We start from the raw sequence: 56,932 nt of genomic DNA, 5'->3' as shown, positions 1-56,932 counted from the left end.
GGCATTGCTTGCCCCGGCCTGCTCCCCTGCTATCGGAGGCCTGCTGGTGCAGACGCTAAGCTGGCGATGGATATTTTTCGCCACGCTACCGGTCGCTGTCGTGACCTTTGTTTTGGCCTGCCTGTGGCTTAAACACGAAATGCCCGCGATGAAAGCGGCCAGACTGCTAAACCTGCCGTTACTCGCGGACCCGCTTTTGCGTTTTTCCATGCTTGTCTATATCTGCGTACCCGGCATGTTTATTGGGGTGAACGTCACGGGCATGTTTTATCTTCAGCAAGTGGCGAACATGAGCCCAGCCGCAACGGGGATGCTCATGCTGCCGTGGTCCGTGGCATCGTTTATCGCCATCACGGCAACGGGACGCTATTTTAACCGTATCGGCCCCCGACCGCTGATCGTCATCGGCTGCCTGCTGCAGGCGACGGGTATCCTGCTTTTGATTAACGTCAGTTCGGCTACGCTGCTGCCTGCCGTTGCGTTTACCCTGATGGGCGCGGGGGGAAGCCTGTGCAGCAGTACGGCTCAGAGCAGCGCTTTTCTGACGACGCGCCGGGAAGAGATGCCGGATGCCAGCGCGCTGTGGAATCTTAATCGTCAGCTGAGCTTTTTTGCCGGAGCCCTGCTGCTGGCGCAGGCCCTGAGCCTGGCGCAGGCCTGGCTGACACCGCTCGCCGCCTGGCACGGGATGTTTATTTTTGCCGCAGGCATGACCCTGCTGCCTGTACCGTACATTTTTCGTCTTAACAATACGCAGGTGCTCACCCAGCTGCGACAGGAGAATTCATGACGCCTTTCGAACACGACATTATCGACCTCCACATTGCGCTTGAAGACTGGTTAGGCAAAGGTGAAGGTGATTCCGACGCCCTGCTCGCCCGCTTCAGCCCGGATTTTATGATGATCCCACCGGGCGGCGTTCAGATCGACTATATCGGTCTTGCCAGTTTTCTGGAAAATCAGCGCGGAAGCCGTCCAGGACTGAAGATCGTCATTGACGAATTATCCACGATCCAGCGCTGGGATCGTGGCGCGGTGCTCCACTACCGGGAGACGCAAACCCGGCCGGACCTGCCCGTCAACGTGCGCTGGTCAACCGCGGTGCTCAATCAGGAAGGCGATCGGATAGTGTGGCGTCTGCTGCACGAAACGGCTAAGCCGTAGCGCAAAAGAAAAAGGCCCGTCTCACGACGGGCCTTTTTTGACGAAAGGTTGCTTATTCGCGGAACAGCGCTTCGATATTCAGACCTTGCCCCTGCAGGATTTCACGCAGGCGGCGCAGACCTTCAACCTGAATCTGACGAACACGTTCACGAGTCAGGCCAATTTCGCGGCCGACGTCTTCCAGTGTCGCAGCTTCATACCCCAGTAAACCGAAACGACGTGCCAGCACTTCACGCTGTTTGGCGTTCAGTTCGAACAGCCATTTGACGATGCTCTGCTTCATGTCATCGTCCTGCGTGGTATCTTCCGGACCGTTGTCTTTTTCATCGGCCAGGATGTCCAGCAGCGCTTTTTCGGAGTCGCCACCCAGCGGGGTGTCAACGGAGGTAATGCGCTCGTTGAGACGCAGCATACGGCTAACGTCATCAACCGGTTTATCGAGTTGCTCGGCAATCTCTTCTGCGCTTGGCTCGTGGTCCAGTTTATGGGACAACTCGCGCGCGGTGCGCAGATAAACGTTCAACTCTTTGACGATGTGAATCGGCAGGCGGATCGTACGGGTCTGGTTCATAATAGCCCGTTCGATGGTCTGACGAATCCACCAGGTCGCGTAGGTTGAGAAACGGAACCCGCGTTCCGGGTCAAACTTCTCAACTGCGCGGATGAGACCTAAGTTGCCCTCTTCAATCAGATCCAGCAGAGCCAGACCACGATTGCCGTAACGGCGGGCAATTTTCACGACCAGTCGCAGGTTACTTTCAATCATGCGACGACGCGAGGCTACATCACCACGCAAAGCACGACGTGCGAAATAGACTTCTTCTTCGGCCGTTAGCAGTGGGGAGTAACCAATCTCCCCAAGGTAAAGCTGAGTCGCGTCCAGTACACGCTGTGTGGCACCCTGCGATAACAGCTCTTCTTCAGCCAAATCGTTATCACTGGGTTCCTCTTCTACTAAGGCTTTTTCGTCAAAAGCCTCTACTCCGTTCTCATCAAATTCCGCGTCTTCATTTAAATCATGAACTTTCAGCGTATTCTGACTCATAAGGTGGCTCCTACCCGTGATCCCTGAACGAGACACCCTGGCTGGCATGCCCCGTCAAATTATCGCTGCGGCAAATACTGCAGCGGGTTTACGGATTTCCCCTTGTAACGAATTTCAAAATGCAAGCGTGTAGAACTGGTTCCGGTGCTACCCATAGTAGCGATTTTTTGCCCCGCCTTAACTTCTTGTTGTTCCCGGACCAGCATTGTGTCGTTATGGGCGTAGGCACTCAGGTAATCATCGTTATGTTTGATGATAATAAGATTACCGTAACCGCGCAGAGCGTTACCGGCATACACAACGCGTCCGTCAGCGGTCGCGATGATAGCCTGTCCTTTACTCCCTGCGATATCGATCCCTTTATTTCCCCCCTCGGAGGAAGAGAAGTTCTCAATAACCTTGCCGTCAGTTGGCCAGCGCCATGTAGAGATAGGCGAACTGGAGGTCATACTGCTGGCAGTCGGTACAGTAGAGCTAACCACAGGTGCCGTCACCGGTGCTGTGACAACAGTCGCAGTCCCTTTATTATTCGGCAACATTTTGTTAGCAGTCTGATCACCTGAATCCTCAGAATACGTAATTACAGGTTGTGAAGCAACCACCGTGGTGGATTTTTGTGCAGGCTTAACGCTGTTATTTTGAGCCGTCACATCGGCCGCTGAAACGGTGTTGCCAGGCGTAAGCGGCGTGCCCGTCGCGTTGCCAACCTGGAGCGTTTGCCCCACTTCCAGACCATACGGGGCCTGGACGTTATTGCGCTGCGCGAGGTCACGGAAATCGTTCCCGGTGATCCACGCAATGTAGAACAGCGTATCGCCGCGTTTCACGGTATAGGTGCTGCCACCGGTATAGCTGCCTTTCGGAATGTTCCCATACTGGCGGTTATAGACTATGCGGCCATTTTGGGTCTGAACAGGCTGTTCCACTGGCTGAATCTGTGTCGGCTGCGTCATTGGACGCTGAACCGGCTGGATTGGCGGATTTTGTTGCGCCGTAGAGGTGCCCATTTTAGGCGGAGGAGTGATCAACATTCCGCTGGACGTGTTACCCGAGCCGCTGTTTCCGCCGACAGAACTGACGGGCGCAGGCGCGTTGTTAGAACTTGTACAGCCTGCCAGCCAGAGCGAAACCAGTGATAATGCCGCAACACGGCTGATGGTGAATTTAGGGCTTCCCGCGCTCATTTATCCCCCAGGAATGTGTTAACTACCAGTGACTTAAAATTTACCGTGATGACACGAATCTTTCGCGCCACACCATACGCTGAATTTGCCTTAATAACCCTGGATAATTCCGAGTCTCAGGCCAACTCCCCCTTTACCAGAGGCACAAAGCGCACGGCTTCCACGGTGTCGATAATAAACTCGCCGCCGCGCCGACGAACGCGCTTCAAAAGCTGCTGCTCGTCCCCGACGGGCAGAACAAGAATTCCCCCCTCATCCAGCTGCGACAACAGGGCCGCAGGAATTTCAGGCGGGGCCGCCGTCACGATGATCGCGTCAAACGGCGCGCGCGCCTTCCAACCCTGCCATCCATCACCGTGTCGTGTCGAAACATTGTGTAAATCAAGTTGTTTCAGGCGACGACGCGCCTGCCACTGCAAACCTTTAATCCGCTCAACGGAGCATACATGATGAACCAGATGCGCCAGAATCGCGGTTTGATACCCCGACCCGGTGCCAATCTCCAGCACGCGTGATTCGGGCGTCAGCTCCAGCAGCTCCGTCATGCGCGCCACCATGTAAGGCTGCGAAATCGTCTGGCCCTGTCCGATGGGCAGCGCCACGTTTTCCCACGCTTTGTGTTCAAACGCCTCGTCTACAAATTTTTCACGCGGAACCAGGGCGAGCGCTTCGAGCACGTGCTCGTCGCTGATCCCCTGCGCGCGGAGTTGTTCCAGAAGAGTTTGTACACGTTTGTTTACCATTGCGCGTTCACTCCTGCGCGATCCAGCCAGCCCGACACCACATCATGCGCGCTATACGCGGTTAAATCTACGTGCAGCGGAGTAACCGAAACATAGCCTTCATCCACGGCGGCAAAGTCGGTATCCGGACCCGCATCGCACTTGTCGCCGGGAGGGCCAATCCAGTAAAGCGTGTTGCCGCGAGGATCCTGCTGCGGGATGACCTGATCGGCAGGGTGTCGACTCCCGCAACGGGTGACGCGAATGCCTTTAATTTCGTCGAGGGGAAGATCCGGCACGTTGATGTTGAGGATGCGCCCGGTACGCAACGGCTCGCGGCCGAGCGCCCGCAGGATCGAACAGGTCACCGCGGCGGCGGTATCGTAGTGCGTATGGCCGTTCAACGAGACCGCCAGCGCCGGGAATCCCAGATGGCGCCCTTCCATTGCGGCCGCCACGGTGCCGGAGTAAATCACGTCATCGCCGAGGTTAGGACCGGCGTTAATGCCGGAAACAACGATATCCGGACGCGGCCGCATCAGCGCGTTCACGCCCAGAAAAACACAGTCGGTTGGCGTGCCCATCTGCACGGCAATATCGCCATTTTCAAAGGTAAAGGTGCGAAGCGACGACTCCAGCGTCAGAGAGTTAGACGCTCCACTGCGGTTACGATCGGGCGCCACGACCTGCACATCCGCAAATTCGCGGAGATGTTTCGCCAGGGTCTGAATGCCTGGCGCGTGGATCCCGTCATCGTTACTCAGCAATATTCGCATAATCACCCGAGGTGTTGATTAGTTCCCTGACAACACTGGTGGCAAAGCTACCTGCCGGTAGCCAGAAGCGTAACTCGACGGTTACGTCATCCCACCAGTTCCAGCTTAACTGCTGCGGATAGAGCAGCATCGCGCGGCGTGCCGCTTCAACTTTTTCCCGCACCAGCAAGGATTGCAATTCTGGCGCATCCGCTACGGCTGACTGCTCGGCGGCCAGCGCGTCGCCCTGTGTTCCCCAGTCACCCGTACCGGGCAACGCGGCGGTAATCATCAGCGCTTTTGCGTCCACGCGCGACTGCACATCAGCCATCTCTTCGGCCATTGCCACAAACCAGCTTCCGCGTCCCGCTAATTGTAGCGCATCGCCAACAACAACTTGATTCGCGTCCGGTTTTTTCAGCCTTTCGCTCACAATCTGATTAAACAACGCGCTGCGGGCCGCCGACAACCAAAAACTGCGTTTATTCCTGTCACGTACCGGCGCATCGCTTTGCGCCCAGCGCAGCGCGCCCTGCAGGTTGCTGCCGCCGATGCCAAAGCGCTGCGCGCCAAAGTAGTTCGGTACGCCGCGGTCGCTGATGGCGTTCAGGCGTTTTTCAACGTCTTCTCGGTCAGTCACTTCGCGCAGCACCAGCGTAAACGCGTTGCCTTTCAGCGCCCCCAGACGCAGTTTGCGCTTGTGGCGGGCATATTCCAGTACCTTACAGCCCTCAAGCTCAAATTTGCTTAAATCAGGCATCGCATTGCCGGGAACGCGCGCGCAGAGCCACTGTTCCGTGACGGCGTGTTTATCTTTCTGCCCGGCAAAGCTCACCTCGCGGGCATGAATTTTGAGGAATTTTGCCAGCGCGTCGGCCACAAAGCGGGTATTACAGCCATTTTTCAGAATACGCACCAGGATATGTTCGCCTTCGCCATCCGGCTCAAAGCCCAGATCCTCGACCACGAGGAAATCTTCCGGGCTGGCTTTCAGCACCCCGTTCCCCTGCGGCTTACCGTGCAGGTATGTCAGGTTGTCGAAGTCTGTCATTTGCTCGCCTTCACCAGCAGCGCCACGGCTTCACAGGCAATCCCTTCGCCACGCCCGGTGAAGCCCAGCTTCTCGGTCGTCGTCGCTTTGACGTTCACGTCGTCCATATGGCAGCCCAGATCTTCTGCAATAAATACGCGCATCTGCGGAATGTGCGGCAGCATTTTTGGGGCCTGGGCGATAATCGTCACGTCGACGTTGCCAAGGGTATAGCCTTTCGCCTGAATGCGGCGCCACGCTTCGCGCAGCAGTTCACGGCTGTCCGCCCCTTTAAACGCCGGGTCGGTGTCCGGGAACAGCTTGCCGATATCACCCAGTGCGGCCGCGCCCAACAGCGCGTCGGTCAGCGCATGCAGCGCCACGTCGCCATCAGAATGCGCCAGCAGCCCTTTTTCATAAGGAATGCGCACGCCGCCAATGATAATTGGGCCTTCGCCGCCAAAGGCGTGTACATCAAAACCGTGTCCAATTCGCATTATGCCTTCTCCTGATGGGTCGAACGGGTAAGATAAAATTCCGCGAGCTGTAAATCTTCCGGACGCGTCACTTTAATATTATCAGCACGTCCTTCAACAAGCTCAGGGTGGAAACCGCAGTACTCCAGCGCAGAGGCTTCGTCCGTGATGGTCGCACCTTCGTTAAGCGCGCGCGTTAAGCAGTCGTGGAGTAATTCGCGGGGGAAAAATTGCGGCGTCAGCGCGTGCCATAGATCGACGCGATCGACGGTGTGGGCGATAGCCCGTTTGCCCGGCTCGGCGCGCTTCATGGTGTCGCGCACGGGGGCGGCCAGAATGCCACCCACTTTGCTGGTTTCGCTCAGCGACAGCAGGCGCGCAAGGTCGTCCTGGTGCAGGCACGGACGGGCCGCGTCATGGACCAGTACCCACGGGGCGTTTCCGGCAGCCTGAATGCCTGCCAGCACGGAATCGGCGCGCTCGGCACCGCCATCGACAACGGTAATCTGTGGATGATTTGCCAGCGGTAGCTGCGCGAAGCGCGCATCGCCCGGGCTGATAGCGATGATCACCCGCGTCACCCGCGGGTGCGCCAGCAGCGCCGCCACGGCGTGCTCGAGGATCGTTTTATCGCCAATAGAGAGGTACTGCTTGGGACATTCTGTCTGCATGCGCCGGCCAAAACCTGCGGCCGGCACCACGGCGCATACGTCCGAAAAAGTTACTGCCATGTCGTAATCCTGGGCCTGATTATCGATTATTTTGTGCTGAGCCCTGATTGCGTTTAGACGCATCCGGAACCAGACGATAAAAGGTTTCGCCCGGCTTAGTCATACTGAGTTCATTGCGTGCGCGTTCCTCAATCGCCTCTTGCCCGCCATTGAGGTCATCAATTTCAGCAAAGAGTTGATCGTTTCGCGCCTTAAGTTTGGCGTTTGTTGCCTGCTGAGCCGCGACGTCATCGCTTACCCGGCTATAGTCGTGCAGTCCGTTCTTACCGAACCACAGCGAGTATTGCAGCCAGATTAGCAAAGCCAGCAACAGCAGCGTTAGTTTACCCATCCTGCCCCCTGAAAAACGGCATCATCATCCCAAGACTTCCCCAGAGCACTACGCCGGGGTAACAGAGATGCCGCAACATCGCGGGCAAATGTACCACATTTTTTCCGCAGAATCGTCCTGCACAATATCGTTACACAGTTGGTTACGGTTTGAATTATGGCTGAAGTTAGCCCATGAGCCACAAAAATAACAGACCAAACATCAGAACCACCGTCACAATCGTGACCAAGGTGCTGTAGAGGAGCTTGCCGTTGAGCAGAGAGTGCAGCGCAATGCCGACAACAACCGCCACGGGCATCAACGCCAGAAAGAAAGGCCAGGTGTAGAGAAAGAAGAACAGCGTGTTGCCGCCGTAGATAAGAAACGGAATGCCAAGCGCCAGCAGCCATGAGACGAAGCCAATGATGGCCCCAGGAAATGACCAGGTCGTTTCGTCGTCGGTCGCTAGCGGCTCCGACCCGGTGGTGGTGATGTAATGTTCACTGTTGCGCATAGCTAATCCTGTGACCGTGACTCATCGTTCGGGAAGACAGCTCCCGAACGATACCACCTCAGGATCTGATAATATCGTCCCGCCTGAGCAGGTCTAATAATTGGCTTACTAAATTTGTTACCAATTGTTGACCTTCCAGGTGAATTTCAGGCGATTCAGGCGCTTCGTATACCGCGTCAATTCCGGTGAAGTTGCGCAGCTCTCCGGCACGCGCTTTCTTGTACAGCCCTTTCGGGTCGCGCGCTTCGCAAATCTCCAGCGGCGTATCGACAAACACCTCGATAAAGCGATCCTGGCCCACGCGTTCGCGCACCATCTGGCGCTCGGCGCGGTGCGGGGAGATAAACGCGGTCAGCACCACCAGCCCGGCGTCAGCCATCAGGCTGGCGACTTCGCCCACCCGGCGGATGTTCTCTTTGCGGTCATCGTCGCTAAACCCTAAATCGCTGCACAGGCCGTGACGCACGTTATCGCCATCCAGCAGGTACGTGCTTACGCCCTGCTGATGCAACGCCTCTTCCAGCGCGCCCGCCACCGTCGATTTACCCGAGCCGGACAGCCCGGTAAACCACAGCACAACCCCACGGTGACCGTGGAGCTGTTCGCGCTGGGCGACGGTGACCGGATGAGGATGCCAGACGACGTTCTCATCATGGGCGGCCATTACTTGCCTCCCAGCAGATCGCGTGCGCCCCAGTGCGGGAAGTGTTTACGCACCAGCGCGTTCAGTTCCAGCTCGAAGGCGCTGAATTCAGACGTCGCGGCAGCCTGTTTAATCGGTTCGCGAACCATACCGGCCCCGACGGTAACGTTGGTCAGCCTGTCGATAAAGATCAGCCCTCCCGTGACCGGGTTCTGCTGATACGGATCCAGCACCAGCGGTTCGTCGAAGGTCAGATCGACCAGACCAATGCCGTTCAGCGGCAGTTCGGTGACGTCACGCTGGGTCAGGTTGTTGATATCCACCTGGAACTGAATACCGTCCACGCGGGCGCGGGTTTTCTTGCCGGCAATTTTGATGTCATAGCTCTGGCCAGCGGTCAGCGGCTGTTCGGCCATCCAGACCACGTCCACGGAAGCCCCCTGCACTGCCGCCAGCGTTTCCTGCGCGTCGACCAGCAGGTCGCCCCGGCTGATATCAATTTCGTCTTTCAGCACCAGCGTTACGGCTTCACCGGCGCCCGCTTCCTGCAGGTCACCGTCGAAGGTGACGATGCGGGCGATAGTCGATTCCACGCCGGATGGCAGCACCTTGACGCGCTGACCTACCTTCACGGAGCCTGACGCCAGGGTGCCTGAGAAACCGCGGAAATCGAGGTTTGGACGGTTCACGTACTGCACCGGGAAGCGCATCGGCTGGGTATCGACCACGCGCTGAATTTCAACGGTTTCCAGCACTTCCAGCAGCGTCGGACCGCTGTACCACGGCATGTTCGCGCTCTGGGAGGCGACGTTATCCCCTTCCAGCGCCGAGAGCGGCACAAAGCGAATATCCAGGTTGCCCGGCAGCTGTTCGGCAAAGGTCAGGTAGCTCTGGCGGATCTCCTCGAACTTCTCTTCGCTGAAGTTGACCAGATCCATCTTGTTGACCGCCACCACCAGGTGTTTGATCCCCAGCAGCGTCGAGATAAAGCTGTGACGACGGGTCTGATCCAGCACGCCTTTACGCGCGTCCATCAGCAGGATCGCCAGGTCGCAGGTGGACGCGCCGGTCGCCATGTTGCGTGTGTACTGCTCGTGCCCCGGGGTGTCAGCGATAATAAATTTGCGCTTCTCGGTAGAGAAGTAGCGGTAGGCCACGTCGATGGTGATGCCCTGCTCGCGCTCCGCCTGCAGGCCGTCCACCAGCAGGGCCAGGTCGAGTTTTTCACCCTGGGTGCCGTGACGTTTACTGTCGTTATGCAGGGAAGAGAGCTGATCTTCATAAATCTGGCGCGTGTCGTGCAGCAGGCGGCCAATCAGGGTACTTTTCCCGTCATCCACGCTGCCGCAGGTCAGAAAACGCAGCAGGCTTTTGTGTTGTTGCGCGTGCAGATACGCTTCCACGCCGCCTTCGTTGGCAATTTGTTGAGCAATAGTGGTGTTCATGGCGGCTCCTTAGAAATAACCCTGACGTTTCTTCAGCTCCATGGAGCCTGCCTGGTCGCGGTCAATCACGCGCCCCTGTCGCTCGCTGGTGGTGGACACCAGCATCTCTTCGATGATCTCCGGCAGCGTCTGCGCGCTGGATTCCACCGCGCCGGTCAGCGGCCAGCAGCCGAGGGTACGGAAACGGACCATCTGTTTTTTGATCACTTCACCCGGCTGCAGGTCGATGCGATCGTCATCGATCATCATCAGCATGCCGTCGCGCTCCAGCACCGGGCGCTCGGCGGCCAGGTACAGCGGAACGATCTCGATGTTTTCCAGATAGATGTACTGCCAGATATCCAGCTCGGTCCAGTTGGAGAGCGGGAAGACGCGAATACTTTCGCCTTTGTTGATCTGACCGTTGTAGTTGTGCCACAGCTCCGGACGCTGGTTTTTCGGATCCCAGCGGTGGAAGCGGTCGCGGAAGGAGTAGATACGCTCTTTGGCGCGGGATTTCTCCTCGTCACGGCGCGCGCCGCCGAAGGCCGCGTCAAAACCGTATTTGTTCAGCGCCTGCTTCAGCCCTTCGGTTTTCATGATATCGGTGTGCTTGGCGCTGCCGTGCACGAACGGGTTAATGCCCATCGCCACCCCTTCCGGGTTTTTGTGCACCAGCAGCTCGCAGCCGTAGGCCTTCGCGGTACGGTCGCGGAACTCGTACATTTCGCGGAACTTCCAGCCGGTATCCACGTGCAGCAGCGGGAACGGCAGCGTGCCCGGATAAAACGCTTTACGCGCCAGATGCAGCATGACGCTGGAATCTTTACCGATGGAGTACATCATCACCGGGTTAGAAAACTCGGCGGCCACTTCGCGGATGATATGGATACTCTCCGCTTCGAGCTGCCGCAGGTGTGTAAGACGTTTTTGGTCCATAACCGTTCCTTAAGCCAAATTTACGACAGAAGAACCAAAGCCTTCTGTATCGGTTGTGTGTTGGAACCAGGCGAGCGTGCTGTGCAGCTGCACCACTTCACCCACCACGATCAGGGCGGGCATCGGGGCGTCTTTCGCCAGGGTTGCAAGATGTTCCAGCGTGCCCGTCGCAACGTGCTGATCGACGCGCGTGCCGCGAGAAATGACGGCAACGGGCGTCGTCGCCTCGCGACCGTGCTGAATAAGCTGTTCGCTGATGTCCGCGGCCTTCATCGTGCCCATGTAGATCGCCAGCGTCTGGCGGCTCTGGGCGAGATGCGACCAGTCGAACGGCGTGCTGTCGGCCTTGTAGTGGCCGGTCACAAAGGTCACGCTCTGGGCGTAATCGCGGTGGGTCAGCGGGATACCGGCGTAGGCCGTCACCGCAGAGGCCGCCGTGATGCCGGGCACCACCTGGAACGGTACGCCCGCTTCGGCTGCCGCCTGCAGCTCTTCGCCGCCGCGGCCGAAGATAAACGGATCGCCCCCTTTCAGGCGCACCACGGTTTTACCCGCTTTGGCGGCGTCAACCAGCATCTGGTTAGTGTCGTGCTGCGGCACCGAGTGCTCGCCAGCCCGTTTGCCGACGCAGATTTGCTCCGCGTCGCGACGGATCAGCTCGCGCACGCCGTCGGTGACCAGATGGTCGTAGAACACCACGTCCGCGTCCTGCAGCACCTGCAGGCCGCGCAGCGTCAGGAGCCCGGCATCGCCCGGCCCTGCCCCCACCAGAATGATCTCCCCGCCCGTGCTGCCGGGGTTATCCAGTTCGTCCTCGAGGATTTTCTGCGCTGCCGTCTCATTACCGGCCTGCATCAGGCTGGCAAAGCGGCCGCGAAAGACGCGCTCCCAGAAGCGACGGCGTTCCGTTACGCTGGTCAGGCGCGTTTTAAGGTGGTTGCGCCAGAAGCTGGCTTTTTCCGCCATGCGCCCGAGGCTGGTCGGCAGCAGCGCTTCGATTTTTTCACGCAGCACGCGCGCCAGCACCGGTGCGGTACCGCCGGAGGAGATCGCCACCAGCAGCGGCGAACGGTCAACGATCGACGGGAAGATAAACGAACATAACGGCTGGTCGTCCACCACGTTCACCAGGCGGCAACGGGCCTGAGCGGCGTCGGAAATCCGCCGGTTCAGGTCGCGATCTTCGGTCGCCGCAATCACCAGCACTACGGTATCGATTTGTGATTCGTCAAAATCCGCTTCTGCCACTACCCGCACCTGCGCCCCTGCGCGCTGCAAAAACGCGATTTTGCGATCGGCAATTTCACCCGTGCCTACAACCAGCACCGGCTTCTCTTTTATCGCGGCAAATAAGGGCAGATAGTCCACTAGCAACAACTCACTAACAACGAGGAATAAAGGGACTATAGGGGGCGGCTTAGACCGAATGAAATTACGAATTGGAATGAGTAGTTACTCAATGGAATAACGCCGTGAAAAAGCTAATACCAAAAAGTGCTTAACACGCGAAATATCGGGCATTTAAGAGCAATTCAAATTGTGTATGGGCGATCACAGTTTCATACTAGGCGGGTTAATATTTTGCTCTGTTTTTAAGGACTCACTATGTTTTCCGCAACGCGCCACCGTATTGCTGCCCTGGCGCTCGGCGTTTGCTTTATTCTTCCTGCCCAGGCAAAAAACCAACCTTATGGTGAAATCGCCACTATGCAGGCGCGGCATATTGCCACCGTCTTTCCTGGCCGCATGACCGGCTCGCCTGCGGAGATGCTCTCTGCGGACTATCTTCGCCAGCAGTTTGCCGGGATGGGCTATCAGAGCGATATCAGGTCGTTTCACAGCCGCTACGTCTATACCTCACGAAATAAAACGAAAAACTGGCATAACGTGACCGGCAGTACGGTTATCGCGGCGCATGAAGGTAGCGCGGCTGAACAGATTATTATTATGGCGCACCTTGATACCTACGCCCCGATGAGCGATGCCGATACGGATAACAACCTCGGCGGGCTGACGCTGCAGGGCATGGACGACAACGCGGCGGGCCTGGGCGTGATGCTCGAACTGGCCGAGCGGATGAAAGATATTCCAACCCGGTATGGCATTCGTTTCGTGGCTACCAGCGGTGAAGAAGAGGGCAAACTCGGCGCTGAGAATCTCCTCAAACGCATGAGCGCTGAGGAGAAGAAAAATACGCTGCTGGTGATCAACCTTGATAACCTGATCGTCGGCGACAAGCTTTATTTCAACAGCGGGCAGAGTACGCCGGGACCCGTGCGGAAACTGACGCGCGACCGGGCGCTGGCGATAGCCCGCAGCCATGGCGTTTTTGCCACGACCAATCCGGGCGGGAATCCTGCTTTCCCACGCGGAACAGGCTGCTGCAACGACGGGGAAGTCTTCGATAAGGCGGGCATTCCGGTGCTGTACGTGGAAGCGACAAACTGGGCACTGGGCAAAAAAGATGGCTATCAGCAGCGGGCTAAATCGAAAGCCTTCCCGGACGGGACAAGCTGGCACAACGTGATGCTGGATAATCAGCAGCACATTGACAGCGCGCTGCCTCAGCGGATTGAGCACCGCAGTCGTGATGTGGTGAAGGTCATGCTGCCGCTGGTGAAGGAGCTGGCGAAAGCGGGGAAAGCCTGAGGTGGTTAAGCATAGCGCGGCCTGATGCCCTCACCCAAACCCTCTCCCACAGGGAGAGGGAGGATAAAGGATCACCCTTCGTGCAGCCCGCACTCGCGCTTCAGCCCAAAGAATCGTGTCTCTTCTTCCGCCATTCCCGGTTCCCATTTGCGCGTGGTGTGGGTGTCGCCCACCGACAGATAGCCCTGGTCCCACAGGGGATGGTACTTCAGCCCGTGTTTTTGCAGATACTGATACACCGTCCGGTTATCCCAGTCGATAATCGGCAGCACTTTAAACACCCCGCGCTGGACCGCCAGCACCGGTAAGGTTGCACGACTGCCGGACTGCTCGCGACGCAGGCCCGCAAACCACGTCTGCGCATTGAGCTCTTTCAGCGCCCGGTTCATCGGTTCGACTTTATTGATCTCATTGTATTTCTCAATGCCCTCAATGCCCTGCTCCCACAGCTTACCGTAGCGCGCCTCCTGCCAGGCCGCGCTTTCCTTCGCGCGGTACACTTTGAGGTTCAGCTTGAGCTTGTCCGTCAGCTCGTCAATAAACTGGTAGGTTTCCGGGAACAGGTAACCGGTATCGGTGAGGATCACCGGAATGTCCGGACGGATCTGATTCACCAGATGCAGGCTGACCGCCGCCTGAATACCAAAGCTCGACGAGAGCACATAGTCTCCCGGCAGGTTTTCCAGCGCCCACGCCACGCGCCCTTCGGCGTCCAGCTTTTCAAGATGGGCATTGGTTTCTGCCAGCGCCAGAATGCGTTCGACTTTAGGCAGATCGTTAAGGGCGTTTAGATCGAGTACGGACATAAGAACCTCGTTTGCCTGTTTTGCCGGGCGGCACTGCGTTTGCCCGGCCTACAACACCTGTAAAACCATCGGGATGTTACTCCCAGAAATCCCTTGCGGGATCGAGCACCGGGCGAATGATGCCCGCACGCACCGTAAAGTCGCCGAAGCCTTCACCCGCTTCGCGCTCTTTCGCCCAGCGCCCGACAAGCTCGTCGATGGAATCAAGGATTTCCGGCTCGGTAATGTTCTCGCGGAACATACGCGGAATGCGAGTGCCGATACGGTTACCGCCCAGGTGCAGGTTATAGCGCCCCGGCGCTTTCCCCACCAGACCCAGCTCGGCCAGCATCGCGCGACCGCAGCCGTTCGGGCAGCCGGTGACGCGCATAACAATATGCTCGTCCGGAATACCGTGTTTTTCCAGAATCGCTTCTACCTTGTCAGTGAATGACGGCAGGAAACGTTCCGCTTCGGCCATCGCCAGCGGGCAGGTCGGGAACGACACGCAGGCCATCGAGTTTTCACGCTGCGGCTTAACCGCATCCATTAACCCGTGGTCGCGCGCCAGCTTCTCGATCTTCGCCTTCTGGCTCTCCGGCACGCCGGCAATAATGAGATTCTGGTTAGCGGTAATGCGGAATTCGCCTTTATGGATCTTAGCAATTTCCAGCAGACCGGTTTTGAGCGGACGGCCCGGATAATCCAGAATACGGCCGTTTTCAATAAACAGCGTCAGGTGCCATTTATTATCGATACCCTTCACCCAGCCAATGCGATCGCCGCGACCGGTGAATTCGTAAGGGCGGATCGGCTCAAACTTGATGCCTGCGCGACGCTCCACTTCCTCTTTGAACGTCTCAACGCCCACGCGCTCCAGGGTGTATTTGGTTTTCGCGTTTTTACGGTCGGTACGGTTGCCCCAGTCGCGTTGGGTGGTTACTACCGCTTCCGCCACGGCCAGCGTGTGCTCCAGCGGCAGGAAGCCGAACTCGCTCGCGGTACGGGCGTAGGTTTTCTTATTGCCGTGCTCAATGGACAGGCCGCCGCCCACCAGCAGGTTAAAGCCAATCAGCTTGCCGTTTTCGGCAATCGCTACGAAGTTCATGTCGTTGGCGTGCAGATCGATATCGTTCTGCGGTGGGATCACGACCGTAGTTTTGAACTTACGCGGCAGATAGGTCTGGCCGAGAATCGGTTCTTCGTCCGTGGTGGCGACTTTTTCCTGATCGAGCCAAATCTCCGCATAGGCGCGGGTGCGCGGCAGCAGATGCTCAGAGATCTTCTTCGCCCACTCATAGGCTTCGGCATGCAGCTCGGACTCATACGGGTTCGAGGTGCAAAGCACGTTACGGTTCATGTCGTTGGCGGTCGCCAGCGCGTCCAGCCCGACCGAGTGCAGCATCTGATGCACCGGCTTCACGTTCTTCTTCAGAATGCCGTGGAACTGGAAGGTCTGACGGTTGGTCAGGCGGATGCTGCCATAAATCGTGTTTTCACCGGCAAACTTGTCGATGGCCTGCCACTGCTTGGTGGTGATCACCCCGCCCGGCAGACGGCAGCGCAGCAGCATCGCATGACGCGGCTCCAGCTTCTGTTCGGCACGCTCGGCGCGGATGTCGCGATCGTCCTGCTGGTACATACCGTGGAAGCGGATCAGCAGGAAGTTGTCGCCTTTGAAGCCGCCGGTGAGACCGTCATTCAGATCTTCAGCAATGGTGCCGCGCAGATAGTTGCTTTCCAGCTTCATGCGCTCGGCGTCTGTCAGTTTACCTTCGACCACCAGTGGCCCTGGATGTTTTTCGCTCATTAGTAGACATCTCGCTGATAACGGCGCTCAACGCGCAGCTCACTTAAAAATTCATCCGCCGTTTCGGCATCCATACCGCCGAATTCGGCAATCACTTCCAGCAGTGCCTGCTCAACGTCTTTCGCCATGCGATTGGCGTCGCCGCAGACATAAATGTGGGCGCCGTCATTGATCCAGCGCCACAGCTCTGCGCCCTGTTCACGCAGTTTGTCTTGTACGTATACTTTTTCTTTCTGGTCGCGGGACCAGGCCAGATCGATGCGGGTCAGTACGCCTTCTTTCACATAGCGCTGCCACTCAACCTGGTAGAGGAAATCTTCGGTAAAGTGCGGGTTGCCGAAGAACAGCCAGTTTTTACCCGGCGCTTCATCTGCCGCGCGCTGCTGCATGAAGGCGCGGAACGGCGCAATGCCGGTGCCCGGGCCAATCATGATGACCGGCGTTTCCGGGTTCGCCGGGAGGCGGAAGTTGTCGTTGTGCTCGATAAAAACGCGCACTTCGCCCTCTTCTTCCACGCGATCCGCCAGGAAGCTAGATGCCCCACCCGCGCGAGCGCGGCCTTCGATGTCGTAGCGCACCACGCCGACGGTAACATGCACTTCACTCTCCACTTCGGCCTGCGAAGAGGCGATGGAGTACAGGCGCGGTGTCAGCGGTCGCAGCAGGCCGATTAGCGCATCGGCATCCAGCTGAGCCGGAGAGAAACGGACCATATCGACAATTGGCGTCGTCGCGGCGTAATGCTGCAGCTTCGCCTTGTCGCCCACCAGCGGCAGCAGGGATTCGCTGCGCGTTAAGGTGGCATAATTTTCGACGATATTCGGGGTATTCACCGTCAGTTCGAAATGCCACTGCAGCGCCTCTGAAATCGGCTGGGTTTTGCCATCAACGGTGACGGGCTCGTCACCCTTCAGCCACAGCAGCTCAACCAGCTCTTTCACCAGAGCCGGATCGTTCTGGTACCAGATACCCAGCGCGTCGCCCGGCTGATAGCGCAGGCCAGAGTCGCCGAGATCGATTTCGATATGGCGCACGTCTTTTTCCGAATCGCGGCCGGTAATTTTCTGGTTCACCGACAGGCTCGCCGTCAGCGGCGCCTCTTTGGTGTACGGGCTGGTATGGATGTCGTTGACGGCCCCCGTCGCGGTGAAGGCGGCCTGCGCCGACGTCTCTTTCGGCACGCGCGCTTTCAGCACCTCAACGATGCGGGCACGCCATTCGGCGGCGGCGGTCTGGTATTCGACATCCGCGTCAACGCGGTCCAGCAGGCGCTCCGCGCCCAGCTCCGCCAGCCTGCTGTCGAAGTCTTTACCGGACTGGCAGAAGAATTCATACGAGGTATCGCCAAGGCCAAATACGGCAAACGCCGTGCCATCCAGCTTCGGCGCTTTTTTCGAGAACAGGAACTTATGCAGCGCCACCGCTTCTTCAGCGGGTTCACCTTCACCCTGCGTAGAAGCGACCACCACCAGCAGTTTTTCTGACGCGATTTGCTTAAATTTATAATCCCCGGCGTTGACCAGGTTCACATTCAGTTTGGCGGCCAGCAGGTCGTCACGCAGCGCTTCGGCCACGCGGCGCGCATTGCCCGTCTGCGAGGCGGAAATCAGCGTAATGGCCGGAATTTCAACGGCCGTTACTGGTGCACCCGCCACAGCGCCAGGCTGCTGATTGAGCATTCCCCAGAAATAACCGGAGACCCAGGCAAGCTGAGTGGGAGAAAAATCAGAGGTGGCAGCCTGAAGGCGCGCCAGTTGCTCCGGGTTCAGGGGAAGCAAATTTGAAGGTGGGGCCTGTGTTGTCATGCGTCGTTATGTTCCAGTAGCCAAGCGGACTTTAAGCGAATAAATCCAAACTGAAGATAAGGTTAACGGCGAGGATAATAACAATTAAAGAAGGGATGGAAATAATAAATAACCAAATGGACTAACCTGTTTTAGTTGTCATACTTAACGATAAAACCGATTAATTAACCCACTGAAAATTATCGATAAAACCCACAAAAAAAGCCCGTTAACGAGACGCATGGCTTCAGAGCCGTTTTAGTTAATGCTAAAAATTGTGCTTTCCGGTACTATGCGGCGGTTTTTTCCGCATTACTGAGAGCGATCATGTCCACCACACTGTTTAAAGATTTCACCTTCGAAGCCGCCCACCACCTTCCGCATGTCCCTGAAGGGCATAAATGCGGCCGTCTGCACGGGCATTCGTTCATGGTGCGTCTTGAGATCACCGGTGAAGTTGATCCGCATACCGGTTGGATCATGGATTTTGCCGAGCTGAAGGCGGCGTTTAAGCCGACCTACGATCGTCTGGATCATTACTACCTGAATGATATCCCGGGCCTTGAAAACCCGACCAGCGAAGTGCTGGCGAAATGGATTTGGGATCAGATGAAGCCGCTGGTGCCGCTGCTGAGCGCAGTGATGATCAAAGAGACCTGCACCGCTGGCTGTATCTATCGCGGGGAGTGATGCTTGCCGGGTGGCGCTGACGCTTACCCGGCCTACAAGAGCCTCGAACCGTAGGCCCGGTAAGCGCTAGCGCCACCGGGCTTTTTTATGCAATATTCAGGTACTTATGCGTCTGCATCGACAGGCGCCAGTTGCGCGCAATACAGGTTTCAATGCACAGGCGCGTTGCATCCTCTTTCTGGCTGATAGGCTGCAGGGCAATCACCCGCTGCTTTTCATCCGTCAGCGTGGCCAGCAGTTCATCCAGCGCTTCGATATCACGCACGCGCCCTACCGGGTGCTTAATCTCATCCGCGCGTTCCAGCGCCTGAGACAGCACGTCATACCCGCCGCGCATATTCACTTTTGGCGATACCGTCACCCAGGTCGTGTGTGAACAGCGCACTTCATGGGTGCCGCTGGTCTCAATCTGGCAGCTGTAGCCGTTCTTTTCGAGCAGCTCGGTCAGCGGCGTCAGATCGTGGATGCAGGGTTCACCGCCGGTGATCACGACGTGGCGCGCCGTCCAGCCCTGACGACCAATAATGGCCAGCAGATCTTCAGAACTGCCCGCGCCCCACTTATCGCTCTCTTTGGTTTTCGCCAGAATGCTAAACAGCGACACTTCCCGATCTGCGAGCTTATCCCACGTATGTTTGGTATCACACCAGGCACAGCCAACCGGGCATCCCTGTAAACGAATGAAAATAGCGGGAACGCCGGTAAAGTAACCCTCGCCTTGCAGGGTCTGGAACATCTCGTTAATCGGGTACTGCATAGTCATCTCAGTAAAGGGGATAAACGATAAGTATCGCAGATCCCCGCCGGATGGTCATGCTCCATCGGTGCTTTGCGCGCCAATCGCCGCCATAAAACGCTCGGTAATTTGCTGTGGACGGGTGATCGCGCCGCCGACGACGACCGTATGCGCGCCCAGCGCCAGGCATCTGGCCGCGCGTTCAGGCGTATCCACGTTGCCTTCGGCAATCACGGGAACCGTCACGGCGGCCAGCACGGCCTTCAGGAACGCGCAGTCATTTTCCGGAAGCGAATGGCCCGCCGTTTCCGCCGTATAGCCGTAAAGCGTGCTGCCGACGCAGTCAAAGCCAAGCGCCTGCGCCGTCACGGCTTCGCCCACGGTGGAAATATCGGCCATCAGCAGTACCGAGGGGTAGCGCGAGCGAATGCGCGTGACCAGCGTTTCCAGGGATTCTCCACCGGGACGCTCACGCGCCGTCGCATCAAGCGCAATGATTTCCGGAGAGGCGGCCATGAGCTCATCCACCTCTTTCATCGTGGCGGTGATAAACACCTCGCTTTCCGGGTAATCCCGTTTGATGATGCCGATAACAGGCAAAGAGACCTGCTGCTTAATGGCCTCGATATCCACCACGCTGTTGGCACGAATGGCGGCGGCTCCGCCCTGCGCCGCCGCCAGCGCCATCCGCGACATAATAAACGGGCTATGCAGCGGTTCATTTTCCAGCGCCTGACAGGAGACGACCAGTTTTCCCTTCAGGTTATCCAGTACAGTTTTCATTACGATAAGATCTCTTCCACTTCGTTTTTGATAATCGTGACGTGCGGGCCATAAATGACCTGAACACCGTTACCGCGCACGATAACGCCGCGCGCGCCGGTGGCTTTCAGCGCCGCGTCATTCACTTTGCTACCGTCCTTCACCGTAACGCGAAGACGCGTGGCGCAGCAGTCCACCTCTTCCAGATTGTCTTTTCCGCCTAATCCGGCGATCACCGCAGCGGCGCGTTCGTTTTGCGGCAGACTGACCTCGTCAGCCATCGCCTCCTTTTCCCGACCCGGCGTGGCAAAATCAAAGCGGTTAATCAGGTAGCGGAAGGTGAAGTAGTAAAGGAAGAACCACGGCACGCCCACCAGCGGAACGAACATCCAGTTGGTTTTGGCCTCTCCCTGCAAAATGCCGAACAGCACGAAGTCGATAAAACCGCCGGAGAAGGTTTGCCCGATGGTGATATGCAGCATGTGTGCGAGCATGAACGCCAGCCCGTCAAACAGCGCATGAATGACGTAAAGCACCGGCGCAATAAACAGGAAGGAAAACTCGATAGGCTCGGTAATCCCGGTCAGGAACGAGGTTAGCGCCGCAGAGAGCAGCAGCCCGGCAACGCGCTTTTTGTTCTCCGGTTTTGCCGTGTGGTACATCGCCAGACACGCGCCGAGCAGGCCAAACATCATCGTAATAAAGCGCCCGGACATGAAGCGCGACGTGCCCTCATAGAAATGCTGCGTGTTCGGGTCGGCCAGCTGGGCGAAGAAGATCCGCTGTGTGCCCTCAACGAGGTGACCGTTAACAATCTCACTGCCGCCGAGCGCGGTAGTCCAGAACGGCAGATAGAAGATGTGGTGCAAACCAAACGGGCCCAGCATGCGTAAAATAAAGCCGTACAGCAGGGTGCCCAGATAGCCGGTGGCATCCACCAGCCCGCCGAGACCAAAAATCAGTTTCTGGAAATGCGGCCAGACCACGGTCATGAGCGCGCCGACGAGTATCGCCGCCAGCGAGCTGATGATGGGAACAAAGCGCGAGCCGCCAAAAAAGCCCAGGAACTGCGGAAGCGCAATTTTATTAAACCGATGATGGAGCGTGCAGGTCACCAGCCCAATCACCACGCCGCCAAACACGCCGGTTTCGAGCGTCTGTATCCCCAGCGTCATGCCCTGCCCTACAGCGCCCGGGTTCTCATGCGCCAGTTTGCCGGTGAGGATCAGCAGCGCGTTGATGGTGGCATTCATCACCAGAAACGCGAGCAGCGCCGCCAGCCCAGCCGTACCCTTATCGCTTTTTGCCAGCCCGACGGCGACCCCAACCGCAAACAGCACCGAGAGGTTCGCAAACACGATTGAACCGGCGCTGCTCATGATGGTGAAAATGGCCTGCAGCCAGCTCACATCTAAAAACGGATAAGCCGCCAGCGTATTGGGATTCGATAGCGCGCCGCCTATTCCCAGCAGCAGGCCCGCCGCGGGCAGCACGGCGATAGGCAACATAAAGGATTTACCAAAGCGCTGCGCTTTTTCAAACCATCCCCCCGAAGAAGCGCCACTGAACATTTGCATCATGTTTTCATCTCCCCACTAAATGATGAAAATTTTTACCACATAAATATATAGAAGTGAGAATTATCATCAATAACCAGGAAGCCGATCATACTTTTTCAAAATGACTGGCATCTTTCCCCTCCTTTCCGCCACACTAGTCGCAGCGAAACACATTAAGGACGTGGCATGTCGGACCATGAAAATCTGCTGCTGAAGCTCCGCCAGGAGGCTTCCGGGTACAGCCCAACGCAACAAAAACTCGGCGAGTTTGTCCTCAGCGATCCTGGCCGGGTGCTCTACCTGACGATCACCGAGCTGGCGCGCGAGAGCCACACCAGCGAGGCAAGCGTCACGCGCCTTTGCCGGACGCTGGGCTGCAAGGGCTATAACGAATTTAAAATGGCGCTTGCGCTGGATATTCAGCAGGGCCAGCCCGCGCGTCAGGCGGGGGATGAGATTGATAACGTCGTGGATGAGTCGGTGCAGGCCTTGCAGGATACCGCCAGACTCCTCGACCGCACGCTGCTTGAAAAGGCGGCGCTGGCGCTGCACCAGGCGCAATCCGTGCAGATTTATGGCGTCGCGGCCAGCGCGATCCTCGGCGAGTATCTGCATTACAAGCTGCTGCGGCTGGGCAAACCCGCACAGCTGTTTAGCGATATGCACCGCGCGGCCATGAATGCGACAACGCTTTCGAAAGATACGCTGGTTGTGGCCATTTCCAGTTCGGGTTCAACGCGGGATTTACTCCACGTGGTGAAGCTTGCCCGCAAGCGCGGCGTTAAGGTTCTGGCGCTAAGCAATACGCCCCGCAGCCCGCTGGCGTCCCTGAGCGACATGCAGCTGGTGGCCGCCAAACCAGAAGGCCCTCTAAGTGCAGGCGCGCTCAATGCTAAGGTTGGAGTCATGCTGCTGGTCGAGCTGCTGACCACGTCCATGATTGCGCTGGATGGTCATTACGGCGACGTTAGTCAACAAACAGCCAGCGCCACGCTTCCCCTTTTGCTCTGAAAATCATTCGCAGGCTAAATAAATCGGCCTGCGACTTATGTTGTCTGATTTGAGTTAAGTGGCATTTAAAACATCTATTCGATAAATGTTTGGTGTAACAAATTATTATATTTATTACATTTTGAATTACGTTCACCATTCGGCGCAGACCTCATAAAAACATTTAAATTCAGATGTTTAAAATTTAAATTTTAATAGAGTGAATTTTTACCCTTGCGATAGTGTCCAATATCTCCACCTGATTCCCTTTCCTTAAAATAAGCTTAAGACGCCATTGATTTCGGCGTTTTATTATTTAAATGCCGTTTACTTTTGCACGCCTACAATCCGCCTCATCAATCATAATGAGACGGTATTAATGAAGATGTTATTGATTACAGGCGTGACCGGATTTCTGGGCGGTGCAGTTCTTGAAAAAATCCTGACCAGCGATCAACCTGCAAAACTCCTTTTGCTTGCGCGCGCCAGCGATCCGCAGAGCGGGCTGGAGCGCGTGCTGGAGAACATGCGCAAGTTCAACGTTCCCGAGGACAAACTGGCCTCCCTGAAGGTGGATAATATCCTGATTGGCGACCTCAGCCAGCCTGAAGCCTTTCTCAACGATCCCCGTCTGGATCGGGTCACGCACGTGGTTAACTGTGCGGCCGTGGCCTCATTTGGTAATAACCCGCTGATCTGGAAGGTAAACGTAGAAGGTACGCTCGCGCTGGCGCGCCGTATGGAGCAGGTTACAGGACTGCAGCGTTTCCTCCACGTCGGCACAGCAATGTCATGCACGCCGGATCAGGATTCACTGGTCGCCGAAAGCGCTGAATTCAGAGAGAATGCTGAACACCTGGTGGAATACACGTTTTCGAAGTCAACTATCGAACAGCTGATGCGCCAGGAGTGTCCGAACCTGCCGCTGCTCATCGCCCGTCCGTCCATCGTCGTCGGCCATACCCGTCACGGCTGCACGCCGTCGAGCAGCATTTTCTGGGTCTTTAGCATGGGCCTGATGCTGCAGAAGTTTATGTGCTCAATGGAAGACAGGATCGACGTTGTTCCGGTGGATTATTGCGCCGACGCGATGTTAATGCTGCTCAACAGCAACGCTCGTACGGGAGAAGTGGTACACATTTCTGCGGGAGAAGAGAACAGCGTTCGCTTTGCGGATATCGATCAGGCAATGGCGCAGGCGCTGGAGAAAGCCCCCGTCGGGGATAAATATGCGCAGGTCAGCTACGAAACGCTGGTCAGAATGCGCCGCGAGCTGAAACATATTTTTGGGCCGTGCAACGAACGTCTGATGCTGAAAGCCATGCGTTTATACGGTGCGTTTGCCACGCTTAACGTGCGCTTCAGCAACGATAAGCTGCTGAGCATGGGGATGCCGAAGCCACCCCGGTTTACGGATTACATCGCCCGCTGCGTGCAAACCACTCAGGGGCTGACCATTCCGGAGCAAATGGCGGTCGATTTTAAATAGCCCAAAAAAATGCCAGTCATTCGACTGGCATTTTCATTTTAAGGCTTAAGCAATTATGCCTGGCCTTTGATCTCTTTCAGACCGTTGTATGGTGCTTTTTCGCCCAGCGCTTCTTCGATACGAATCAGCTGGTTGTATTTAGCAACACGGTCAGAACGGCTCATAGAACCGGTTTTGATCTGGCCTGCAGCGGTACCCACAGCCAGGTCGGCAATGGTAGCGTCTTCAGTTTCGCCAGAACGGTGAGAGATAACCGCGGTGTAGCCAGCGTCTTTCGCCATTTTGATCGCAGCCAGAGTTTCGGTCAGAGAACCGATCTGGTTGAATTTGATCAGGATGGAGTTAACGATGCCTTTCTCGATGCCTTCTTTCAGGATCTTGGTGTTGGTTACGAACAGGTCGTCACCAACCAGCTGGATTTTGTCGCCCAGTACTTTAGTCTGGTATGCGAAGCCAGCCCAGTCAGACTCGTCCAGACCGTCTTCGATAGACACGATTGGGTACTGTTTGGTCAGGTCTTCCAGGAAGTGAGTGAACTCTTCGGAGGTGAACGCTTTATTGCCTTCGCCAGCCAGAACGTATTTACCGTCTTTGTAGAATTCAGATGCTGCACAGTCCATCGCCAGGGTGATGTCTTTGCCCAGCTCGTAGCCAGCAGCTTTTACTGCTTCTGCGATAACAGCCAGCGCTTCTGCGTTAGAACCCAGGTTTGGCGCATAGCCACCTTCGTCACCAACAGCAGTGTTCATACCTTTAGCTTTCAGAACTTTAGCCAGGTTGTGGAACACTTCAGAACCCATACGTACCGCTTCTTTCAGGGATTTCGCGCCAACTGGCTGAATCATGAATTCCTGAATATCAACGTTGTTGTCTGCGTGCTCACCACCGTTGATGATGTTCATCATTGGTACAGGCATGGAGTATTTGCCTGGGGTGCCGTTCAGTTCAGCGATGTGCTCGAACAGTGGCATACCTTTCGCAGCAGCAGCCGCTTTGGCGTTTGCCAGAGAAACTGCCAGGATTGCGTTCGCACCGAAGTTAGATTTGTTTTCAGTACCGTCCAGATCGATCATGATCTTGTCGATGCCAGCCTGGTCTTTGGCGTCTTTGCCAAGGATTGCCTGAGCAATAGGACCGTTTACAGCGCCAACCGCTTTCAGTACGCCTTTGCCCAGGAAGCGGGATTTGTCGCCATCGCGCAGTTCCAGCGCTTCGCGAGAACCAGTAGAAGCACCTGATGGAGCAGCAGCCATACCAACGAAACCACCTTCCAGGTGAACTTCGGCTTCAACGGTCGGGTTACCACGGGAGTCGATGATTTCACGACCGATGACTTTAACGATTTTGGACATTAGATTTTCCTCAGTACAAGTTAAACTAAAACTCCAGACAAACAACGCGTACCAAAGGTACGCGTTGCCGTTCTAACTTTTTTTACTTCGCCTGACGCTTCTGGTAGTCGCTGGCGGCCTTCACGAAGCCTGCAAACAGCGGATGCCCGTCACGTGGCGTTGAAGTAAATTCCGGGTGGAACTGGCAGGCGACAAACCACGGATGGTTTGGCACTTCAATGATCTCGACTAACTGATCATCCCCGGAGCGGCCCGCAACACGCAGGCCCGCGGCTTCAATAGGTTTCAACAACATGTTGTTGACTTCATAGCGGTGACGATGGCGCTCGGTGATGACCGGCTCGCCGTACAGCTTGCGAACCACGCTATCGTCAGACAGCTGGCAGGCCTGTGCGCCAAGACGCATGGTGCCACCCAGATCGCTCTTCTCGGTACGGACTTCGACGTTACCTTCTTCGTCACGCCATTCAGTGATAAGCGCCACAACAGGGTACTTACAGTCTGGCACAAATTCCGTAGAGTTCGCGTTTTCCATTCCCGCTACGTTGCGCGCAAATTCGATCAGCGCAACCTGCATACCCAGACAGATGCCGAGGTATGGAATATTGTTTTCACGCGCATAGCGCGCGGTGGCGATCTTGCCTTCAACACCACGGTAGCCGAAGCCGCCAGGGATAAGGATAGCATCCAGATCTTTCAGGATTTCAACGCCACGCGTTTCAACATCCTGCGAATCAATCAGCTTGATGTTCACGGAAACACGGTTCTTCAGACCACCGTGTTTCAGCGCTTCGATCACTGACTTATAGGCATCCGGCAGTTCAATGTACTTACCGACCATACCGATAGTCACTTCGCCTGCCGGGTTGGCTTCTTCATAAATAACCTGTTCCCATTCAGACAGGTTCGCTTCCGGACAGTTCAAGCTGAATCGTTTACAAATATAATCGTCCAGGCCCTGAGATTTCAACAGGCCCGGGATTTTATAAATGGAATCGACATCTTTCATTGAAATAACGGCTTTTTCAGGCACGTTACAGAACAATGCAATTTTCGCACGTTCGTTCGCCGGAACCGCGCGATCGGAGCGGCAAACCAGGATATCTGGCTGAATACCAATAGAGAGCAGCTCTTTCACAGAGTGCTGAGTCGGCTTGGTTTTCACTTCACCTGCGGCGGCCATGTACGGCACCAGAGTCAGGTGCATGAACAGCGCGTGCTCACGGCCGATATCTACCGCCAGCTGACGAATCGCTTCCAGGAATGGCAGGGATTCGATATCACCCACGGTACCGCCGATTTCAACCAGCACCACGTCGTGGCCTTCGCCACCCGCAACAATGCGTTCTTTGATTGCGTTAGTGATGTGCGGGATAACCTGAACGGTTGCACCCAGGTAGTCACCACGGCGCTCTTTACGCAGAACGTCGGAGTAGATGCGGCCAGTCGTGAAGTTGTTACGACGGGTCATTTTGGTGCGGATGAAACGCTCGTAGTGGCCAAGATCCAGATCGGTTTCAGCGCCGTCTTCAGTAACGAACACTTCCCCGTGTTGGATTGGGCTCATGGTGCCCGGATCGACGTTGATGTACGGATCCAGTTTCATCATGGTCACATTGAGGCCACGGGCTTCAAGAATGGCTGCGAGGGAGGCTGCGGCAATGCCTTTACCCAGAGAGGATACGACCCCGCCGGTCACAAAAATATAGTTCGTTGTCATGCTGAACCTGAGAAGTTAGGGTGAAACGATGGAATAACCAGGACGGGAAAGTAGTATACCCGAACACGGCGAGCGCCACAAACTTTCATTCTCCGTCTCCATTCCAGGCCATGACAAACATAAGGAGTGAGAAAATAGCCCCTTTTGGGTAAATATTTTTGACGCAAATCAAGCGCTTGTCATTTAAAAAATCACACAAATTGCGCTTGATCGCAAAATCTCGTTAGAGATCAGATTCCTGGCGCTTTACTTCCTGCCAGACTTCTTCCATCGCTTCGAGGTCAATTCCGCTCATTTCCAGGCCTCGCGAGGCGACAATCCGCTCAACTTCGCGAAAGCGTCGTTCGAATTTTAGGTTGGCTTTTTGCAGGGCGGTTTCCGCTTTTACACCCAGGTGGCGAGAAAGGTTGACGGTCGCGAACAACAGGTCGCCCATCTCTTCCTCAAGCTTTGCTTCATCCACCACCGCCTGCTGCGCTTCGTGCATGACTTCGTCAATCTCTTCGTGCACTTTATCCAGCACCGGGCCGAGGGAGGTCCAGTCAAAACCGACGGCGGAGCAGCGCTTCTGGATTTTATGCGCGCGCATCAGCGCGGGAAGGCTCAGCGGAATATCATCCAGCGCCGAGTGCTGGGATTTTTCCGCCCGCTCAGCGCTTTTGATCTGCTCCCAGCGGGCCAGCACCTCAGCGCTGTTCCCTGCGGTGGCATCGCCGAAGATATGGGGATGACGGCGCTCAAGCTTGTCGCTGATGGCAGCGCAGATATCGTCAAAGTTAAAGCGCCCTTCTTCCTGCGCCATTTGCGCATAGAACACCACCTGGAACAGCAGATCGCCCAGCTCGCCGCGCAGGTCGTCAAAATCTGCGCGGGAAATAGCGTCCAGCACCTCATAGGTCTCTTCGAGGGTATAAGGCGCGATGGTGGCGAAAGTCTGCTCTTTATCCCACGGGCAGCCGTTTTCCGGGTCGCGCAGGCGTTTCATGATGCCGAGCAGGCGGTCGATTTGAGTCATAGTGTTTTCCATTAAAAAAACAAGCCGGGCGGCGGCAAAGCCTTACCCGGCCTACAGAAGAGTGTGTTTAACCGCCGTGCAGACGACGCGCGTCTATCACATCCGGCACCTGGTTCAGTTTGCCGAGCACGCGGCCCAGCACCTGCAGGTTGTAGATTTCGATGGTCATATCGATGGTGGCAAGCTGCTCGCGGGTATCGCTGCGGCTGGCGACGCCCAGCACGTTGACCTTCTCGTTGGCGAGAATGGTCGTGATGTCGCGCAGCAGCCCGCTGCGGTCATTGGCAGTGACGCGCACCACCAGCGAGTAGCCAGCGGAATAGCTCTCACCCCAAACCGCTTCCACGATGCGCTCCGGCGCATGCGACTGCAGCTCGGCAAGCTGGTCACAGTCGGAACGGTGAATCGAAATCCCGCGTCCCTGGGTAATAAAGCCGACGATATCGTCGCCCGGAATAGGCTGGCAGCAGCGGGCAATGTGGTGCATCAGGTTACCTACGCCTTCAACCACCACGCGGCCGTTGTCTTTGCTGCGCTGCTGCGGGGCGTAGGTTTTCTGCTGCAGCTGCTTCAGCGCCGCCGCGTCCTGCTCTGCCGCGCTTGGCTTATTGAACTGCGCCTGCAGGAAGTTCACCATCTGATTCAGACGGATATCACCGCCGCCAATGGCCGCTAACAGCTCGTCAAGCTCGTTAAAGTTGTAGCGCGGCAGCAGGAATTTCTCCGCCTCTTTCAGGCTTATCCCGATATGCTCCAGCTCGTCGTCGAGGATCTGGCGGCCGGCAAGAATGTTCTTGTCACGATCCTGTTTACGGAACCAGGCGTGAATTTTCGATCGCCCGCGACTGGTGGTGACGTAGCCCAGGTTCGGGTTAAGCCAGTCACGGCTCGGGTTGGGCTGCTTCTGGGTAATGATCTCAATCTGGTCACCCATCTGCAGCTGATAGGTGAACGGTACAATACGCCCGCCGATTTTCGCCCCGATGCATCGGTGTCCCACATCGCTATGGATATGGTAGGCAAAATCAAGCGGCGTAGAGCCGGCCGGCAGGTCGACAACGTCCCCTTTCGGCGTAAAGACATACACCCGATCGTCAAAGACCTGGCTGCGCACTTCGTCGAGCATCTCGCCGGAATCGGCCATCTCTTCCTGCCACGCAATCAGCTTGCGCAGCCAGGCAATGCGGTCTTCGTGGCCAGAACGCGCCCCACCGGAGGTGCCTTCTTTGTATTTCCAGTGCGCGGCCACGCCCAGCTCGGCGTCTTCATGCATCTGTTTGGTGCGGATCTGAATCTCAACCGTTTTACCGCCAGGGCCAAGCACCACGGTATGGATAGACTGGTAGCCGTTCGGTTTTGGGTTGGCGACATAGTCGTCGAACTCATCGGGCAGATGACGGAAGTGAGTGTGTACTATCCCCAGCGCGGCGTAGCAATCCTGCAGACGCTCCGCCACGATACGCACGGCGCGCACGTCAAACAGCTCGTCAAAGGCGAGGTGTTTCTTCTGCATTTTGCGCCAGATGCTGTAGATATGCTTAGGCCGGCCGTAGACTTCGGCGCGCACGTTCTCTTCTTTCATCGCCTGGCGCAGCCCGCCGACAAATTCCTCGATATAGTGCTCGCGGTCGATACGGCGCTCGTGCAGGAGTTTGGCAATACGTTTATATTCCGCCGGGTGCAGATAGCGGAAGCAGTAATCTTCCAGCTCCCATTTCAGCTGACCAATCCCTAAGCGGTTCGCCAGCGGCGCGTAGATATTTGTACACTCTTTGGCCGCCAGCACGCGCTCGTCTTCCGGCGCATCCTTCACCTCACGCAGGTGGGCAATACGCTCTGCAAGCTTGATAACCACGCAGCGGAAATCATCCACCATGGCCAGCAGCATCCGGCGAACGTTATCGACCTGTTCTGAGGAGACGGAATCGGTATGCGCGGCTTTGAGCTGGCGAATAGCCGCCATATCGCGCACGCCGTGGATCAGCGCGACGACGGATTTCCCGACGCTGTCGCGCAGTACGTCTTCGCTGACCACGTCCGCATCCGCGAGGGGGAAGAGAAGCGCGGCCTGCAGCGTTTCAATATCCATGTTCAGCATGGATAAGATTTCCACCATCTCCACGCCGCGCCACAGGAGAAGATCGGCATCCGGATGCCCCTGCGTGGTGCGCAGACAATAGGCCCAGGTTTCGGTTAAGCGTTCACACGACTGCTGGCTGGAAATTCCCAGACTTGCGATCCATTTTTGTGGGTCAAACTCCCCAGCTTTATTGAGATGTGCACTTCTTACCGCAACCATTGTCCTCTCCTTTAGGGACCAGGGCCTGTCGAAGTCGACAAGCCAAACAAATTAGATGTGCTCGAACAACACCATCGATTCCAGATGCCCAGTGTGCGGGAACATGTCCAGCATTGCCAGACGCTGAATCTGGTAACCCGCGCTGAGTAATGCCTCGCTGTCCCGGGCAAGCGTTGCCGGGTTACAGGAAACATAGACCACACGCTTTGGCGCGAGTTTAATAATATGTGCCATCACGCCCGGGGCACCGGCACGTGCCGGATCGAGCAAAATTTTATCAAAGCCCTGCTTTGCCCACGGCTGTTGGGTGACATCGTCCTCAAGATTTTGATGAAAGAATGTCACATTTTGCAAGCCGTTCTGCAGCGCGTTCTCCTGCCCTTTAGCCACCAGCGCCTCAACGCCTTCCACGCCGACGACGCTGGCCGCTTCTCGCGCCAGCGGCAGCGTGAAGTTGCCCATTCCGCAGAACAGGTCGAGCACCCGATCGCTTTTCTGAACGTCCAGCCACGTCAGCGCTTTCTCAACCATCAGTTGGTTAACGCCATCATTCACCTGAATGAAATCCCGCGGGCTGAACGTTAAGCGTAGCCCGTTTGACGCATACCAGGGCGCCTCACCGGTAACCTGCTCAAGTATCTCGCTTTGTGGTGCAAGGAAAAGCGCCAGGTCGTGGGAATGCGAAAAGCGTTCCAGTTTTTCGCGATCTTTTTTCGACAACGGCGCGGTATGGCGCAGGACCATCAGCGGTCCATTGTTTGCCATGACCAGTTCGACATGCCCGAGATGGCGAACGCCGTCCAGCCCGGAAAGACAGGTGCGCACTTCCGGAAGTAATGCCTCAAGATGGGGCACCAAAATGGGGCACTGCTGCACATCGACAATGTCGCTGGAACCGGCCTTGCGAAACCCCATCTCCAGCCGAGCCGTTTTTGGCTGATAGCTGAGGCTCAGGCGCGCGCGTCGACGATAGCCCCAGGGCACATCGGCGAGAATTTCGTTAACGTCATGTTTAAGCTGACGCGCCAGCGCGCGGCTTTTGCTTTTTTGCTGTAATTCTGTGCTCGCATGCTGTTGCTGGCAGCCCCCGCAAACGCCAAAATGTGGGCAGCGGGGCTTCACGCGCTCCGGGCTATCGTTGAGGCGACGCTTAACCTGTCCGCGCGCGAACTGGCGTTTATCTTCCGTCAGCATAATTTCTGCTCGTTCTGTTGGCAGTAAACCTGTTATAAACAGAGCTTTACCATTGTGACGTGCCACTCCCTGACCAAACGGATCGAGGTCCGTGGCTTCAACAGTAATGATTTGACGCGTCGTCACGCGTCGCTTTGCAGAGTAGAATTGCGCCATCGCCGAGATTTTTCTCACATAAACATAATTATCTTAATTGTCCCATAACGGAACGCCATGACCAACTACAGCCTGCGCGCGCGCATGATGATTTTGATCCTCGCCCCCACCGTTCTCATCGGTTTGCTGCTGAGTATCTTCTTTGTGGTGCACCGCTATAACGATTTGCAGCGGCAGCTGGAGGATGCAGGTGCCAGCATTATCGAACCGCTTGCCGTGTCCAGCGAGTACGGCATGAACCTGCAAAACCGCGAATCCATTGGTCAGTTAATCAGCGTGCTCCACCGCCGCCACTCGGACATCGTACGCGCCATTTCCGTTTACGACGAACATAACCGCCTGTTTGTCACCTCGAATTTTCATCTCGATCCTGCGGCTCTGAAGATCCCGGACGGTACGCCATTCCCGCGCCACCTCACCGTACTGCGGCGCGGCGATATCATGATCCTGCGCACGCCGATCGTATCGGAAAGCTATTCCCCCGATGAGTCTGCGCAATCCGATGCCAAATCCAGCAACAATATGCTGGGATATGTGGCGCTGGAGCTGGATCTCAAGTCGGTCCGGCTACAGCAGTACAAAGAAATTTTTATCTCTGGCGTGATGATGCTGTTCTGCATTGGCATTGCGCTGATCTTCGGCTGGCGCCTGATGCGCGACGTGACGGGCCCCATCCGCAACATGGTTAATACGGTTGACCGCATCCGCCGCGGCCAGCTCGACAGCCGGGTGGAAGGGTTTATGCTGGGTGAGCTGGACATGCTGAAGAACGGCATCAACTCGATGGCCATGTCGCTGGCGGCGTATCACGAAGAGATGCAGCACAACGTTGACCAGGCCACGTCCGACCTGCGCGAAACGCTGGAGCAGATGGAGATCCAGAACGTTGAGCTGGATCTGGCGAAAAAGCGCGCCCAGGAAGCGGCACGTATTAAGTCGGAATTCCTTGCCAATATGTCGCACGAGCTGCGTACGCCGCTCAATGGCGTGATCGGCTTTACCCGCCTGACGCTGAAAAGCGAGCTTAACCCGACTCAGCGCGATCACCTGCACACCATTGAACGTTCGGCCAACAACCTGCTGGCGATCATCAACGACGTGCTCGACTTCTCCAAGCTGGAAGCGGGCAAGCTGATCCTGGAGAGTATTCCGTTCCCGCTGCGCAGTACGCTCGATGAGGTGGTGACGCTGCTCGCGCACTCGTCGCACGACAAAGGCCTTGAGCTGACGCTTAATATTAAAAACGACGTGCCGGATAACGTCATTGGCGATCCGCTGCGCCTACAGCAGGTCATTACCAACCTTGTCGGGAATGCGATTAAATTCACCGAAAGCGGTAACATCGACATTCTGGTAGAAAAACGCTCCATCAGCAGCAATAAGGTGCAGATTGAAGTCCAGATCCGCGATACCGGCATCGGTATTCCTGAGCGGGATCAGTCGCGTCTGTTCCAGGCGTTCCGTCAGGCGGACGCCAGTATCTCCCGCCGTCATGGCGGTACCGGCCTGGGGCTGGTGATCACCCAGCGCCTGGTGAACGAGATGGGCGGCGATATCTCTTTCCACAGCCAGCCGAACCGTGGTTCAACCTTCTGGTTCCACATTAATCTGGACCTCAATCCGAATGTCCTGACCGATGGCCCGGTGACGGACTGCCTGAAAGGCAAGCGTCTGGCCTACGTCGAACCTAACGCGGCGGCCGCGCAGTGCGCGCTCGATATTTTAAGCACCACGCCGCTGGAGGTGGTCTACAGCCCAACCTTCTCAGCGCTTGCCGTTGAGCACTACGATATTCTGCTGATGGGGATCCCGGTTACCTTCACCGGTGAGCTGACCATGCAGCAGGAGCGGCTGGCGAAAGCCGCCTCAATGACCGACTATCTGCTGCTTGCGCTGCCCTGCCACGCCCAGATTAATGCAGAGGAGTTGAAAAACGACGGAGCCGCCGCGTGTCTGCTGAAGCCGCTCACCTCGACCCGCCTCCTGCCCGCGCTCACGGAGTATTGCCGTCTTAGCCAGCATGCTCTCCCGCTGATTAACGATGAGCAAAAATTGCCCATGAGTGTGATGGCGGTGGATGATAATCAAGCCAACCTGAAGCTGATTGGCGCATTGCTTGAAGACCAGGTTCAGCACGTTGAGCTGTGCACCAGCGGCGCGCAGGCGGTTGAACAGGCGAAGCAGATGCAGTTCGATTTAATCCTGATGGATATTCAGATGCCGGGCATGGATGGCATTCGGGCCTGCGAGCTGATCCACCAGCTGCCGCACCAGCAGCAAACCCCGGTCATTGCGGTCACCGCGCACGCGATGGCCGGCCAGAAAGAGAAGCTGCTGAGCGCCGGAATGAATGACTATCTGGCGAAGCCCATCGATGAAGAGAAACTTCATAATCTGCTGTTACGCTATAAGCCGGGTCACATTGGCGGGACGTACACGGTTTCCAGCGAGCCGATTGAAATCAGCGTTAACCAGAACGCGACCTTTGACTGGCAGCTTGCCCTGCGCCAGGCGGCGGGTAAACCCGATTTAGCCCGCGAAATGCTGCAAATGCTGGTCGCATTTCTGCCGGAAATTCGCAATAAGGTGGAAGAGCAGCTGGTGGGTGAAAATCCGGAAGCTCTGCTGGAAGCGATCCACAAGCTGCACGGCAGCTGCGGGTACAGCGGCGTACCACGGCTGAAAAACCTTTGCCAGCTGCTGGAGCAGCAGCTGCGTGCCGGCACGCCGGAATCGGAGCTTGAACCGGAGTTCCTGGAGCTGCTGGATGAAATGGATAACGTAACGCGCGAAGCGACGAAGTTGCTGGGAAGCTGAGATAAAAGCCCGGTGGCGCTACGCTTACCGGGCCTGCAATTGCGGGTGCGGCCTGATGCCCTCACCCCGATCCTCTCCCACAGGGAGAGGGAGAACTACATTCCCTGCCCCACTTTCAGCACCGCCGCGATATTCCTGGCGGCCATCCTGACGTTCTCGCTGGCATTTTCCATCGCATCCTCCAGCGAGCAGATGGTGTAAATCACGCTAAACACCGCATCAATGCCGTGATCGTGTACCACGCCAACGTCCGCCGTCAGGCTGCCTGCAATGCCGATGACGGGTTTGTTAAAGCGTTTCGCCACTTTCGCCACGCCCACCGGAACTTTGCCGTGGATCGTCTGGCTGTCGATGCGGCCTTCTCCCGTGATCACCAGATCCGCATCGGCCACCTGGTCGGCCAGGTGTAGTGCATCGGTCACGATCTCAATGCCCTGGCGCAGCTGCGCGCCGCAAAAAGCGTACAGCGCGGCCCCCATGCCACCCGCCGCGCCGCCGCCAGCAAGGTTTAGCACGTCGATATCCAGATCCCGGGCAATGACTCTCGCATACTGCGCCAGCGCGTTGTCCAGGGTGACGATCATCTCGGGAGTGGCCCCCTTTTGCGGGCCAAATACGGCTGACGCGCCATCCTTACCGGTGAGCGGATTCGTCACATCACAGGCGACCTCTATCCGGCACTCCGCCAGACGTCTGTCCAGCCCGCTCAGGTCGATACGCGCGAGTTTTCCCAGCTCGCCCCCGCCCTGCCCAAGGGGCTGCCCGCTGTCGTCCAGCAGCTTTGCCCCCAACGCCTGCACCATCCCTGCTCCGCCGTCATTGGTGGCGCTGCCGCCAATGCCGATGATGATATGCTTAACGCCTGCGTCCAGCGCGTGACGAATAAGTTCGCCCGTGCCCCACGAGGTGGTTTTCAGGGGATTACGCTGCGAAGGGACGACCAGCTCCAGGCCGCTAGCCGCCGCCATTTCAATAAAGGCACTCTGCTCGTCACCGGATAAGCCATAAAATCCTTCCACGCGCTCACCCAGCGGGTCGGTCACCGGAACATGTACAATGCGTCCCTGCGTTGCCGCGATCATCGCCTCAACCGTTCCTTCGCCACCGTCCGCGACCGGAAGTTTGACGTAAACCGCCTCGGGAAAGATCTCGCGAAAACCACGTTCTATCGCTGTCGCAACCTCAAGCGCACTCAAACTTTCCTTATACGAGTCCGGTGCGATAACAATTTTCATAAGCCATCCTTACGCATAGTCGTTACGTTAAGCATACACCACGTAAAAGACCGTTCGTGGGAGCGGTCCCAATGCGTTTATCGTACCATGCACGGGCGTTTATTGTCGAATGTCCAGTCGGGGATCAGATACTGCATCGCCATCGCATCGTCGCGCGCGCCCAGACCGTGTTTTTGATACAGCTCATGGGCTTTCATAACCTGGTCCATATCCAGCTCAACCCCTAGCCCCGGCGTGGAAGGCACCTGCACCATGCCACCTATGATCTCAAACGGCCGCTTAGTCAGACGCTGATTACCTTCCTGCCAGATCCAGTGCGTGTCGATAGCGGTAATCGTGCCCGGCGCGGCGGCGGCAACGTGCGTGAACATCGCCAGCGACACGTCGAAGTGGTTATTAGAGTGCGAGCCCCAGGTCAGGCCAAACTCGTGGCACATTTGCGCCACGCGCACCGACCCCTGCATCGTCCAGAAGTGCGGGTCTGCCAGCGGAATATCGACGGAGTGCAATGACAGGGTGTGTCCCATCTGACGCCAGTCGGTGGCAATCATATTGGTCGCGGTCGGCAGCCCCGTGGCGCGACGGAATTCCGCCATGACTTCACGGCCAGAGAAGCCCTGTTCAGCCCCACACGGATCTTCCGCATACGCCAGCACGCCTTTCAGCTGCTTACCAATTTTGATCGCTTCATCAAGCGACCACGCGCCGTTCGGATCCAGCGTCACGCGCGCCTGCGGGAAACGTTTTGCCAGCGCGGTGACGGCTTCCGCCTCTTCCTCACCGGCCAGCACGCCGCCCTTCAGTTTGAAATCATTAAAGCCATATTTTTCGTACGCGGCTTCCGCCAGGCGCACCACCGCATCCGGGGTCATCGCCTCGTCGTGGCGGAGTCGGTACCAGTCGCATTGTTCATCCGGCTGGCTCTGATAAGGCAATGGCGTCAGCCTGCGGTCGCCGACAAAGAAAAGATAGCCCAGCATTTCCACTTCGCTGCGCTGCTGCCCCTCGCCCAACAGCGAGGCAACGTTAACGCCCAGATGCTGACCCAGCAGATCCAGCATCGCGGATTCAATCCCGGTCACTACGTGAATGGTGGTGCGCAGATCGAAGGTCTGCAGGCCACGCCCTCCGGCATCGCGATCGGCAAAGGTATTGCGCACGGTGTTGAGGACATTTTTGTACTCGCCCAGCGTTTTGCCCACCACCAGCGGAATGGCATCTTCCAGCGTCTGGCGGATCTTCTCCCCGCCCGGAATTTCGCCCACGCCCGTATGGCCGGAATTGTCTTTGATAATGACAATATTGCGGGTGAAGAATGGCGCATGCGCGCCGCTCATGTTCATCAGCATGCTGTCATGGCCCGCAACCGGAACGATCTGCATGGCGGTGACGACAGGGGTAGAAAAAGTACTCATCGTGTAATCCTTTTATCAGTGACGTCCAAAAACAGGGCGCTTACGGTCAAATGTCCAGCCGGGGATCAGGTACTGCATCGGGCCCGCGTCGTTACGCGCGCCGCCCGGTAGCTTTTTATACGCCTCATGGGCTTTATGGATCTGATCCCAGTCAATTTCCACGCCCAACCCCGGCGCATCCGGTACGGCGATCTTGCCGTTGATGATTTCCAGCGGATTTTTCGTCAGGCGGGCTTCCCCTTCCTGCCAAATCCAGTGGGTGTCGATGGCGGTCGGGTTACCCGGCGCCGCCGCGCCAACGTGAGTAAACATCGCCAGCGAAATATCAAAGTGGTTGTTCGAGTGACAGCCCCAGGTCAGCCCCCAGTCATCGCAGAGCTGCGCCACGCGCACTGCACCTGAAAGCGTCCAGAAGTGAGGGTCCGCCAGCGGTATGTCGACGGCGTTCAGCATCACCGCATGGCCCATTTCACGCCAGTTGGTGGCGATCATATTGGTCGCAACAGGCAGCCCGGTGGCGCGACGAAACTCGGCCATGACTTCACGGCCCGAGAAGCCCTGCTCCGCACCGCAGGGATCTTCTGCATAGGTCAGGACATCCCCCAGCCCTTTGCACAGGCTAATGGCTTCATCCAGCAGCCATGCGCCGTTGGGATCGACGGTGATCCGCGCATCCGCAAAGCGTTTTTTCAGCGCCCGGACCGTTTCAATCTCCTGCTCGCCGGGCAGCACGCCGCCCTTCAGCTTGAAATCCTTGAAGCCGTAGCGATCCTGCGCCGCCTCGGCCAGCCGCACCACCGCGTCGCTGGAGAGCGCTTCCTGGTGGCGCAGGCAATACCATTCGTGATCGCCCGTGGATCGAGCCAGATAAGGGAGATCGGTCTTATTGCGATCGCCAACGTAGAACAGATAGCCCAGCACCGTTACCGCATCGCGCTGTTTGCCTGGCCCCAGCAGCTCGCAAACCGGAACATTGAGCGCCTTACCCAGCAAGTCGAGCAGGGCGGCCTCCAGCGCGGCGACCGCGTTGACGCGCAGTTCAAACGTCCAGGCACCTTTACCGAACGTATCAAAGTCCGCCGACTGATTGCCCTTATGGACCCGCTGAACGACCTTGTTCAGACGGGCGACCTCCTGGCCCACCACCTGCGGAATGGCATCGACCAGCGTCTGGTAGATCACCTCTCCGCCCGGGGCTTCGCCCACGCCGGTATTCCCTGAGCTGTCTTTCAGCACGACGATATTACGGGTAAACCAGGCGCTATGCGCACCGCCAATGTTGAGCAGCATGCTGTCCTGTCCGGCTACCGGAATGACCTTCATCTCCGTAACGGTTGGGCTCGATTGCGTTGTCATCATCCACGCTCCGCAACAGGTTTAAGTTCGACGCGTTTGATATCCCCAACCAGCACCAGGTAACTCAGCACCGCCACCAGCGCATGCACACCCACGTAGATCAGCGCACCGTTGAAAGAGCCGGTGGTGCCGACGATGTAGCCGATAGCGATAGGCGTAACAATCCCGGAGATATTGCCGAACATGTTGAACAGTCCGCCGCTCAGGCCGCTGATCTCCTTCGGCGCCGTATCCGCCATCACCGCCCAGCCCAGCGCGCCAATGCCTTTGCCGAAGAAGGCCATCGCCATAAAGCCGATAATCATCCATTCGGCGTTGACGTAGTTACAGAACACCATGGTCATGGAGAGCAGCATGCCGAGCACAATCGGGGTTTTACGCGCGATGTTCAGCGAGCCGGTCCGGCGCATCAGCCAGTCGGAAATCACTCCGCCGAGCACGCCGCCGACGAAGCCGCAGATTGCCGGGACCGACGCGACAAATCCCGCTTTCAGAATCGACATGCCGCGTGCCTGCACCAGGTATACCGGGAACCAGGTGATGAAGAAGTAGGTTAAGGCGTTAATACAGTACTGGCCCAGATAGATGCCGATCATCATGCGCGAGCCGACGAGCTGCTTGATCTGCGCCCATTTCTGGCTGAACGGGACTTTTGCTTTTGCGGATTTCTGATCCATATTGATCAGCGCGCCGCCTTCAGCAATGTACTCCAGCTCTTTTTTGTTCACGCCTGGATGCTGGTTGGGTTCGTGGATCACTTTCAGCCAGATAAAGCTGATGACGATCCCAAGCCCGCCCATAAAGAAGAAAACGTGTGACCAGCCCACCTCATGGGTCAGCCAGCCCATAATGGGCGCAAAGATCACCGTCGCGAAGTACTGTGCGGAGTTAAAAATCGCCACCGCCGTTCCCCTCTCCTGCGCCGGGAACCAGGCCGCCACAATGCGGCTGTTACCCGGGAAAGAAGGTGCTTCCGCTAAACCTACCAGGAAGCGCAGCGTGAAGAGCGCCACGATAATGCCGAAGCCGCTGAAGATATCGACGAAACCCTGCAACAGGGTAAACATCGACCAGATAAAAATGGACCAGAAATAGACGCGTTTAGATCCAAAACGGTCCAGCAGCCAGCCGCCAGGAATTTGCCCGATGACGTAGGCCCATGAGAATGCGGAGAAAACGTAACCCATGCCCACCGGATCAAGGCCGATATCTTTTGCCATTTCCGAACCGGCAATGGACAGCGTGGCGCGGTCACCATAGTTAAAGGATGTGACGATAAACAGCATCACCACTATCCAGTAGCGGGCATTGGTGCGCTTTTCAGCGCTGCTCGCTGCGTGGCTTAATGTACTCATTGTTGCACTCCTGAAACATAGCTTTCGCCTGGTTCATTCTGTACAGCACCGGTAGGGTAATCAGAATGAGATTGGTGTTTTGTCGTTTTGGTACGGCCTGACGCCGTTTTATAGTGACCGGAAAAGTATATGAAGGAGTGCCTCATCACCTCACCGTGCAGAAACACAGTATTAAAGGGTGTATGAGAGGTTGTTTATGGCATAAGCCCAGGGGAATGGAAGGTGGTTCACGGAATTGGCGTTTGGAGCGGGATGTATCGCCGGGCGGCGGCTACGCCTGACCCGGCCTACACAACTATTTAAGGAGAGTTGCCCAGTGCTCGACCCACGGGTTCGATTCGCTTTCGGGTTCAGGATGCTCCCCGGCATCAATCAGCAGCATCTCGCCGACGCGCTGGGCGCTCTGTTCCTGCAGGAGCGCATCGAACTGCTTGCCGCCGCCGCAGAAGTTAGCGTAAGAGCTGTCGCCCAGAGCAATGATGCCGTAGTGCACGTCCGGCTGATAGCCAAGCTGGTCTTTAATTCCCTGGAAAAGCGGCACGATGCTGTCCGGCAGATCGCCCTGCCCGGTGGTGGAGGTCACCACCAGAATGTATTTATCTTTATACTTTTCCCAGTCTGCCAGTTCCGGATCTTCATAGACCGTGGCTTTATGGCCCTGGCTGGCGAGTATTGCCTCAGCCTCTTCCGCTACCAGCAGCGAGTTGCCGTACATTGTCCCGACAAAAATGCCTACTTCAGCCATGCTATTTTCCCATAATGAATGCGTTTACCGTTCATCCTGAACGTTGCCCGATACAAACTCAACCCTTTCATTTTCGGGGAGTTGTCCCAGCCAGCCAAACTGTGACAGCGCCTGCATCCAGACGTCGTCCAGCCCAGCACGGATAGTCAGCGGCTCGCCGGTAAACGGGTGCGTCAGGCTCAGCTCGCTGGCGTGCAGCATCAGACGATGGCAGCCAAAGTGTTCGGCCGCGCTGCGGTTCTGGCGTAAATCACCGTGTTTGCTGTCGCCAATAATCGGGTGGCGCAGGTGCGCAAGATGGCGTCGCAGCTGGTGCTTACGCCCGGTTTTAGGCAGAAGCTCAACCAGGCTGTAGCGTGTGGTCGGAAATTTGCTGGTGGCCACCGGCATTTCGGTCGTCGCCATGCCGCGATAATCCGTCACTGCGGGCTGCGGACCTTTGTCATCGCGGGCAAATTTATCGGCGATTTTGTCCAGCTCCTCCACCAGCGGATAATCCAGCGTGGCGGCTTCCGTCAGCCAGCCGCGCACGATCGCGTGATAGCGCTTTTGCATCTGATGCTGTTCAAACTGCTGTGACAGCAGGCGTCCCGACTCACTGGAAAGCCCCATCAGCAGCACGCCGGAGGTCGGCCTGTCGAGACGATGGGCGGTAAAAACATGCTGACCAATCTGATCGCGAACGGTCTGCATCACCACCACCTTCTCATCGCGATCGAGCCAGCTGCGGTGTACCAGCCAGCCTGACGGTTTATTCACCGCCACCAGCCACTCGTCCTGATAGAGGATCTCAAGCGTCATGCATCTTCACCGGCAAACAGGGCATCCAGTTTTTCCAGTTCGACCAGCATCACGTCGCGCGCAGGGTGCGTCGTCTCGAGCGCCATTTCATAGTAGGGAGAGACAGCAAACGCCTGCGGAAGCGGGTGACCGCCCTCAAGCAGGGCGTGCATGCGCGGAATTAACACCCACTGCAGCCATTCAAACGGGGCCAGCGTATCCAGGCAGAAGGGCTGAGTGCTCGCGAACGCTTCTGGCTGCGGCGCGGTCTCCTGCCACAGCTGATGTTGGCGCAAAAGGGCTTCGATGGCGTGCAACTGAGCACGAACGCTATCGTGTTGCGTCATAGTAACCTCAACTGAAAAAGTGAACGGCGCGCAGCATAGCATTGCGGAAGGCAGAAATAAAAAAGGGAGCACTGTAAAAACAGTGCTCCCGGTTCGTTTCGCAGCATTCCAGCTACAATTCGTGCTCCCTGCTCATCCGTGACAACTTTTCCTGAAGCCCGAAGGCCTGGTCATCCGTAAGCCAATGCATCCTGCACACATCTTCCTGACGCGTTTGTTTCATCCCGAAACGTCCTGGCCTTCCTGACCCACCGACCATCCTGACCGGCTCTCATTCTCCTTCCTGGAGGTGTCCCTTACGCATCCTGCGTTATCCACTTCGCTTCATCCTGAAGCCTTCCTGCAGTGCCATCCTGACGAGTCCTGTGTGAGAAACGCCATCATCCTGATGTTCGTTTCTCGTGTCGGCGTCCTGTCGACGGAGATAGAATCCGCTATTCCGCTTCGTCTTACAACCCACTCAGCCGGAGTTGTAAGACGCACAGGCTCCCTAAAAATAATAGGATGAACAACTAATCTGTTGAAAAATAGAGTGATATTAATCTGAATTTAATGAGGTAATACTGAATGTTCCAGCGATCTCTCACAAACCTTGTAAGAGATCTCTCACACGCGCTGTAGCAGCATGGATTACAGAAGGGGCTCAAGTCGGGTGAGGAAATCCGCAAGAGAGGGGGCGAGAGTCTCGCGATTGCGGGTGCCGATAGTCTCTTTAACCACTTCACCTGACAGGTTACAGACGGATAACACATCCAGTTCGCTGTCCAGCGTGGCAATAAAAAGCGTCGGAGAAAGCTTAAGGCGTTTTTGCGTGACCAGATGACCAATCAGGTTTTCCTGAACACGCTGCAGATCGTCTTCGCTCCAGGTCTGCAACAGCGTCAGCGTGATATCAGCAAAGCGCGCGGGCATATCCCCTGCGAACTGCGTGGTATAAAACGCGTCAACCGCTGGTTGTACCACAATGTCCATTGCACGCTCAACCGCATTTACATTTTGCTCGCCGTCGAAAGGTTTTGGCTGCCAGATAACGTAATCGTCGACTGAAGAGATAATGCATGGCGAGGGTACGCCATACAAATCAGTGCTTTGTGGCCATGTTCCGTGCTTTTCATGCCATGCATCGCAGTAGCGGGCCGTGAAGGTAGTGAGGGCATTTGCAGTTTCGATGTCCACCGATTTCTCTCTTCTTGTCAGACAGGATAAACTCAGGCCATAAGTGTACCTGTAAAGTGGTTATGAAACATGTCTTACGAAAATCATCAGGCGTTAACCGGCTTAACGCTGGGTAAATCGACCGATTACCGCGATACCTACGATGCAAGCCTGCTGCAGGGCGTGCCGCGCAGCCTGAATCGCGATCCTCTGGGCCTGCATGCGAGTGCCTTGCCGTTTGTCGGCGGTGACATCTGGACGCTGTACGAACTCTCGTGGCTTAACGCGCGCGGTCTGCCGCAGGTGGCAGTGGGCCACGTTGAGCTGGATTACGCCAGCGTTAATCTCGTCGAGTCCAAAAGCTTTAAGCTCTATCTCAACAGCTTTAACCAGACAAAATTCAACAGCTGGGACGACGTTCAGCACACCCTGGAACGTGATTTGAGCGCCTGCGCGCAGGGAAAGGTGAGCGTTTCACTGTATCGCCTGCACGAGCTGGAAGGGCAGCCAGTCGCCCACTTCAACGGGACCTGCATCGACGATCAGGATATCGAGGTGGAGAATTATGAATTCAGCGCGGACTACCTCGAAAACGCGGCGAGCGGCAAAGTGGTTGAAGAGACGCTGGTCAGCCACCTGCTGAAATCCAACTGCCTGATCACCCACCAGCCGGACTGGGGCTCGGTGCAGATCCAGTACCGCGGCCCGAAAATTGACCGGGAAAAATTGCTGCGCTACCTGGTCTCGTTCCGCCATCACAACGAATTTCACGAGCAGTGCGTGGAGCGCATCTTTAGCGATATTCAGCGTCTCTGCCAGCCAGAAAAACTGAGCGTTTACGCGCGCTACACCCGCCGCGGCGGTCTGGACATCAACCCGTGGCGCACCAACACCGATTTTGTGCCAGCAACGGGACGGCTGGTGCGTCAGTAATATAAATATTTTCACAATATGCGCGGTATCTTCCGCGCTTTAGGTTGTGAAACGTCACGCGCCAGGGCTATTGTAATCAACAGGGAAAGACGATAATCGTCCCGTAAGGAGCTCACTTGATTACACATATTAGCCCGCTTGGCTCAATGGATATGTTGTCGCAGCTGGAAGTGGACATGCTTAAGCGCACGGCCAGCAGCGATCTTTATCAACTGTTTCGTAACTGTTCACTTGCCGTTCTGAACTCCGGAAGCCTGACAGATAACAGTAAAGAACTGCTGTCCCGCTTCGAAAGCTTTGATATCAACGTGCTGCGCCGCGAGCGTGGCGTGAAGCTTGAAGTCATCAACCCGCCGGAAGAGGCCTTTGTCGACGGGCGCATCATCCGTTCACTTCAGGCTAACCTGTTTGCCGTGCTGCGTGACATTCTGTTTGTTAACGGGCAGATCCACAACGCAGGCCGTTTCCAGCATCTCGACCTGGAAAGCTCGGTCCATATCACCAACCTGGTGTTCTCCATTTTGCGTAACGCCCGTGCCCTGCACGTTGGCGAAGCGCCGAACATGGTCGTCTGCTGGGGCGGCCACTCCATTAACGAAACTGAATACCTTTATGCGCGTCGGGTGGGCACCCAGCTCGGCCTGCGTGAGCTGAATATCTGTACCGGCTGCGGTCCGGGTGCGATGGAAGCACCAATGAAAGGAGCGGCGGTTGGGCATGCGCAACAGCGTTATAAAGAGGGACGCTTTATCGGCATGACCGAACCGTCCATCATCGCCGCTGAGCCACCTAACCCGCTGGTTAATGAGCTGATTATCATGCCGGATATTGAGAAGCGTCTTGAAGCGTTTGTCCGTATCGCCCACGGCATTATCATCTTCCCGGGCGGCGTGGGGACAGCGGAAGAGCTGCTCTATCTGCTGGGTATTCTGATGAACCCCGCCAACAAGGATCAGGTTCTGCCGCTGATCCTGACCGGGCCAAAAGAGAGCGCCGACTACTTCCGCGTGCTGGACGAGTTTATCGTGCACACGCTGGGTGAAGCCGCACGTCGTCACTATCGCATCATCATTGACGATGCCGCGGAAGTGGCGCGCCAGATGAAAAAAGCGATGCCGCTGGTGAAGGAGAACCGTCGCGATACCGGCGATGCGTACAGCTTTAACTGGTCAATCCGTATTGCGCCAGACCTGCAGATCCCGTTCGAGCCAACTCACGAAAATATGGCGAACCTGAAACTCTACCCGGACCAGCCGGTGGAAGTCCTGGCTGCCGATCTGCGTCGCGCCTTCTCCGGTATTGTCGCGGGCAACGTGAAAGAGATGGGCATCCGCGCCATTGAACAGTACGGTCCGTACAAGATCCACGGTGACCCGGAGATGATGCGCCGCATGGACGACATGCTGCAGGGCTTTGTCGCCCAGCACCGCATGAAGCTGCCAGGCTCAGCCTATATTCCTTGCTACGAAATCTGCACATAACGCTTAGCGATATCTCATCAAAGCCGGGTCGCCCTGTTGCGCGTCCCGGCTTTTTTTTATTCCCGATGTAATTCATACGAATCACTTATGTCTTTAACAAACTATGCACAAACGCAAACGATTACCTTGTTTTCTCAACCGTAAATTATCAGCCTTAATCTAAATTACCCGTCAGAAAATACTAAAAACCCCTTTCTTTACAGCTAAAGACACCTATATCACGGGTCAGTCTTTCAGCTCACATGTCGTTGGTGGTAGCCTTCGCGCCCGTAAATTCTCTTTGGTGTTTTTTTAACAGATAAATGGTCTAAAGATGCCCACATCATAAGTGGATTATTGCATTTGGGATCAGGATCACTGATAGATTCATAACTAGAATGTATCTTTCCGCCCGCCAATAGTTACGGGCAAAAATTATTAAAAAACCGTCACTGAACGAATTTCATATTACCGTCAGGCACTTTTTCATCGGATTTGACTAAAAACCTGACAATTCGCTTCCTCCAGGAGATACAGATGGAAACCACTCAAACCAGCACCGTTGCTTCGATTGAATCCCGAAGTGGTTGGCGCAAAACGGATACCATGTGGATGCTTGGCCTTTACGGCACGGCAATCGGCGCTGGTGTACTGTTCCTTCCTATCAACGCAGGCGTCGGCGGTCTGATTCCGCTGATCATCATGGCTATCATTGCTTTCCCGATGACCTTCTTCGCACACCGCGGTTTGACCCGCTTCGTGCTGTCCGGTAAAAACCCGGGTGAAGACATCACTGAAGTGGTTGAAGAGCATTTCGGCGTGGGCGCAGGTAAACTGATTACCCTGCTCTACTTCTTCGCGATTTACCCTATCCTGTTGGTTTACAGCGTGGCGATCACCAACACCGTTGAAAGCTTCATGCTGCACCAGCTGCACATGACGCCGCCACCGCGTGCCATCCTGTCTCTGATCCTGATTGTCGGCATGATGACCATCGTGCGCTTCGGTGAGCAGATGATTGTGAAGGCGATGAGCGTACTGGTGTTCCCGTTTGTGGCCGCACTGATGCTGCTGGCCTGCTACCTGATCCCACAGTGGAACGGTGCAGCGCTGGAAACCCTTTCCCTGAGCAGCGCATCGGCAACCGGTAACGGCCTGCTGATGACCCTGTGGCTGGCGATCCCGGTTATGGTCTTCTCCTTCAACCACTCTCCTATCATCTCCTCTTTCGCCGTGGCGAAACGTGAAGAGTACGGTAATGGCGCAGAGAAGAAGTGCTCCAGCATTCTGGCACGCGCTCACGTCATGATGGTGCTGACCGTTATGTTCTTCGTCTTCAGCTGCGTACTGAGCCTCTCCCCGGCGGACCTGGCGGCAGCGAAAGAGCAGAACATCTCTATTCTGTCTTACCTGGCGAACCACTTTAACGCACCGCTGATTGCGTGGATGGCACCGATCATCGCGATGATCGCCATCACCAAATCCTTCCTGGGCCACTACCTCGGCGCGCGTGAAGGCTTCAACGGTATGGTGATTAAATCTCTGCGCGGTAAAGGCAAGAGCATTGAAATCAACAAGCTGAACAAAATCACTGCACTGTTCATGCTGCTCACCACCTGGGCGGTAGCGACCCTGAACCCAAGCATCCTGGGCATGATTGAAACCCTGGGCGGCCCGGTCATCGCGATGATTCTGTTCCTGATGCCGATGTACGCGATTCAGAAAGTCCCTGCTATGCGCAAGTACAGCGGTCATGTGAGCAACGTCTTTGTGGTTATCATGGGTCTTATCGCAATCTCTGCGATCTTCTACTCCCTGTACACCATGTTCTGATTATCACCCGCGCCGACTTCGGACGGCGCACTCCTCCCTCTCTGACTGAAAGCAATGGACGCATCATGATTAGCGTATTCGATATCTTCAAAATCGGTATTGGTCCTTCCAGCTCTCACACCGTCGGACCAATGAAAGCCGGTAAGCAGTTCACGGATGACTTGATTGCACGCGGCATCTTGCATGACGTTACCCGCGTGGTTGTCGATGTATACGGCTCGCTTTCCCTGACCGGGAAAGGCCACCATACCGATATCGCCATTATCATGGGCCTGGCGGGAAACCTGCCGGATACCGTTGATATTGATGCGATCCCTGGCTTCATCCAGGATGTGAACACCCACGGTCGCCTGCTGCTGGCGAACGGTGAGCATGAGGTTGAATTCCCGGTTGACCACTGCATGAATTTCCATGCGGACAACCTGTCGCTGCACGAAAACGGCATGCGCATTACCGCGCTGGCCGGCGACAAAGCGGTATACAGCCAGACGTATTACTCTATCGGCGGCGGCTTCATCGTCGACGAAGACCACTTTGGTCAAACCAATACCTCTTCTGTCGAAGTGCCGTATCCGTACAAAACGGCGGCGGATCTTCAGCGTCACTGTCAGGAGACGGGCCTTTCCCTCTCCGGCCTGATGATGAAAAACGAGCTGGCACTTCACAGTAAAGAAGAGCTCGAACAGCACTTCGCTAACGTCTGGGAAGTGATGCGCGGCGGTATTGAGCGCGGGATCACCACCGAAGGCGTTCTGCCGGGCAAGCTTCGCGTACCGCGTCGTGCTGCAGCGCTGCGCCGTATGCTGGTGAGCACCGACAAAACGACGACGGACCCGATGGCCGTTGTAGACTGGATCAACATGTTCGCCCTGGCGGTAAACGAAGAGAACGCCGCAGGGGGCCGCGTGGTCACCGCGCCGACTAACGGCGCCTGCGGTATCGTTCCGGCGGTGCTGGCGTACTACGACAAGTTTATCCGAGAAGTGAACGCGAACTCGCTGGCGCGCTACCTGCTGGTCGCCAGTGCGATTGGTTCGCTGTATAAGATGAACGCGTCTATTTCCGGTGCGGAAGTGGGCTGTCAGGGTGAAGTCGGCGTGGCGTGCTCCATGGCGGCGGCGGGTCTGGCCGAACTGCTGGGTGCAAGCCCGACACAGGTGTGCATTGCTGCGGAAATCGGCATGGAACATAACCTGGGACTGACCTGTGACCCGGTTGCCGGACAGGTACAGGTGCCGTGCATCGAACGTAACGCGATTGCCTCAGTGAAGGCGGTGAACGCGGCACGTATGGCGCTGCGCCGCACCAGCGAGCCGCGCGTCTGTCTCGATAAGGTTATCGAAACCATGTACGAAACAGGTAAAGATATGAACGCCAAATACCGCGAAACCTCTCGCGGCGGCCTGGCGATGAAGATCGTGACCTGCGATTAAGCCCCTCAGGAAGCCTCGTTTTGCGAGGCTTCTTCCTGTTTTCCCCACCATTCATAGTTTCACGCTGCTGACAGTGTTACCCTTTACGCATGAGATAGAAGGGAGATTATCTGTGGCCGTTCATTTACTTATCGTCGATGCTCTTAACCTGATCCGCCGTATCCATGCGGTACAGGGGACGCCTTGTAAAGACACCTGTCTGCACGCGCTGGAACAGCTTATCCGCCACAGTGAGCCCACCCATGCGGTCGCGGTATTTGATGACGAAGCCCGCAACACGGGCTGGCGACACCAGCGTCTACCTGACTACAAAGCCGGACGCGCCCCGATGCCGGACGATCTTCACGCTGAGTTGCCCATGCTGCGCGCTGCATTTGAACAGCGTGGCGTTCCATGCTGGGGTGCACAGGGAAATGAAGCCGACGATCTCGCGGCCACCCTGGCCGTAAAGGTGGCAAGCGCCGGGCATCAGGCCACTATCGTTTCAACTGACAAAGGCTACTGCCAGCTGCTCTCCCCGACTATCCGCATTCGCGACTATTTTCAAAAACGCTGGCTGGACGCGCCGTTTATTGCCAGCGAGTTCGGCGTCTCGCCCGAGCAACTGCCGGACTACTGGGGGCTGGCAGGCATCAGCAGTTCTAAAGTTCCGGGTGTCGCCGGTATTGGGCCAAAGAGCGCCGCGCAGCTGCTGACCGATTTTCAGAGTCTGGAAGGGATTTACGCCCGTCTGGATGAGGTACCGGAAAAGTGGCGCAAGAAGCTGGAGACGCAAAAGGAGATGGCGTTTATCTGTCGGGAAATCGCAACGCTACAGACGGATTTGCAGCTGGACGGGAATTTACAGCAGCTGCGGTTAGAACGTTAATATCCCCTCCCCCTAACCCTCTCCCCATGGGGGAGAGGGAATTTCTCGGTGCGGTCTTTTCCTCCTCGCCCCTTTGGGAGAGGACCGGGGTGAGGGCAATCAGCGGACTATCGCTCGTCGCGACGTCCGCCGACCGCAGCCCACCAGCGACGAATATGCACCGTCACCTCTTCACGGTCGTGGTACAGCTGACGCGCCTGGATCTCCACGTTAATTCCGTGTTCATCCATCTGCTCCTGAATATAGGCCAGGTTCTGCGACACTTCCTCATAGCGCTTTTTCATCGGCAGCTTGAGGTTGAAAATGGTCTCACGACACCAGCCGTTGACCAGCCAGGAGGCCATCAGCGCGGCCACTTTTGCCGGTTTCTCAACCATATCGCACACCATCCACGAGATGTTGTTACGGTTCGGGCGATAGCGGAATCCGTCTTCACGCAGCCATGTGACCTGCCCGGTGTCCATCAGGCTTTGCGCCATTGGACCGTTATCAACGGACGATACCCACATATTGCGTTTCACCAGCTGATAGGTCCAGCCGCCCGGGCACGCGCCAAGGTCGACGGCGTACATGCCGTTTGCCAGACGCTCATCCCACTCATCTGCCGGGATAAAAACGTGGAACGCCTCCTCCAGCTTGAGCGTGGAACGGCTTGGCGCATCGGACGGGAAGCGCAAACGCGGAATACCCATAAAGAAGGGAGAGTTGTTGGTGGTGTACGAATAGCCTGTATAACAGCAGCCCGGTGCTATAAAGAAGATATGCACCACCGGACGCTTCGGCGTTTCGTAGTTCGTCAGCACGCCCGCATCACGCAGCGCCGCACGCAGCGGCACGGTGAACTTACGGCAGAACTTCATCAGCTCTTTACTTTCGTTGGTATCCGCCACTTCAACGCGCAGATCGCCGCCCTTCTCCACCACGCCCTGCAGCATGCCGACAATAGGCGTGATGCGGTCTTCCGGCGGAAGATCCTTCAGCAGCTCACCCGCGACAAACATCTGGCGAGCAAAGATCAGCGAGCTGAACGGCAGCTCGCGCGCCAGCTTGTCCGCGTCTTCAGGCTGATAGCACTCGAATACCACATAGCCCGCGTTTTCTTTTACGCGGGCAAAGCCGAAGACTTCGCGCTTCGCCGCTTTATCGGTAATTTCCGCGGCGCACTCTTTCTCAAACCCCGGGCGACAATATAAAACAACCTTATTCATGAACAACGCCCTTGCGTTTCAGACGGATAGCTCCGATAAACATTAATACCCAACCCGCCAGGAAGCTGAAGCCGCCGACAGGTGTAACAAACGCCCACAGGCGCAAATGTGAGAGCGCAAGGCAGTACAGGCTACCGCTGAACAACACGGTACCCAGCGCCATAAACACGCTGCTCCAGTAAAACCAGATACTGATACGACGCTGCATCGCCACCGCCAGCCCAAAAATAGCCAGCGTGTGGAACGCCTGATATTCAAGGCCGGTCTGGATCCAGCCCATCTCTACTGCGCCTAAAGACTTGCTTAATACATGTGCGCCAAAGGCGCCCAGTGCAACAAAAATAAAGCCACTCACCGCGGCAAAAATCAGCATGAATCGGCTGGTCATGTTTAAGTCCTGAGTTAATGCGTGCCCGGCACACAAACGTTATTGCTCATACCTGAAGCGGAATTTTTCTTGCTCGGTTGCCGCTTTCGCCAGTATCCACTGCCGGAAGGCGGCTATTTTACCCAGTTCTGCCTGACTGTCATGACAAACCAGATAAAACGCATTCTTGCTGACCAGTACATCATTAAAAGGGCAAACCAGGCGGCCTGCCTCAATTTCGGACTGCGCCATGACGTTGTTTGCCAACGCCACGCCCTGCCCGTGAATGGCAGCCTGTAACACCATCGCACTGTGGCTAAAAATGGGTCCCTGCTGCACGTTAATATGTGTAAGACCTAATTGACGGGTATAAGTTTGCCAGTCGCGGCGAGAGGCATCATGCAAAAGCGTATGCTGAGCCAGATCAGCGGGTGACTTCAGCGCCTTCTCACCTGTTAACAGCAGAGGAGAACAGACCGGCAGGAGATATTCTGCGTATAATTTTTCAACGCGCAAGCCCGGCCAGTTACCGCGCCCATAAAAAATGGCGACATCTACGTCATCGGCCAGCTTGTCCTCCTGACGATCTACAGCCTGGATTCGAACGTCGATCCCCGGATAAGCTGAGTTAAAGCTTGAGAGTCTTGGCACCAGCCAATGAATGGCAAAACTGGGCAATAAACTGACGGTCAGAGCACCTTTTGCACTCCGAGCCTGCAGCTTACGAGTGGCTTCCGTAAGCTGGGAAAAAATCTCTTTAATATCCTGAAAATAGCTCTGCCCCTCTTCGGTCAACAGCAACGAACGGTTGCGTCGACGAAACAGCTTAAGGCCCAGAAAATCCTCCAGAGACTTGATTTGGTGACTTACTGCGGCCTGTGTCACAAAAAGCTCATCTGCTGCGCGGGTGAAGCTCAGGTGACGTGCTGCTGCATCAAAAACACGTAATGCATTAAGGGGTGGCAATCGCTTTGACATGGTTATCTGGCTTAGATGTTAACGGATTTTAACAAACAGGAAACAACGTTTAACCTATTAGTTTTTTTTATCTGAGCCATTATAATTTGTCCGTTGAGGAACTACCAGCAAATACCTATAGTGGCGGCACTTCCTGAGCCGGAACGAAGAGCTTTTTTCGGAATGCGTGTTCTGAAGGGCTTTTGGCTTACGGTTGTGATGTTGTGTTGTTGTGTTTGCAATTGGTCTGCGATTCAGACCACGGTAGCAACGCTACCAATTTTTCACTTCCTGTACATTTACCCTGTCTGTCCATAGTGATTAATGTAGCACCGCCAATTTGCGGTGCTTTTTTTTCGCCTGCGATCTGTTAATGCTCGATCTCTTTCATCTCTTTCACGTCCGTGCGGTTGATCTGCTGCTTGTTCCCGTTAGCATCTTTGTACGAAATCATCCCGGTATCATTATCGGTAGTCGGTTTCCCTTCCGAAACGATAGAACGACCATCGTTGGTGTGCATCACGTAGTTGTTACCAGAACACGCGCTCAGGGCAAAAGTAAACGCACAGGCAGAAATGATTGCAGCTGTCTTATTCATGATTATTCTCCTTTAGCAATTAATGCTATTCAAACCTCGATTTATAACAGGCTAAAACATCCGCCTAACACTATTTAGCATAACCTGCTTTTTTGAGGTCGTAAGGATAAGCAGACAATTCTGATAGATATCAACCTCCTTGCCCTGCCGCTGAAATTGCGCGACGATCGCTATATTGAAATGAGGAATCCCATGAACGCTTTCAGTCCTGCGCAGTTCCGCGCACAGTTTCCGGCCCTCGCCGATGCCGGTATTTACCTGGATAGCGCCGCCACCGCCCTTAAGCCACTGGCGGTGATTGAGGCCACGCAGCAGTTCTACAGCCTGAGCGCCGGGAACGTGCATCGCAGCCAGTTTGCCGAAGCCCAGCGATTAACCGCGCGCTACGAAGCCGCACGCGATCAGATCGCGCGCCTGATCAATGCCGAAAGCGGGAAAAACATCGTCTGGACGCGCGGCACCACCGAAGCCATCAATATGGTGGCCCAGTGCTACGCGCGCCCGCTGCTTCAGCCGGGCGATGAGATCGTCGTCAGCGAGGCGGAACATCACGCCAACCTTGTGCCATGGCTGATGGTGGCCGAGCAAACGGGTGCGCGCGTGGTGAAACTCCCACTGGGTGCAGACCTTCTGCCCGACGTGGCCCGTCTCCCCGAACTGATTACCCCTCGCAGCCGCATTCTGGCGCTCGGACAGATGTCGAACGTCACGGGAGGTTGCCCGGACCTGGCTCAGGCTATTCGCATTGCCCATGCAAGCGGGATGGTGGTGATGGTCGACGGCGCTCAGGGCGTGGTGCACTTCCCCGCTGATGTGCAGGCGCTTGATATCGATTTCTATGCCTTCTCAGGGCATAAGCTCTACGGGCCAACCGGTATTGGAGCGTTGTACGGCAAGCCTAAACTGCTGGCAAAAATGACGCCGTGGCTGGGTGGCGGCAAAATGATCACCGAAGTGTCGTTCTATGGCTTCAAAACTCAGGATGTTCCCTATCGCCTGGAGGCCGGTACGCCGAACGTGGCGGGTGTGATTGGCTTAAGCGCGGCGCTGGAGTGGCTGGCAGAAACAGACATCGTTCAGGCTGAAAGCTGGAGCCGGGGGCTGGCGACGCTGGCAGAGGAAGAACTCAAAAAGCGCCCGGGTTTCCGCTCGTTCCGCGTTCAGGATTCAAGCCTGCTCGCCTTTGATTTTGCGGGCGTACATCACAGCGACATGGTGACGCTGCTGGCCGGGTACGGCATTGCCCTGCGTGCCGGACAGCACTGCGCCCAGCCGCTGCTGGCGGCGCTTGGCGTTAACGGTACGCTGCGCGCCTCGTTTGCGCCGTATAATACCCAAAGCGATGTCGACGCGCTGGTTGCCGCAGTTGACCGCGCCCTTGAAATACTGGTGGATTAATGACTAGCGCTGCTTTAGCCGGACATCCGTTTGGCACCGTCATCACAGAAGAGACCTTAAAACAGACCTTCGCCCCGCTCCAGCAGTGGGAAGATAAATATCGACAGCTGATCCTGCTGGGTAAACAGCTCCCTGCCCTTTCAGACGATCTTAAAGCGCAGGCGAAAGAGATCGCAGGCTGTGAAAACCGCGTCTGGCTGGGCGTGAGCGTCTCCGGCGAGAAGCTGCACTTCTTCGGCGACAGCGAAGGCCGCATCGTCCGGGGCCTGCTGGCCGTATTGCTGACCGCTGTGGAAGGGAAAAGCGCGGCGGAACTGCTGGCACATTCGCCGCTGGCGTTATTTGATGAGCTTGGGCTGCGCGCGCAGCTCAGCGCCTCGCGCGGTCAGGGGTTGATCGCGCTCAGCGACGCGGTACTGGATGCCGCACGCCAGGCTCAGGCCTGACGTTCCGCCTTCGCCATCATTTTCTTGAGGGCGTGAGACACCGCCACAAAGCCGAAGGAGGCGGTCACCATGGTGGCCGCACCAAAACCTGAGGCGCAATCCATTCGTTTTGGCCCTTCCGCCGTGCTTTTCATCGCGCAGACTGAGCCATCCGCCTGCGGGTAGACCAGCGCTTCCGTCGAGAACACGCAGTCGACGCCGAGCTTGCCCTTGCTGTTTTTCACCACGTTGAAGTCGCTCTTCAGGCGCTCACGCAGCTTGGCCGCCAGCGGATCCTGGATCGTTTTCGCCAGATCGGCCACCTGGATCTGCGTCGGATCGATTTGCCCGCCCGCACCGCCCGTCGTGACCAGCGGCACCTTGTAGCGACGGCAGTAGGCGATCAGCGCCGCTTTTGGCCGCACGCTGTCGATGGCGTCAATCACATAGCTGTAGCCTTTGCTCATGTATTCGGCGACGTTATCGGCCGTCACAAAGTCGTCGATTACCGTCACGCGGCACTCCGGGTTGATCAGGCGGATACGCTCCGCCATCACCTCGGATTTTGCCAGGCCGACGCTATCACGCAGCGCATGGATTTGACGGTTAGTGTTGGTGACGCAAACGTCATCCATGTCAATCAGGGTAATTGCGCCAATACCGGTTCTCGCCAGCGCTTCTGCCGCCCACGACCCCACACCACCAATGCCCACGACGCAGACGTGCGCATCCGCAAACAGCTGCAGGGCTTTTTCACCATATAAACGTGCCGTACCGCCAAAACGCTGGCGCCAGGCGTCGCTGATTACCACAGACATAAGACCTCAGATGTAAAAAGGGTGAGGTTTTCCTCACCCTGAACAGTAATCCGTATTGTGCTCAGAATATCACAATCAGCCGCTGAATACGTTTCCAGCACCCGGCGCCGCCTTCAGTACCCACACGCGTCCGTAGTGGTTATACCAGCCCGCGCGATGGCCTGCGTCAGGGCCAATACCCTGATAGATGTCGAAGTGCTGGCCTTTAATTGCCCCGCCGACGTCCAGCGCCACCATCAGACGCAGCTCATACTGACCGTTGAACTTGCCGTTATTGTCCAGCAGAGGGACTTCAGCCAGCAGCGTGGTGCCTGCAGGAATAATCGAACGATCCGATGCTACCGACGCGCGGCCAATCAGCGGAATCGCGCTGGCCCCTTTCACCGGCGCGAAGTTTTGCGGTTTGAAGAAGACGAACGACGGGTTCTGCTCCAGCAGCTCGCGCACCTCGGCTTCGCTGTGTTTCTCGCCCCACTCGCGGATCGCCTGCATCGACATATCTTCTTTCTTCACTTCGCCGCGGTCGATCAGCACCTTACCGATACTGCGATAGGCGTGGCCGTTTTTACCGGAATAGCTGAAGAAGTTAAGCGGCGACCCGTCGCCAAAATCAATGTAGCCGCTGCCCTGAACGTCCATGATGAAGTTATCCATCAGGGAGTTGCTGTAGGCCAGAACGTAGTTTTCGCTTAGCGCACCGGCGTAGATCTCAGCGCGAGACGGCAGACGACCGCGTTTTGGCGGCATACGGTAGATCGGGTACTGGAACTCGCCCTGACGCGAGTGCCGTGCCTGGATAACCGGGGTGTAGTAGCCGGTAAACTGGACGTTGCCGTAGTTATCGGCCCCTTCCATCTGCCAGGCGTCGATACCAAACTGGCGCATGTTGCGCGTATCGCCGCCTGCTTTCAGCCAGTCCTGGACCGCGTTATACACGCTACTCTGGGTACCATACAGACGCGGTGACGCGTTGCGGATCTGGTAGACCTGTTCGGAGAAATCACCGGCATTAATCGGTGCGCCGACGGCATCAGGCTGATTAACTAAAGAGAAAGGCTGGGATAACTTCCCGTCTTTATACTGTTGACCGCGATCGGTCGGTTTGGAAGAACAGGCCGCAAGAATCGCTACCATTGCGCCCGCCATCAGATACTTCGCCCAACGTCCTTTCATTATATCTCGTCTTTAAGTTGCCCATTTCCGCGTGATGAAGATAACAAACCGCCAGGGCTAATGAAATGCGATCGCATGCCCTTTGGCAAATTTTGCGCAAAAAATAGTCCAAACAGAGCCGTGTCGTTCAATTTGCATACAAAATCATGATTTATGTGAAAAAGGGGTTGCATCACAAACCTATCCGAGTATAGTGCGCATCCACGGACGCGGGGTGGAGCAGCCTGGTAGCTCGTCGGGCTCATAACCCGAAGGTCGTCGGTTCAAATCCGGCCCCCGCAACCAATTAAAATTTGATGAAGTATCTTCTACGACTGTAGAAAGACGGA

The 56,932-nt window shown here is 56.4% G+C and carries 52 protein-coding genes and 1 tRNA gene (1 of these 53 cut by a window edge); 15 read left to right on the top strand and 38 right to left on the bottom strand.

Features of this window, described 5'->3' with window-relative positions:
* Together ACMWLG_RS14545 and ACMWLG_RS14540 are read left to right on the top strand one after the other, a co-directional pair.
* On the top strand, positions 1 to 790 hold the 3' portion of the coding sequence (locus ACMWLG_RS14545) for an MFS transporter (protein ID WP_045404184.1). It extends 413 nt beyond the left edge of the window; only the last 790 of its 1,203 coding nucleotides appear in the window; the start codon falls outside the window, past its left edge; the stop codon is at positions 788 to 790.
* Entirely contained in the window at positions 787 to 1,164 is a 378-nt protein-coding gene (locus ACMWLG_RS14540) for a DUF4440 domain-containing protein (protein ID WP_045404183.1), read from the top strand. The genes ACMWLG_RS14545 and ACMWLG_RS14540 overlap by 4 nt, the downstream gene beginning before the upstream one ends.
* A gap of 52 nt (positions 1,165 to 1,216) precedes the next feature.
* Here the strand turns inward: ACMWLG_RS14540 and rpoS are convergent, their stop codons facing one another.
* The 13 genes from rpoS to cysG form a co-directional block, all read right to left on the bottom strand.
* Complete coding sequence (rpoS, locus tag ACMWLG_RS14535; protein ID WP_008499600.1) at positions 1,217 to 2,209, bottom strand: RNA polymerase sigma factor RpoS; 993 nt, start codon at positions 2,207 to 2,209, stop codon at positions 1,217 to 1,219.
* Positions 2,210 to 2,268: 59 nt separating this feature from the next.
* Positions 2,269 to 3,393 (bottom strand): murein hydrolase activator NlpD, encoded by a 1,125-nt coding sequence (gene nlpD, locus ACMWLG_RS14530; RefSeq protein WP_045619995.1) that lies wholly within the window; start codon positions 3,391 to 3,393, stop codon positions 2,269 to 2,271.
* A gap of 116 nt (positions 3,394 to 3,509) precedes the next feature.
* Entirely contained in the window at positions 3,510 to 4,136 is a 627-nt protein-coding gene (locus ACMWLG_RS14525) for a protein-L-isoaspartate(D-aspartate) O-methyltransferase (protein ID WP_045404181.1), read from the bottom strand.
* Positions 4,130 to 4,891 carry a 5'/3'-nucleotidase SurE gene (surE, locus tag ACMWLG_RS14520; RefSeq protein ID WP_023308990.1) on the bottom strand — a complete coding sequence of 254 codons (762 nt, stop codon included), beginning with the start codon at positions 4,889 to 4,891 and terminating at the stop codon, positions 4,130 to 4,132. The genes ACMWLG_RS14525 and surE overlap by 7 nt, the downstream gene beginning before the upstream one ends.
* Complete coding sequence (truD, locus tag ACMWLG_RS14515) at positions 4,872 to 5,921, bottom strand: tRNA pseudouridine(13) synthase TruD (RefSeq protein WP_045404180.1); 1,050 nt, start codon at positions 5,919 to 5,921, stop codon at positions 4,872 to 4,874. Before truD ends, surE begins: the two co-directional genes overlap by 20 nt.
* Positions 5,918 to 6,397 (bottom strand): 2-C-methyl-D-erythritol 2,4-cyclodiphosphate synthase, encoded by a 480-nt coding sequence (gene ispF / locus ACMWLG_RS14510; protein WP_008499607.1) that lies wholly within the window; start codon positions 6,395 to 6,397, stop codon positions 5,918 to 5,920. Before ispF ends, truD begins: the two co-directional genes overlap by 4 nt.
* Positions 6,397 to 7,107 (bottom strand): 2-C-methyl-D-erythritol 4-phosphate cytidylyltransferase, encoded by a 711-nt coding sequence (ispD, locus tag ACMWLG_RS14505; protein WP_045404179.1) that lies wholly within the window; start codon positions 7,105 to 7,107, stop codon positions 6,397 to 6,399. The genes ispF and ispD overlap by 1 nt, the downstream gene beginning before the upstream one ends.
* Positions 7,108 to 7,126: 19 nt before the next feature.
* Positions 7,127 to 7,438 (bottom strand): cell division protein FtsB, encoded by a 312-nt coding sequence (gene ftsB / locus ACMWLG_RS14500; RefSeq protein WP_008499609.1) that lies wholly within the window; start codon positions 7,436 to 7,438, stop codon positions 7,127 to 7,129.
* A 166-nt stretch (positions 7,439 to 7,604) separates the two neighbouring features.
* Positions 7,605 to 7,931, bottom strand: coding sequence for a DUF3561 family protein (locus tag ACMWLG_RS14495; protein WP_045404178.1), 327 nt, complete (start codon positions 7,929 to 7,931; stop codon positions 7,605 to 7,607).
* Between the two features lie 58 nt (positions 7,932 to 7,989).
* A complete protein-coding gene (gene cysC / locus ACMWLG_RS14490; protein ID WP_010434543.1) occupies positions 7,990 to 8,595 on the bottom strand; it encodes an adenylyl-sulfate kinase in 606 nt (201 codons plus the stop codon).
* Positions 8,595 to 10,019 (bottom strand): sulfate adenylyltransferase subunit CysN, encoded by a 1,425-nt coding sequence (gene cysN / locus ACMWLG_RS14485; RefSeq protein ID WP_023308996.1) that lies wholly within the window; start codon positions 10,017 to 10,019, stop codon positions 8,595 to 8,597. The genes cysC and cysN overlap by 1 nt, the downstream gene beginning before the upstream one ends.
* Positions 10,020 to 10,028: 9 nt before the next feature.
* Positions 10,029 to 10,937 carry a sulfate adenylyltransferase subunit CysD gene (gene cysD, locus ACMWLG_RS14480; RefSeq protein ID WP_006811770.1) on the bottom strand — a complete coding sequence of 303 codons (909 nt, stop codon included), beginning with the start codon at positions 10,935 to 10,937 and terminating at the stop codon, positions 10,029 to 10,031.
* A 9-nt stretch (positions 10,938 to 10,946) separates the two neighbouring features.
* A complete protein-coding gene (cysG, locus tag ACMWLG_RS14475) occupies positions 10,947 to 12,305 on the bottom strand; it encodes a siroheme synthase CysG (RefSeq protein WP_045404177.1) in 1,359 nt (452 codons plus the stop codon).
* A gap of 237 nt (positions 12,306 to 12,542) precedes the next feature.
* On the opposite strand from cysG, the gene ACMWLG_RS14470 reads away from it, so the two are divergent.
* Positions 12,543 to 13,586: an aminopeptidase gene (locus ACMWLG_RS14470; RefSeq protein WP_045404176.1), complete on the top strand. Its 1,044-nt coding sequence runs from the start codon at positions 12,543 to 12,545 to the stop codon at positions 13,584 to 13,586.
* 71 nt (positions 13,587 to 13,657) lie between these two features.
* On the opposite strand, the gene cysH is transcribed toward ACMWLG_RS14470, so the two are convergent.
* The 3 genes from cysH to cysJ all read right to left on the bottom strand — a co-directional run bounded on the left by cysH (position 13,658) and on the right by cysJ (position 17,986).
* Positions 13,658 to 14,392, bottom strand: coding sequence for a phosphoadenosine phosphosulfate reductase (gene cysH, locus ACMWLG_RS14465; RefSeq protein WP_045404175.1), 735 nt, complete (start codon positions 14,390 to 14,392; stop codon positions 13,658 to 13,660).
* Between the two features lie 76 nt (positions 14,393 to 14,468).
* Positions 14,469 to 16,181: an assimilatory sulfite reductase (NADPH) hemoprotein subunit gene (gene cysI / locus ACMWLG_RS14460; protein ID WP_023309000.1), complete on the bottom strand. Its 1,713-nt coding sequence runs from the start codon at positions 16,179 to 16,181 to the stop codon at positions 14,469 to 14,471.
* On the bottom strand, positions 16,181 to 17,986 hold the full coding sequence (gene cysJ / locus ACMWLG_RS14455) for an NADPH-dependent assimilatory sulfite reductase flavoprotein subunit (RefSeq protein ID WP_045404174.1): 1,806 nt from the start codon (positions 17,984 to 17,986) through the stop codon (positions 16,181 to 16,183). Before cysJ ends, cysI begins: the two co-directional genes overlap by 1 nt.
* Positions 17,987 to 18,292: 306 nt before the next feature.
* Between cysJ and queD the strand changes: the two genes are divergently transcribed.
* Positions 18,293 to 18,655 (top strand): 6-carboxytetrahydropterin synthase QueD, encoded by a 363-nt coding sequence (queD, locus tag ACMWLG_RS14450; protein WP_023309002.1) that lies wholly within the window; start codon positions 18,293 to 18,295, stop codon positions 18,653 to 18,655.
* 85 nt (positions 18,656 to 18,740) lie between these two features.
* On the opposite strand, the gene queE is transcribed toward queD, so the two are convergent.
* From queE to ACMWLG_RS14435, 3 genes are read right to left on the bottom strand one after another with little or no spacing between them, the layout of a single operon-like run.
* A complete protein-coding gene (queE, locus tag ACMWLG_RS14445) occupies positions 18,741 to 19,412 on the bottom strand; it encodes a 7-carboxy-7-deazaguanine synthase QueE (RefSeq protein ID WP_023309006.1) in 672 nt (223 codons plus the stop codon).
* Between the two features lie 54 nt (positions 19,413 to 19,466).
* Positions 19,467 to 20,174, bottom strand: coding sequence for an N-acetylmannosamine-6-phosphate 2-epimerase (locus ACMWLG_RS14440; RefSeq protein ID WP_045404173.1), 708 nt, complete (start codon positions 20,172 to 20,174; stop codon positions 19,467 to 19,469).
* A complete protein-coding gene (locus ACMWLG_RS14435; protein WP_045404172.1) occupies positions 20,174 to 21,733 on the bottom strand; it encodes a PTS transporter subunit EIIC in 1,560 nt (519 codons plus the stop codon). The genes ACMWLG_RS14440 and ACMWLG_RS14435 overlap by 1 nt, the downstream gene beginning before the upstream one ends.
* Positions 21,734 to 21,898: 165 nt before the next feature.
* Between ACMWLG_RS14435 and ACMWLG_RS14430 the strand changes: the two genes are divergently transcribed.
* Positions 21,899 to 22,723 (top strand): MurR/RpiR family transcriptional regulator, encoded by an 825-nt coding sequence (locus ACMWLG_RS14430; RefSeq protein ID WP_045404171.1) that lies wholly within the window; start codon positions 21,899 to 21,901, stop codon positions 22,721 to 22,723.
* 358 nt (positions 22,724 to 23,081) lie between these two features.
* On the top strand, positions 23,082 to 24,191 hold the full coding sequence (locus ACMWLG_RS14425; RefSeq protein WP_045404170.1) for an SDR family oxidoreductase: 1,110 nt from the start codon (positions 23,082 to 23,084) through the stop codon (positions 24,189 to 24,191).
* 53 nt (positions 24,192 to 24,244) lie between these two features.
* Here ACMWLG_RS14425 and eno read toward each other — a convergent pair whose 3' ends face one another.
* From eno to rlmD, 5 genes are all read right to left on the bottom strand, one after another.
* Positions 24,245 to 25,543 (bottom strand): phosphopyruvate hydratase, encoded by a 1,299-nt coding sequence (gene eno, locus ACMWLG_RS14420; protein WP_023309012.1) that lies wholly within the window; start codon positions 25,541 to 25,543, stop codon positions 24,245 to 24,247.
* A gap of 82 nt (positions 25,544 to 25,625) precedes the next feature.
* Positions 25,626 to 27,263, bottom strand: a complete 1,638-nt coding sequence (gene pyrG, locus ACMWLG_RS14415) for a glutamine hydrolyzing CTP synthase (protein WP_023309013.1) — start codon at positions 27,261 to 27,263, stop codon at positions 25,626 to 25,628.
* Between the two features lie 223 nt (positions 27,264 to 27,486).
* Positions 27,487 to 28,278, bottom strand: a complete 792-nt coding sequence (gene mazG, locus ACMWLG_RS14410; protein WP_045404169.1) for a nucleoside triphosphate pyrophosphohydrolase — start codon at positions 28,276 to 28,278, stop codon at positions 27,487 to 27,489.
* Positions 28,279 to 28,345: 67 nt separating this feature from the next.
* Positions 28,346 to 30,577 (bottom strand): GTP diphosphokinase, encoded by a 2,232-nt coding sequence (gene relA / locus ACMWLG_RS14405; RefSeq protein ID WP_023309015.1) that lies wholly within the window; start codon positions 30,575 to 30,577, stop codon positions 28,346 to 28,348.
* A gap of 51 nt (positions 30,578 to 30,628) precedes the next feature.
* Positions 30,629 to 31,927: a 23S rRNA (uracil(1939)-C(5))-methyltransferase RlmD gene (gene rlmD, locus ACMWLG_RS14400; protein WP_045404168.1), complete on the bottom strand. Its 1,299-nt coding sequence runs from the start codon at positions 31,925 to 31,927 to the stop codon at positions 30,629 to 30,631.
* A 57-nt stretch (positions 31,928 to 31,984) separates the two neighbouring features.
* Here rlmD and barA point away from each other — a divergent pair, with 57 nt between their 5' ends.
* Positions 31,985 to 34,744 carry a two-component sensor histidine kinase BarA gene (barA, locus tag ACMWLG_RS14395; RefSeq protein WP_045404167.1) on the top strand — a complete coding sequence of 920 codons (2,760 nt, stop codon included), beginning with the start codon at positions 31,985 to 31,987 and terminating at the stop codon, positions 34,742 to 34,744.
* A 95-nt stretch (positions 34,745 to 34,839) separates the two neighbouring features.
* Here the strand turns inward: barA and ACMWLG_RS14390 are convergent, their stop codons facing one another.
* The 8 genes from ACMWLG_RS14390 to syd form a co-directional block, all read right to left on the bottom strand.
* Positions 34,840 to 35,979: a glycerate kinase gene (locus ACMWLG_RS14390; protein ID WP_414762995.1), complete on the bottom strand. Its 1,140-nt coding sequence runs from the start codon at positions 35,977 to 35,979 to the stop codon at positions 34,840 to 34,842.
* A 77-nt stretch (positions 35,980 to 36,056) separates the two neighbouring features.
* Complete coding sequence (gene gudD / locus ACMWLG_RS14385; RefSeq protein ID WP_045404165.1) at positions 36,057 to 37,394, bottom strand: glucarate dehydratase; 1,338 nt, start codon at positions 37,392 to 37,394, stop codon at positions 36,057 to 36,059.
* A gap of 15 nt (positions 37,395 to 37,409) precedes the next feature.
* On the bottom strand, positions 37,410 to 38,750 hold the full coding sequence (locus tag ACMWLG_RS14380; protein ID WP_045404221.1) for an enolase C-terminal domain-like protein: 1,341 nt from the start codon (positions 38,748 to 38,750) through the stop codon (positions 37,410 to 37,412).
* On the bottom strand, positions 38,750 to 40,105 hold the full coding sequence (gudP, locus tag ACMWLG_RS14375) for a galactarate/glucarate/glycerate transporter GudP (protein WP_045404164.1): 1,356 nt from the start codon (positions 40,103 to 40,105) through the stop codon (positions 38,750 to 38,752). Before gudP ends, ACMWLG_RS14380 begins: the two co-directional genes overlap by 1 nt.
* 295 nt (positions 40,106 to 40,400) lie before the next feature.
* Positions 40,401 to 40,850: a flavodoxin gene (locus ACMWLG_RS14370; protein WP_029741558.1), complete on the bottom strand. Its 450-nt coding sequence runs from the start codon at positions 40,848 to 40,850 to the stop codon at positions 40,401 to 40,403.
* 24 nt (positions 40,851 to 40,874) lie between these two features.
* Positions 40,875 to 41,651, bottom strand: a complete 777-nt coding sequence (truC, locus tag ACMWLG_RS14365; RefSeq protein ID WP_045404163.1) for a tRNA pseudouridine(65) synthase TruC — start codon at positions 41,649 to 41,651, stop codon at positions 40,875 to 40,877.
* Positions 41,648 to 41,977, bottom strand: coding sequence for a YqcC family protein (locus ACMWLG_RS14360; RefSeq protein ID WP_033146428.1), 330 nt, complete (start codon positions 41,975 to 41,977; stop codon positions 41,648 to 41,650). The genes truC and ACMWLG_RS14360 overlap by 4 nt, the downstream gene beginning before the upstream one ends.
* 630 nt (positions 41,978 to 42,607) lie before the next feature.
* On the bottom strand, positions 42,608 to 43,153 hold the full coding sequence (gene syd, locus ACMWLG_RS14355; RefSeq protein ID WP_045404162.1) for a SecY-interacting protein: 546 nt from the start codon (positions 43,151 to 43,153) through the stop codon (positions 42,608 to 42,610).
* 69 nt (positions 43,154 to 43,222) lie between these two features.
* Here syd and queF point away from each other — a divergent pair, with 69 nt between their 5' ends.
* From queF to xni, 5 genes are all read left to right on the top strand, one after another.
* Positions 43,223 to 44,065 (top strand): NADPH-dependent 7-cyano-7-deazaguanine reductase QueF, encoded by an 843-nt coding sequence (gene queF, locus ACMWLG_RS14350; protein ID WP_045404161.1) that lies wholly within the window; start codon positions 43,223 to 43,225, stop codon positions 44,063 to 44,065.
* 116 nt (positions 44,066 to 44,181) lie between these two features.
* Positions 44,182 to 45,546, top strand: a complete 1,365-nt coding sequence (gene ppnN, locus ACMWLG_RS14345; protein WP_023309027.1) for a nucleotide 5'-monophosphate nucleosidase PpnN — start codon at positions 44,182 to 44,184, stop codon at positions 45,544 to 45,546.
* 516 nt (positions 45,547 to 46,062) lie between these two features.
* Positions 46,063 to 47,358, top strand: a complete 1,296-nt coding sequence (locus tag ACMWLG_RS14340; protein ID WP_045404160.1) for an HAAAP family serine/threonine permease — start codon at positions 46,063 to 46,065, stop codon at positions 47,356 to 47,358.
* 65 nt (positions 47,359 to 47,423) lie between these two features.
* The gene (gene sdaB, locus ACMWLG_RS14335; protein WP_045404159.1) at positions 47,424 to 48,791 is read left to right on the top strand and encodes an L-serine ammonia-lyase II; all 1,368 of its coding nucleotides are present in this window, start codon (positions 47,424 to 47,426) and stop codon (positions 48,789 to 48,791) included.
* A gap of 112 nt (positions 48,792 to 48,903) precedes the next feature.
* Complete coding sequence (gene xni / locus ACMWLG_RS14330) at positions 48,904 to 49,659, top strand: flap endonuclease Xni (protein WP_045620001.1); 756 nt, start codon at positions 48,904 to 48,906, stop codon at positions 49,657 to 49,659.
* Positions 49,660 to 49,766: 107 nt separating this feature from the next.
* Here the strand turns inward: xni and rlmM are convergent, their stop codons facing one another.
* The 4 genes from rlmM to ACMWLG_RS14310 all read right to left on the bottom strand — a co-directional run bounded on the left by rlmM (position 49,767) and on the right by ACMWLG_RS14310 (position 52,789).
* Positions 49,767 to 50,867 (bottom strand): 23S rRNA (cytidine(2498)-2'-O)-methyltransferase RlmM, encoded by a 1,101-nt coding sequence (gene rlmM, locus ACMWLG_RS14325; RefSeq protein ID WP_023309030.1) that lies wholly within the window; start codon positions 50,865 to 50,867, stop codon positions 49,767 to 49,769.
* Positions 50,860 to 51,255 carry a DUF423 domain-containing protein gene (locus ACMWLG_RS14320; RefSeq protein ID WP_023309031.1) on the bottom strand — a complete coding sequence of 132 codons (396 nt, stop codon included), beginning with the start codon at positions 51,253 to 51,255 and terminating at the stop codon, positions 50,860 to 50,862. The genes rlmM and ACMWLG_RS14320 overlap by 8 nt, the downstream gene beginning before the upstream one ends.
* Before the next feature lie 39 nt (positions 51,256 to 51,294).
* Complete coding sequence (gene gcvA, locus ACMWLG_RS14315; RefSeq protein WP_023309032.1) at positions 51,295 to 52,212, bottom strand: glycine cleavage system transcriptional regulator GcvA; 918 nt, start codon at positions 52,210 to 52,212, stop codon at positions 51,295 to 51,297.
* A 349-nt stretch (positions 52,213 to 52,561) separates the two neighbouring features.
* Positions 52,562 to 52,789 (bottom strand): YgdI/YgdR family lipoprotein, encoded by a 228-nt coding sequence (locus ACMWLG_RS14310; protein ID WP_008499648.1) that lies wholly within the window; start codon positions 52,787 to 52,789, stop codon positions 52,562 to 52,564.
* A gap of 192 nt (positions 52,790 to 52,981) precedes the next feature.
* On the opposite strand from ACMWLG_RS14310, the gene csdA reads away from it, so the two are divergent.
* A complete protein-coding gene (gene csdA, locus ACMWLG_RS14305) occupies positions 52,982 to 54,187 on the top strand; it encodes a cysteine desulfurase CsdA (protein ID WP_045404157.1) in 1,206 nt (401 codons plus the stop codon).
* Entirely contained in the window at positions 54,187 to 54,633 is a 447-nt protein-coding gene (gene csdE / locus ACMWLG_RS14300; RefSeq protein ID WP_023333259.1) for a cysteine desulfurase sulfur acceptor subunit CsdE, read from the top strand. Before csdA ends, csdE begins: the two co-directional genes overlap by 1 nt.
* Here the strand turns inward: csdE and tcdA are convergent.
* Both tcdA and mltA read right to left on the bottom strand, forming a co-directional pair.
* Positions 54,624 to 55,430, bottom strand: coding sequence for a tRNA cyclic N6-threonylcarbamoyladenosine(37) synthase TcdA (gene tcdA, locus ACMWLG_RS14295; protein WP_008499651.1), 807 nt, complete (start codon positions 55,428 to 55,430; stop codon positions 54,624 to 54,626). The genes csdE and tcdA overlap by 10 nt on opposite strands.
* 75 nt (positions 55,431 to 55,505) lie before the next feature.
* Complete coding sequence (gene mltA / locus ACMWLG_RS14290; RefSeq protein ID WP_045404156.1) at positions 55,506 to 56,603, bottom strand: murein transglycosylase A; 1,098 nt, start codon at positions 56,601 to 56,603, stop codon at positions 55,506 to 55,508.
* 208 nt (positions 56,604 to 56,811) lie between these two features.
* Between mltA and ACMWLG_RS14285 the strand changes: the two genes are divergently transcribed.
* Positions 56,812 to 56,888 (top strand) — tRNA-Met (locus tag ACMWLG_RS14285).
* The last annotated feature ends 44 nt before the right edge of the window (positions 56,889 to 56,932 follow it).

Origin of the sequence: Enterobacter sp. 01-M-02-SI-ECC, assembly GCF_047530595.1 — a bacterium.
Taxonomy (GTDB): domain Bacteria; phylum Pseudomonadota; class Gammaproteobacteria; order Enterobacterales; family Enterobacteriaceae; genus Enterobacter; species Enterobacter cloacae_M.
This window is presented reverse-complemented; position numbering and strand designations above follow the sequence as displayed.

Bases quoted from the DNA above. Each gene is read 5' to 3' on its own strand.
- ACMWLG_RS14540 (WP_045404183.1), top strand. From the start codon at position 787: ATGACGCCTTTCGAACACGACATTATCGACCTCCACATTGCGCTTGAA.
- rpoS (WP_008499600.1), bottom strand. From the start codon at position 2,209: ATGAGTCAGAATACGCTGAAAGTTCATGATTTAAATGAAGACGCGGAA.
- nlpD (WP_045619995.1), bottom strand. From the start codon at position 3,393: ATGAGCGCGGGAAGCCCTAAATTCACCATCAGCCGTGTTGCGGCATTA.
- ACMWLG_RS14525 (WP_045404181.1), bottom strand. From the start codon at position 4,136: ATGGTAAACAAACGTGTACAAACTCTTCTGGAACAACTCCGCGCGCAG.
- surE (WP_023308990.1), bottom strand. From the start codon at position 4,891: ATGCGAATATTGCTGAGTAACGATGACGGGATCCACGCGCCAGGCATT.
- truD (WP_045404180.1), bottom strand. From the start codon at position 5,921: ATGACAGACTTCGACAACCTGACATACCTGCACGGTAAGCCGCAGGGG.
- ispF (WP_008499607.1), bottom strand. From the start codon at position 6,397: ATGCGAATTGGACACGGTTTTGATGTACACGCCTTTGGCGGCGAAGGC.
- ispD (WP_045404179.1), bottom strand. From the start codon at position 7,107: ATGGCAGTAACTTTTTCGGACGTATGCGCCGTGGTGCCGGCCGCAGGT.
- ftsB (WP_008499609.1), bottom strand. From the start codon at position 7,438: ATGGGTAAACTAACGCTGCTGTTGCTGGCTTTGCTAATCTGGCTGCAA.
- ACMWLG_RS14495 (WP_045404178.1), bottom strand. From the start codon at position 7,931: ATGCGCAACAGTGAACATTACATCACCACCACCGGGTCGGAGCCGCTA.
- cysC (WP_010434543.1), bottom strand. From the start codon at position 8,595: ATGGCCGCCCATGATGAGAACGTCGTCTGGCATCCTCATCCGGTCACC.
- cysN (WP_023308996.1), bottom strand. From the start codon at position 10,019: ATGAACACCACTATTGCTCAACAAATTGCCAACGAAGGCGGCGTGGAA.
- cysD (WP_006811770.1), bottom strand. From the start codon at position 10,937: ATGGACCAAAAACGTCTTACACACCTGCGGCAGCTCGAAGCGGAGAGT.
- ACMWLG_RS14470 (WP_045404176.1), top strand. From the start codon at position 12,543: ATGTTTTCCGCAACGCGCCACCGTATTGCTGCCCTGGCGCTCGGCGTT.
- cysH (WP_045404175.1), bottom strand. From the start codon at position 14,392: ATGTCCGTACTCGATCTAAACGCCCTTAACGATCTGCCTAAAGTCGAA.
- cysI (WP_023309000.1), bottom strand. From the start codon at position 16,181: ATGAGCGAAAAACATCCAGGGCCACTGGTGGTCGAAGGTAAACTGACA.
- cysJ (WP_045404174.1), bottom strand. From the start codon at position 17,986: ATGACAACACAGGCCCCACCTTCAAATTTGCTTCCCCTGAACCCGGAG.
- queD (WP_023309002.1), top strand. From the start codon at position 18,293: ATGTCCACCACACTGTTTAAAGATTTCACCTTCGAAGCCGCCCACCAC.
- queE (WP_023309006.1), bottom strand. From the start codon at position 19,412: ATGCAGTACCCGATTAACGAGATGTTCCAGACCCTGCAAGGCGAGGGT.
- ACMWLG_RS14440 (WP_045404173.1), bottom strand. From the start codon at position 20,174: ATGAAAACTGTACTGGATAACCTGAAGGGAAAACTGGTCGTCTCCTGT.
- ACMWLG_RS14435 (WP_045404172.1), bottom strand. From the start codon at position 21,733: ATGATGCAAATGTTCAGTGGCGCTTCTTCGGGGGGATGGTTTGAAAAA.
- ACMWLG_RS14430 (WP_045404171.1), top strand. From the start codon at position 21,899: ATGTCGGACCATGAAAATCTGCTGCTGAAGCTCCGCCAGGAGGCTTCC.
- ACMWLG_RS14425 (WP_045404170.1), top strand. From the start codon at position 23,082: ATGAAGATGTTATTGATTACAGGCGTGACCGGATTTCTGGGCGGTGCA.
- eno (WP_023309012.1), bottom strand. From the start codon at position 25,543: ATGTCCAAAATCGTTAAAGTCATCGGTCGTGAAATCATCGACTCCCGT.
- pyrG (WP_023309013.1), bottom strand. From the start codon at position 27,263: ATGACAACGAACTATATTTTTGTGACCGGCGGGGTCGTATCCTCTCTG.
- mazG (WP_045404169.1), bottom strand. From the start codon at position 28,278: ATGACTCAAATCGACCGCCTGCTCGGCATCATGAAACGCCTGCGCGAC.
- relA (WP_023309015.1), bottom strand. From the start codon at position 30,577: ATGGTTGCGGTAAGAAGTGCACATCTCAATAAAGCTGGGGAGTTTGAC.
- rlmD (WP_045404168.1), bottom strand. From the start codon at position 31,927: ATGGCGCAATTCTACTCTGCAAAGCGACGCGTGACGACGCGTCAAATC.
- barA (WP_045404167.1), top strand. From the start codon at position 31,985: ATGACCAACTACAGCCTGCGCGCGCGCATGATGATTTTGATCCTCGCC.
- ACMWLG_RS14390 (WP_414762995.1), bottom strand. From the start codon at position 35,979: ATGAAAATTGTTATCGCACCGGACTCGTATAAGGAAAGTTTGAGTGCG.
- gudD (WP_045404165.1), bottom strand. From the start codon at position 37,394: ATGAGTACTTTTTCTACCCCTGTCGTCACCGCCATGCAGATCGTTCCG.
- ACMWLG_RS14380 (WP_045404221.1), bottom strand. From the start codon at position 38,750: ATGACAACGCAATCGAGCCCAACCGTTACGGAGATGAAGGTCATTCCG.
- gudP (WP_045404164.1), bottom strand. From the start codon at position 40,105: ATGAGTACATTAAGCCACGCAGCGAGCAGCGCTGAAAAGCGCACCAAT.
- ACMWLG_RS14370 (WP_029741558.1), bottom strand. From the start codon at position 40,850: ATGGCTGAAGTAGGCATTTTTGTCGGGACAATGTACGGCAACTCGCTG.
- truC (WP_045404163.1), bottom strand. From the start codon at position 41,651: ATGACGCTTGAGATCCTCTATCAGGACGAGTGGCTGGTGGCGGTGAAT.
- ACMWLG_RS14360 (WP_033146428.1), bottom strand. From the start codon at position 41,977: ATGACGCAACACGATAGCGTTCGTGCTCAGTTGCACGCCATCGAAGCC.
- queF (WP_045404161.1), top strand. From the start codon at position 43,223: ATGTCTTACGAAAATCATCAGGCGTTAACCGGCTTAACGCTGGGTAAA.
- ACMWLG_RS14340 (WP_045404160.1), top strand. From the start codon at position 46,063: ATGGAAACCACTCAAACCAGCACCGTTGCTTCGATTGAATCCCGAAGT.
- sdaB (WP_045404159.1), top strand. From the start codon at position 47,424: ATGATTAGCGTATTCGATATCTTCAAAATCGGTATTGGTCCTTCCAGC.
- rlmM (WP_023309030.1), bottom strand. From the start codon at position 50,867: ATGAATAAGGTTGTTTTATATTGTCGCCCGGGGTTTGAGAAAGAGTGC.
- ACMWLG_RS14320 (WP_023309031.1), bottom strand. From the start codon at position 51,255: ATGACCAGCCGATTCATGCTGATTTTTGCCGCGGTGAGTGGCTTTATT.
- gcvA (WP_023309032.1), bottom strand. From the start codon at position 52,212: ATGTCAAAGCGATTGCCACCCCTTAATGCATTACGTGTTTTTGATGCA.
- ACMWLG_RS14310 (WP_008499648.1), bottom strand. From the start codon at position 52,789: ATGAATAAGACAGCTGCAATCATTTCTGCCTGTGCGTTTACTTTTGCC.
- csdA (WP_045404157.1), top strand. From the start codon at position 52,982: ATGAACGCTTTCAGTCCTGCGCAGTTCCGCGCACAGTTTCCGGCCCTC.
- csdE (WP_023333259.1), top strand. From the start codon at position 54,187: ATGACTAGCGCTGCTTTAGCCGGACATCCGTTTGGCACCGTCATCACA.
- tcdA (WP_008499651.1), bottom strand. From the start codon at position 55,430: ATGTCTGTGGTAATCAGCGACGCCTGGCGCCAGCGTTTTGGCGGTACG.
- mltA (WP_045404156.1), bottom strand. From the start codon at position 56,603: ATGAAAGGACGTTGGGCGAAGTATCTGATGGCGGGCGCAATGGTAGCG.